Here is a 57,671-nt window from a genome sequence, read left to right as displayed (position 1 = left end):
GCAGCCTTATGGCGTTATCGATACGAGGGTCACTCCCCTGAGTATAGGCACCGATAGAGATAAGGTCGCGGTTCTGTTGGTAAAGAGAATACATCTGCTTCACCCGGCGTGTCGCCTCCAGATGAGCATCACTGATCACCATAGGTGCCACACGACTGATAGAGGCCTCGACATCGATGGCCGGGTAATGACCCGAATCGGCTAATGCCCGCGATAAGACGATATGACCATCGAGGATCGCCCGCGCCGCATCCGCGATCGGATCCTGCAGGTCATCCCCCTCGGTCAGCACGGTATAGAAGGCGGTAATTGAGCCCTGGCCAGCGCCGCCGTTGCCAGCGCGCTCCACCAGTTTAGGCAGCTTGGCAAACACAGAGGGCGGATAGCCCTTGGTGGCCGGCGGCTCACCGACGGCCAGGGCGATCTCACGCTGGGCCTGGGCGTAACGGGTCAGGCTATCCATCAGCAGCAATACGTTATAACCCAGATCGCGAAAATACTCGGCGATACGGGTCGAGGTCTCACAGGCTCGAAGACGCATCAGCGGCGAGGTATCGGCGGGCGCCGCCACCACCACGCTGCGGGCACGTCCCTCGGCGCCCAAGATCTCCTCGATAAACTCTTTCACTTCGCGGCCACGCTCACCGACCAGACCAACCACGATCACATCGGCCGTTGTGCCCCGGGTCATCATGCCCAGCAGCACACTCTTACCCACACCCGAACCGGCAAACAGGCCCATACGTTGTCCCTTACCTACAGTCAACATGGCGTTGATGGCGCGCACCCCCACATCCAAAGGTTCACTGATGGCGCGGCGCGCCAAGGGATTTAACATGGTGGCATGGCGAGTGGCTTTCTGATCGGTATGCAGCTGCCCCAAGCCGTCAATCGGCGCACCATTGCCATCGAGCACGCGGCCAAGCAGGCCCATGCCGACATTCAGCCCTGTCTGCTCACCCAGCGGCGTTACCTTGGCACCTGGCATTACGCCGCTTAGCTCCTCGATGGGCATCAAATAGAGTAGCTTGTCATCGAAGCCTATCACCTCGGCGATCAGATCTCCTGCCATGGTGGCTATGCTACACAGACTGCCCACGGGCGCCTTGCAACCGGTAGCCTCCAGGGTGAGACCCACCACGCGCACCAGCTGGCCCGAGGCCTCCGGCATAAAAGGGGCGACCGCCTGGGTATGCTGCCTTAACTTATCAAGAAGCCGGTTTTGACGTGTCTTCATCTGGGCTCGTCTCTTGCGGTGCTTCTGGTGCAATCTGTTCGCTCGGCGCGACTTGCGATGCGTCAACTGCTTGCGTTTGTTGCGGCTCGCTTGCCAGACTATCTGTTTCGAGGCCCGCTTGTGCAGCGTCGTCTTGGTCTTGGTTTTGGTTTTGGTTTTGGTTTTGGTCTTGATGCTCGGGGACCTTCTCCATGGCAGCTATCTGTTGTAGCCTTTGCTGCTCGAGGCGCTGCTCGCTGGCGATAAGCTTATCGAACACCGCCTTGATGCGATGCTCCAGCCCCATATCCACCCGGCTACGGCTGTTGCTTACGATACACTCGCCGCGGCTCAAGGTCGGGTCTGCCTCTAACTCCCAATGATTTTTTGTGAGCTGCGCGCTTTCATAGAGTCGCTCGACGATAGCGAGATCCTCTGGATGTAGACGCAGATGCGCCCCCTGCTCTTTCAGCGGTAGGGCGTCGACCCCTTGGCGCAGGGCGGCGAGAATATGTTCGGGATGTGTCTTGAGCTCGTGGCCGATCACCGCCTTAGCCAGGGTCATGCTGAGCTGCACCAGGGCTTGTTCTATTTCGGTGTCAAGCAGGGAGAGCGGCATTGATAGCTGCTGCATCAGGGCTTCAAATTGCGCAATCGTCTGTTTTGCCTCGGCGAGGCCAGCCTCCATACCCTGAGCCTGTCCTTGACGATAGCCCTCCTCGTGGCCCTGCTCCAGGCCTTTCAGTCGGCCCTCTTCCAAGCCCTTAGCCATACCGGCTTCCTGGCCCTGAGCGAAGCCTTCGGCCTCGGCCTCGGCGCGGATCGACTCGATCTCTTCCAGGGTGGGGGGCATCACGGGCTCATCGACCGCCTTGGCCGCCTTTTGCGGGGCGATGCGGCCGAACATGTTCTCCTTGGGCTCATTCACCACAGGGGTTACATCGGGCAGCTGCCAATGGCTAAAATCGGCTTGTGTGCTTTGTACGCCTTGCCCCTCTTGGGGCTTCTTGTCACCAGACATGGTCATTAGAGGAACTCTTCTCCGCCGCTACCACCTAGAATGATCTCACCGGCATCGCTTAAGCGACGAGCAATAGAGAGGATCTCCTTCTGAGCCACTTCCACTTCGCTGATCCGTATTGGCCCCATGGCCTCGAGATCGTCTTTAAGCAGCTCGGCAGCACGCTTGGACATGTTGCCGAGGATCTTCTCTTTGAGTTGATCGTCTGCCCCCTTGAGGGCCTTCATCAACACATCCTGCTGCACTTCACGCAGCAAGGTTTGAATACCCATGTCGTCGACATCTGCCAGGTTTTCGAAGACAAACATCAGATCTTGGATCTGCTGCGCCATCTCTTCGTCGGTCTCGCGCAGCGTCTCCATCAGCTGGCTTTCGACGCCAGTATCCAGGTAGTTCATGATGTTGGCCGCTGCCTTCAGGCCGCCCATCTTCGCTGCCTGTGCGCCGCCCTGACCGGCAAACTGTTTCTCCATGATGTCGTTAAGCTCTTGCAGCGCCGCCGGTTGTACCTCTTCGAGGTTGGCGATACGCATCATCAAGTCGAGACGGGTATTTTCCGGTGCCTGAGCAAAAATTTCGGCGGCCTGATCCGGCTCGAGATAGGAGAGCACAATCGTCTGGATCTGCGGGTGTTCGTTCTGAATGATGGTGGCCACCTGACGGGCGTCCATCCACTTGAGTGACTCTAGGCCCTTTGCACCACCACCCATGATGATCTGCTCGATAAGATTACCCGCCTTATCTTCACCCAGGGCGGCGGTTAGGGCATTACGCACGAACTCTTCGCTGTTAAAGCCGATGGAGGAGTATTTCTGTACCTCCTCCAGAAACAGCTTGTGTACGCCTATCACCTTGTTTTGGCCGAAGTCTTTCATGGCCGCCATGGCCATACCCACCTTTTGCACCTGCTTAGGCTCGAGGTGTTTTAAGATTGACGCGGCGTCGGCTTCGCTAAGGCTGAGTAGCAGGATGGCTGTCTTCTCGATACCGGTCAGATCTTTGGTATTGAACTCACCGTTAGCTGTGTCGATCTCTTTGTCTTTACTCATTTTCTTGTAACCATCCCTTGACGACTTGCGTAGACAACTCAGGCTCGTTGGCCACCAATGCACGTATGGCCTTTATCATATCATCGTCTTTATGCAGATCCGGTATCAAAATTGACCCATCATCGGCGTAGCTGTATTCCGCATCGGGACGATTGAGCATGCCAAGGGTATCGGCGGCATACTGATCCTCAATCTCCGCTAACTCATCACCCAAAGATGGCGCATCCGGCATCTTCTGACCATCTGGGTAGATAAGGCGCTTGAGCATAGGGCGCACCACGAACAGAATAAGCACCAGGATGATTAGACCGCCCATCACCAGCTTGATGGCTCGCCAGAACCAAGGCTCCTCGTAGATGGCCAGCGCCGGCGCCTCTTCCACCAGTTGATCCATGAAGGGAACTGTGACCACCTCTATCATGTCGCCGCGTTGGGTATTGAAACCTACGGCCCCTTCTAGCAGGCGGCGAATGTTGCTCAGCTCCTGCTCTGTGCGAGCGACCCGGGTCACCTGACCGTCTTCACCGGCAGGTCCCGTCTTGAAATCGACCGCCACCGACACGCTAACCCGTCTGACCACCCCCACCTGCTGGCGGGTATGGCTGATGGTGGTGTCTAGCTCATAGTTACGGGTCGCCTCCTTGTGGCTGGAACCCGGCAGGGTCTGCTCCTGAGTGCTAGTGCCGGTGGCCTGCTGAGGAATATTGGCTTCCATCGGCGGCTGGTTGCTCAGCGCACCGGCGATGCCACCTGTGCTGGCGCCGGTAGAGTTATTCTCAACCGTCATCTCGCTGCGCACCGCGGGCAGATCCGGGTTATAACGCTTGGCGGTCTGCTCGACCGAGGTGAAGTCCATGTTCACGTCGACCTGGGCGGTAAAGTTTTCCGGCCCCAGAATCGGCATCAGAATCGATTCAATCTTGCTGCGGTATTCGGCTTCTTTCTGCTGCACCAGCTCGAGCTCGCGTCTGGCTCTGGCCGAACCTGCAGTTTGACTGCCTGAGTTTAGCAGGCGACCGTTAGCGTCGGTCACAGTAACCCGAGTCGGCTCGAGACCGTGCACCGCCGAGGCAACGATATCTACGATGGAATCGACCTCCTCCTGACCCAGACCGCCACGGCGGGTATTAACCACCACGGTCGCGCTTGGCTTGGAGCGATTACGGGCAAACACGTTCTCTTTAGGAATGGCCAGGATCACCTTGGCGCGACTGACGCTCTTTAACTCTTCGATGGTGCGCGCCAGGTTTTGCTCCTGACTGTTTTTGAGTCTGGCGGCCTCCATGCGTTGGCTCACGCCAAAGCCGCTGTCTTTAGAGAGGTAATCGTCACGGTTAGGTGAATTATCGATACCGGCGCGGCTCAGCATCATCTTAACGTCTTGGTACTGATCTTCCGGCACCTTAAGCACGTCGACATCGATCTGATAGTTGACCTTGTTCTTGTCCAGCACATCAAGGACCTGCACCATCTCCTGGGTATCCATCTTACCCAGAGGGCGGTATTCGGGCTCCTGGGCCCACAACATGACGAAGACGGCCAACGCCAGACAGATAGCCAACGCCAGGATCATGGTGATCTGTCTGAGCATGTCGACACCGCCAAACATACCGCCGCTTGGCTTATGTTCTTCTTGTACGCCGCCTGCCAACATATCCTGTGTTGTGCCAGCGCCAGTTCCGACTACCATATCTGTGCTCACGATAAATACCTGCCGTTATCTTTCTTAATCTTTAGGGAGTCCATGCCTAGACAGGCATACTCATGATCTCTTTGTAGGCTTCCACCAGCTTGTTGCGCACCTGAACGGTGGCCTCGAATGCCACGCTGGCCTTCTCTCTGGCGATCACAGTATCTGACAGGGTCACCCGGGTATCGCCCATATCCAGACGTGTCTGCAGCGAAGATGAGGTGGCCTGCAGCGCATTGACATTGCCCACAGCTTCAGACAAGAGGCTACCAAAGTCGCTACCACTGGTGTTCGCCACCTGCTGGGTGATATTAGGCGTGATCCCATTAGGCTTAATTTCGCCCGTGAGTGTCTGCATCTCTTGCAGTAATGAATTGGCACCTATCTGCATCTTGGCCTCCGCTATCGTCGTGAAATTGACGAAATCTATTCTTATTCAGACCAATGCAATATGTTTGCCAAAAATAGAAAAAGCCGACAAACCCAGATTATTGGGTGTCGGCTTCAAAGAGTTCAGGTGAGATATGCTGGCTCTAAAGCAACGGTTTGCTTCCTTCACTAACGCAAATAGACCAAAACGGTTACGCCTATCAGGCAGGGATCTGAATGCCCATGTCGCGCATACGCGCCATCTTATATCTCAGGGTGCGGGCGCTGATCCCCAGCTTTTCGGCTACCTGCTTGCGGCTGCCGTTACACTGATTGAGGGTCTCTAGGATGATCACATGTTCCTGTGCCTTGAGCTCATCCCCCAGCCCCTCGGGCTCGGCGATCTTTTCACTCTCAAAGGTGGACTCCAGCATCACATCCTGAGTATCGATGACGATATCCTTGGCGCAGATGGTGTCGCCTGACTGTAAGATCAGGGCGCGCTGAACCACGTTGTCCAGCTCTCGCACGTTGCCCGGCCACCTGTGGCCCAATAGACGCCTGCTTGCCTGATCGTCCAGGCTTGGCGCCACAACTAAACCGGCAGCCTTGGCATGACGCAACACCAGGTGTCTAGCAAGTGGCAAGATATCCGCCGGGCGTTGATGCAGCGCCGGCCAAGTCAGCGGGAACACATTGATGCGATAATAGAGATCTTCCCTAAAAGCGCCTTTGGTCGCCATCGCCTTAAGGTCACGGTTAGAGGTCGCCAGCACTCGCACATCGAGTTTGATCGTCTTACGGCCGCCGAGTCGCTCGACTTCCCGTTCCTGTAATACCCTGAGCAGCTTAGCTTGCAGCCCCAGATCCATCTCGGAGATCTCATCGAGCAGCAAGGTGCCGCCCTGAGCCTGTTCAAACTTACCGGGACAGGCCTGATAGGCCCCGGTAAAGGCCCCCTTCTCGTAGCCAAACAGTGTGGCTTCGAGCATGTTTTCAGGAATTGCCGCACAGTTGATTGCCACAAACGGCTCGCTGGCACGCTGGCTGTGTTGATGAATATAGCGGGCAAGCACCTCTTTACCCGAGCCACTCGGCCCCATGATCATCACGGAAGCATCGGACTGAGCCACCTTCTGTGCCAGCGCCAGGAGCGCCAGGCTGCGCTCATCGGCCACCACAGGTTGATCTTCGATAAGCTTAGGTTTGAGATAACGAGACACCTGGTTGAGCAGGACCTCTGGCGCGAAGGGTTTCGCAAGATAGTCCACCGCGCCGAGTTTAATGGCGCTTACTGCACTGTCTATGGTGGCAAAAGCCGTCATCAATAAGATGGGCACCTGGGCGTTATGCTGCTGAAGATAGTTCACCAGCCCTAGGCCGCCTATCCCCTCCATCTGCACGTCGCTGATCACCATGTCGAATTCCTGGCCCTTGAGCGCGACGATGGCCGCCTCGGCCGATTCCACATCGACACATTCATACTGCGCCAGCAACAAGGTATCGACTAGGGCTTCGCGCAGCGCCGCATCATCTTCAACGAGTAATATCTTGGCTTCAGCCATGGCTTACCTCCAGCCCAGAATCGGCCGAAACAACCGGCAGGTTAAACGAGGCGCGACATCCCTTTCCCGCGATACAATTGAGTTGCAAGCGGCCCTGATGATTTGCCACAACCGTCTGCACTACCGCTAAGCCCAGACCAGTCCCTTGGGCCTTAGTGGTGAAGAAAGGCTCTAACACCTTCTCCTGCATGTTGGCATCGAGCCCCTTACCGTTGTCGACTACCTCGAAGGCGACAGTCCCTGCCTCGTCTTGGGCATTAAGCCAGATCTGACTGGCCCCGGCCTCGATACTGTTCATAACAAGATTGTTGATCGCCGAGCTGAGCGCCGCCGGATTAGCCTTAAAGCGCAAGTGAGTGTCTAGCTTAAGATGCAGTTGGCAACCCTTACGCTCGGCGATAGGTTCGCAGTTGGCCATCACGCTACTCATCACCTGCCGCATGTTGCAAACTTCGGTCAATTCCTGCTGACGCCCCTTGGCCATCAGCAACATGTCATCCACCTGTTGCGACAGTTCGTTGAGTCTGTCGATAAGCTTGCCCTGAAAACGCTCCCTTGAGGCCTGGGTCAGCTTAGGGCTCCCCAGGTTCGCGGCGTAGAGTAGGGCCGCCGACAAAGGTGTTCGCACCTGGTGGGCAAGGCTGGCCACCATCTTACCTAAGGCCGAGAGGCGTTGCAGATGTGAGAGATTCTTCTGCAGCAGACGGGTTTCGGTCAAGTCGGTCAAGACGATTAGCTGACCAGGCTCGGGCGTTAGCGGCGTAATCGCCAGCTTAACCCGACGACCGTTCTTCAACGAGACCTCATGACCGTCGTCATCTTGGGGCGAAAAGGCACGGTTGATCACCTGTAACCAGCGCATGCCCGCCAGGGGCTGCCCTAGCAATTGCACGGCAACGGGATTAGCATCTGTCACCACACCATCACCATTGAGGATCACTACACCCGATGGCATGGCCTGGAGTATATGTTCCATGCGGCTGGAGATGGCATCGTTTGCCACCTCACCACCCATGACTTGGGAAGGAGCCAATGTTACCTGCGCCTGCGCTGTATATGCCACCTTTGGATTCGCGGCCATAACCACTCCGTCAATAATTTGCTGCTAAACAGGCCAATGCAGGTAACATGCCAATTAAAAAAGCTAACAAAAAGTCAGAATTAACAGAGAATTATGAGTCAGATACGACAAAGGCCCAGAAATGGGCCCTTGTTTATGGCGTGCGGCGAGCAGGAGTTAATCTTTGCTCATGCCATACTTGCGCATCTTCTCAACCAGTGTGGTACGGCGGATGCCAAGCATTTCTGCGGCGCGTGCCACCACATTATCTTGTTGATCCAGTGCCTGGCGAATCATATCGATCTCAAGCTCGGCCAACAGGTCCTTAAGGTTCACCCCTTCTGGTGGCAGTTCACTAGGGAAACGGCTCTCGGGAATATCGACCGCTACCTCATCGCTGAAGATAGAGGCCAGCGCATCGCGTTCCAGCTCCTCTTCACTGACCTGAACCTGATATTCAGGCACATCGATATGACGATATTTAAGTGGCAGGTCATTAACGTCGACCAAGCCACCCGGATAGAGGATCGTCAGACGCTCGACCAGGTTAGAGAGTTCACGCACGTTACCCGACCAGCTATGTTCCTTGAGTGACTCAATCGCACGCTGAGTAAAACGCACCTTGCCACGCCCCTCGTTATAGACGCGGCTTACTAACTCTTGCAGCAAGAGTGGGATATCGTCTTTGCGCTCGCAAAGGGCCGGCATCTCTACGGGAAACACATTGAGACGATAGAAGAGATCTTCGCGAAACTCGCCGTTGGCGATCATAGTTTCAAGCTCTCTGTGGGTCGCCGCGATGACACGCACATTGGTGTGAATAGGCTTGCTGCCACCGACACGCTCGAAGACGCGCTCTTGCAATACACGCAGCAGTTTCACCTGCATCTGCAAAGGCATGTCACCTATCTCATCGAGGAACAGGGTTCCCCCTTCGGCAAGCTCGAAACGTCCCTTACGGGCACTGATCGCGCCGGTAAATGAGCCCTTCTCATGACCGAACAGCTCACTCTCGAGTAGTTCTGGCGGGATGGCGCCACAGTTCACCGGGATGAAAGGTCCATCACGACGTTCGGAAATATAGTGGATATTGCGAGCAACCACCTCTTTGCCTGTACCGGACTGGCCTAAGACTAAGACAGTAGCATCTGAACCCGCGACCTGATTGATCAGGTGACGCACCTGGGCGATCCCTTCACTGCGGCCCACTAGGCTGCGAAACAGTTTTGTCTGGTTACCACTGGTAGGAATATCTGGACGCTTAGCCTGCACAAACACTTGGCAAAAATGCAGCAGCTCGGTCAATTGAGGATAATTTAACGGCTCTTCGATACACCCCAACACATTGCCTGCCGACACATCGCCATTAGAGCCCAACAACAAGATTGGCTGCCAAGGCATAGAGGTGGCGATAGATTGCAACAGGGTCTTGTTTTGCGCCTCTTGTGCAATCACAAGTGCTCTATAGCGGGTATTCGACATTCGAGATTCGAGTTTATCGACGGCAAGCAACTCGACCTGCTCACCAAGAAACTCAAAAACACAAGATAAGCGATTAATTCGCTCTGACTGATTACCGACAAGTAGAATTCGTTGATCTGTATGCATCATTTAAGAAGGCCGTAAAGCACTCAGTGTTATTCGCATTAATTATTAGTGTTAGTTGCTTCGAAAGCGAGATAATCGTTTTAATCCAGTTTTCCAAAAAATGACTATCACACGGAATAGTGTATTATCAGCAGCACATTAGCAAGTATCAGATTCATTTTCTGACAAACTCATCTGATTTTAGAGCAAATTCTCAACGTATCAAGCATCGGGCGCCAATCATTTGACGCCTGACAAAAAGTTGTTGTTCAGAAAGATAGTCGAGGCGATTAAATTGCCTCTGTGTGTGATGCTAAATGGTGTTCATTTTGTGGAATCGCGTCCCACCCTTCCTTGATGGTTCGGATGATCTCGCTCACATCATCGATGGCCTTTACATCGTTATTCATGTTGGCCTCGGAGATCTTACGCAACATGAAATCATAGAGGTCGCTAAGGTTACTGGCGATCTCGCCACCTGCTTCCATATTCAAACTGTTGTTAAGCCCAGTGATAATGCCTATGGCCTTGCCGATATAGATACCTTTATTTTCTATATCATTGTTTTCTATTGCATAACGACTCTGGGCCAATCGTTGCAGCGCACCTTCAAACATCATCTGGATAATTCTGTGTGGTGAAGCGACTGAAATCTCGCTCTCTAATGACACCTTGCGATATGACTGCAGTGACTTTCTCATAAAAACCTACCTTTCTGCATCTATAGACTTATAAACATTAAGTTGGCGTTGACTCTTACGTCCGACATGCAGTAACTCTTGACGATGCTTTAACAGGCTTACCGCCTGTGTTGTAAAGCTGCTGGTTAATTCCAGCTGAGTCTGCAATAGGGCTCTGTCTTCCTCTTTAGGTGAGGCGAGCACCTCGTCGAGTAAAAGTTGACGCTTGCCAACCAAGTCTAGCAAGTTCGATACCAACTCATCCGCGTCTTCCTGTTCGGCAGGTAGCTGTTCCAGACGCCGCATGACCTGGGTAATTTGTTCGTTTAGCTTATCTAAAGGCTCCAATACACTTCCTTCTTACAACACTCTCGATTAGCCCTTCTGAGAAACAACACCTGGCAGCGAGTTCAGTCCGTTAACTATACCTGCTGACTGTTGATTCAATTTACCCACAACCAGATCCATCGCATTAAACTGCTTGAACAGACGGGCTTGTAATTGTTCCATCTTCAAAGAAAAAGCTTCTCTCTGATCATCCAAGCGTTTCTTATCGGCGGTATAGGCATTATTACGAGAATCGATCAGGCCACCACTCTTAACATAACCTTCAACTAAGGTGTCCAATCTGTTGGCCAAACCTGTGGTATCTGTCGCAAACAAGCCCTCGATGCTACTCATATCTTCACTGATGGCTTTATCAAGCTTAGTGCTATTAACCGACAGCTTGCCGTAGCGATCTGCCTCTATACCTATGTCATAGAGGGCAACCGACTGTCCACCACCAAGATCAACACGATTTGAGATCATATTACGCATCTGAGACTCAATTGAGCGTATCATCGAATCCCCCTGAAGCGCAGAGGCTTTCTCTTTCTCTGCGTCGTAGGAAGAGACCTTGTCTATGGTGCTCATCAGGTTGTTATAGGCGTCGACAAAACCCTGAACATTCTCTTTTACCGCATCTTCATCGAGTTCTATCTTAAGCACTGAGGTCTTATTAAGATCGGCGTCGGTAAGATTAAGGGTCACACCGGCAATCGCATTTTTAATTTCGTTGGTTTGCGACTGTAGCTTCTGGCCATCAATGTAGACGATTGACTCTTTGGCGGCCTGCACTTCGCTCAGATTTCCTACGCCAAACATGTCGCTAAGACCTGTACCAGAGGTATCGCTTGCAGTTACGCTGATGTTATTATCCGGCCCTTCGGTATCGGAACTGATCACCAGACGACTGCCACCATCGGTAGTGACTATCGTTGCGGTAACCCCGACATTGTCGTCGGCACTGTTAATCTTGTCTGCAATGGCTGACAGCGAGTCGCCTGCGGCCACATCGACAGAGAAACTCTGACCATTTACGGTAAAGCCGAGACTGCCCTCACCTACTGCTGCACTGGCATCGGCCGTGAAGGCCCCTGCCACCTTGTGACGCTGGGCGAGTTGCTCAACGACTATGTTATAGCTACCCGTCTGCGCATTTTTATCGGCAGTGGCCGTAAAGAAGCTGCTGTCACCGGTTGAAACCTGACGTTGATTTAGACTGCTGCCATCTTTGAGTTTTTCAAGGGCATCCTGAAACTTTGACAGAGCACTCTTTAGCGAGCCCATGGCCGAGACTTTCGCATCGATTGTGTCTTCTGTCTTATTAAAGATCGCTTCTTTAGGCACCTTCTCAGCATCAACCAGCACCCCCACAATCGTGTTGATATCAAGCCCTGAACCTATGCCTGTTGCCGTTAATGCCATAACTACCTCTACTCAAACTCCAGCTGAAACTTAAGCTTCAGTTTTCATTAATAATCCAGTGACTTCAGAAAGTTTCTGTGCCAACCTCAATGCTTCTTCGTTTGGAATTTGACGGATTACATCACCCGAATCAATATCCATAACGCTAACAATATTTGTGCCAGAATCTTCATCAATCTTAAAGGCCAAGCCCTTACGCATCACAGACATCATATTTGACATCTCTTCGACCAACTTCTGCATCGCTTCAGGCGACGTCTCTTGTTCTTGCGCCTGCTCCGCTTCGGCTTGATTAGTCTGCTCAACCGCCTTTATCGATCCTTTGGCTAATTCCACGTCCTCTGCCGCATTTGCTTTAACAGGCGTCATGCCTATATCAATTTTAGCAGCTGTAGCATTGGATGAATTAACAGTATTAATATCCATGACCTATACCTCTACTTCGTTAATTTATCCTTAAAATCACGAAAGGGAGATCCGTCGCCGAACCTCCCTTGTCTTCATCAAACTCGGTCTAACCCATTACTTTATTAGAGTAAAGATAGGGCAACCTGTGGCAGCTGGTTAGCTTGAGCTAGCATAGCCGAACCTGTTTGCTGAAGCACTTGGTTCTTAGTCATAGCAGAGGTTTCTTTCGCGAAATCCACGTCTACGATACGGCTCTTAGCATCAGCAACGTTAGCCTGAGTGTTAGCGCTGTTGCTGATGTTGTGTGCCAAACGGTTCTGAATCGCACCCAAATCTGCTCTTTGAGTATCAATAGTCTTAATAGCCTTATCAATTGCACCCAGTGCAGAAGCGCGGTTTGCAGAAGTAGCTAAAGCTAAACCTGATACTGATAGACTTGTTTTATTAGACGCTTTAACTGTAACAGTGATATCTTCGCCATCCTGATGACCAACTTGGAATGCCTTACCTGTAGCGAATCCACCGGACAATAGCTTAGTATTACCAAAAGCTGTAGTCGAACCAATCGCATCAATTTCATTAACCAATTGATCCATTTCAGCTTTAAGTGCAGCAATATCATCAACACTGTTCGCGCCGTTTTCGGCTTGAATAGTCAAATCACGCATGCGTTGCAGCATGTTTGTTTGCTCTTGCATCGCACCTTCAGCAATCTGAGCGATTGAGATCGCGTCGTTGGCGTTACGCATGCCCACTTCTAGACCACGAACTTGAGAATTCAGACGGTTAGAAATTGATAAACCTGCCGCATCGTCTTTTGCACTGTTGATGCGAAGACCACTTGATAAACGCTCCATAGAGGTAGCTAGGTTACCACTTGAATGATTCAAGTTCTTTTGAGCTTTCATCGATGTAACGTTGGTGTTTACTGTAATAGCCATAATCGTTTCCTCTTTATACCTGACTTAATCACTTGCCTGTCTGATTAAGCCAGGCTGAGCTTATTGGTTACAGTGTATTTAACGGCAGAGCTTTTTCGATCTTTAGAAAATTTTTCAGAAAAAACAGCTTATTTTAAATAAGTCATTAAATTTAACAACTTGCATCCACACGGCAGTAAAGTAAAAATCCACCTTCTGAAGAAGGTGGCTTTGTATTAGCCCCCTAAAAGGGGGCGTTACCTAGTTCAACTCCAACTGCGGCAGTTCCTGCTTTTCAACTATTTCCTGATGGCGAACATACCTTCTTATGACTTCTTCATTGATTCCTACTGTGTCAACAAAGTACCCTCGCTGCCAAAAGTGGTTACCCCACAACTTATTCTTTCTTAAATAGGGATATTTACTGCAAATTTTTAGAGCTATTTTTCCTTTTAAAGCTCCCATCAATTTTGAAATAGACAGCTTTGGAGGCACTTTAATTACTAGATGTACATGATCTATTTGAACATTGAGCTCATCAACAGTGCAGCCTAGCTGTTCACTGTAAACTTGAATACAGCGGTATACATCCTTACCCAGTTTGTTTTTTAGAAGCCTAAATCGATATTTAGGCGTCCACACTATGTGATATTGACATCGCCAATACACATGCGATGCTTTCTCATATCTACTCTTGTTTTTTGTCCTCTGTTACTTCGCTAAAAGTCAGAGTCCAATTAACATGAGTAGATATTCAGGCAAAGCCTAAATGATGATAACCACCTACTGAAGTAGGTGGTTTAGGGCTGAAAATAAAAAACGGTGCAATAACAACATTTGCACCGTTCCTATCTATTATAAAATAAGCGAATTATTAACCCAGTAATGACAAAGCAACCTGGGGTAACTGGTTGGCCTGCGCCAGCATGGCAGAACCAGTTTGCTGTAGCACCTGATTCTTAGTCATAGTCGAGGTTTCTTTGGCGAAATCCACATCTACGATACGACTCTTAGCATCAGCGACGTTTGCTTGCGTATTCGCACTATTACTAATGTTATGTGCTAAGCGGTTTTGAATCGCACCTAAATCAGCTCTTTGAGTGTCAATAGTCTTAATCGCTTTATCAATAGCACCTAATGCTGATGCTCGGTTTGCCGCAGTGGAATTTTTTAGTGATCCAACAGACAAACTGGTCTTGTCTGTCGTCTTCACTTTAACAATAATATCTTCACCATCTTGGTGACCGACTTGGAACGCTTTGCCAGTAGAGAATTCACCCTGTAATAATTTTGTATTACCAAATGCGGTACTTTTACCGATATTATCAATCTCCGTCACCAGTTGATCCATTTCTGCTTTAAGAGCCGCTAAATCCTCTACACTATTCGCACCGTTTTCTGATTGAATAGTCAGGTCGCGCATACGTTGTAGCATGTTGGTCTGCTCTTGCATCGCACCTTCAGCAATCTGCGCAATTGAGATTGCATCGTTGGCGTTACGCATACCGACTTCGAGGCCACGTACCTGAGAGTTCAAGCGATTCGAAATCGCCAAACCAGCAGCATCATCTTTCGCACTGTTAATTTTCAAACCACTAGACAAACGCTCCATAGATTGGGCCAAGCCACCACTAGAAACATTTAAGTTCTTCTGAGCTTTCATCGATGTCACGTTAGTATTAACGGTAATAGCCATTGTGTTTTCCTCTTCTTGGTTGCACTGCCAAGACGTTGAGCTTGGCTAATAAATTCAAAGTTAAGTTAGTCAAAGGCCAAAGCCCGTTTAGATATAATCAAACAGTGTCGTCGACCCGACTTTGCTAAACACGCTCGATACGGCATTTAAGGCTAGCTGTTGTTTCTCTAGCTCAGTTATCGCCGAGGCATAATCTAAATCTTCAAGCAGTGAGAGCGCCGAACTGTTCACCAGTTTCTCTTCCACATGGGTCGAACTGTAACGTTCAATTTGCTTTAAGCTATTGCCGGCTTCACCGCGGGCAATACTCAATTGATTGACACCACTGTCGATATTATTCAACACTTGTGCCAACTCTGCTTTTCCCTCAGGGGTATTCACCTTATTGGGATCTTCAACCAAGGTGATCGCCTGATTGATGGTGTCGAAAATACTGATCTCTGTTTGCGGGGACAACGTAAAGGAGTCTCCCGCAACGGGCGCCCCGTCGATTGTGACTTCTATACCGTTAAAGATAACTGGATTGCTGGCATCAAAGTTAGTAAACACCTGAGCCGTCCCCGCTGAATCGGTTACGGTGAGATCGAGAACACCCACGCCGTTATCTGTAAAGGAAAAGGTATATTGCTCGGGCACAACGGGCAGATGCCCTGCTGGATTGGTTATTTTTGCGCTCAGTACCCGAAAATCTCCTACCTGGCCCGCCGAATAATTGGCGCTAAAGTCACCCAATGGATTCACTGCCTTCATAAAAGCACTATCACCCGGCACATTGGTGCCCAGGGTGACACCTGAAGCCACTATGGCTTGGCGCACACCACTGTCACCGCTATAAACCACATTTCCCGCCACATCGAAAGCAAAAGGCTGATTGCCAGTTTCATAGCCGGAAAACATATAGTTGCCCGATTCATCTTTGGTGTTGGCCACAGAAACCAACTCTTCCAATGTGCCTTTCAGCTCGTCGGCAATCATTTGCCGCTCGGAATCAGACAGGCTGCCATTCACTGCACGCAGGATCTGCTCTCTAACCGAGCCAGTCAGGGTTTCAGCTGTGCCTAGCTTGCTTTCGGTCAAGGCCAGACGATTGGTGGCATAGTCGATATTCTTCATAAACTGATCGACCAGGGCATTTTGCTGATTAAGGTTATCGATTCCGATAGCCGCCACAGGATCGTCGCCCGCGGTATTGACCCGCTTGCCACTGGCGATCTGATCGATGAGCTTGCTGGTCGCCGATTGCTTGTTAAGCACGCTATTAATGTTTTGATTAAACATCTGCGCCGTTGAGATCCGCATAATAAAGGCTCCTATCTCACCGAACTAAAGAGGGTGTCGAAAATTTCAGTGGCCGTGGTCATGATCCGCGCCGAGGCCTGATATGACTGTTGGAAGCGCATCAAATTGGCGGCCTCTTCATCCAGGTTCACCCCTGACTCACTCTGTACCCGGGTATAGGCCTGGGAATAAACGGCTTCGGCCGAACCAAAGGCCACCTCGGCCGCCTTTGCCTTGCCGCCCACCTGCAACTTGGTGCCTTCGTAAACATCGGCCAGGGTCGAGCCGCCATTGTTCATCAGTTTGGTTTCCGCGAGTTTTGCCATGGCTACTGCGTTGGTGTTATCTCCTTCGGCGAAGCTGAGATCGAAGGTAAATCTGTCTGTTGTCGAAACGCTAGCGTCCACCTCGAAGGTGAAGCCATAGGCACTGATGGATGGTGGTGTAAAAGCTGACGTACCAAGGGTATTCCCGGCTGCATCGAACACCTCGAAGGTACTAGCCCCATTATCTATCGCAAAGGTCAGCTCGCTACCCGTCAAGGGAAAATTGGCCGCATTGCGATTGTCGATACTCACCAGTTTGACCAGTTCGCTCCCCGTACTGGTATTGCTGGAAATCTTGGGTGCGGCAGCGGCAATCCCCTTAGGATCTGTCATCACCACCTTGATACCGGCCGCAGCGCCGGATGTGGGACGGATCTCAAATCTATCTCCCGAGGCCATGGCACCAGAATCGATATTGATACTAAAGCCGTCGCCACCGGTCAGCTGACTGCCATTAAGGGTCAATGGCGTCACAGTGCCGGTTTCTTGATCCCTTAGCTCATAAGTAGCAGGTGCGGTAAAGGTCAGCTCGTAGCTGCCACCGGACAGGGCATTGACATCATCTATGTTGACTCTAAGTGCCGCGTTACCCGTGTTATTGCCATAGGCGCCGGCGCGGCCCACAGACATGGCTGGATCGTTAATATCCAGGAAGAGATCGCTGCCGACTTCACCATTAAGATCGAAGCCTTGGGACTGCGCCTGATTAAAACTGTCGGCAATACCCAGAGCCAACTGGCCCATCTCTAGCTGCGCCGGGATCAGTGTCTCGTCGCGAAATTGAAACAGAGCACCCAGGCTGCCGCCCATCTTGCTGGGGTCGACCACTAAGGTCTGATTGCCGGCCGTGGTGGTGATACGCAACTCACCAGGATATGGGTCCCCCGTGGTCGCACCCATCTGCATAGAGACTTCGCCGGATACCAACATCACGGCGCCGCCGAGCATGATGCTCTTGGCACCCGATTCGAGTGGGATCACATTAACCTGAGCGTATTCGCTGAGCTCCTGGATCAGGGCATCCTGCTTATCGAGCAGCTGCATGTCGGCGCCCTGAGACTTCATCAGTTCCTGATTGATATGGCCAAGTTCGGTACTGATCTCATTGATCCTATCTGTCATGGCCGAGATCTGGTCGTTAGTTTGCTTTATCTGACCATCGAGCTGCGACTGCATCTGATTGAGCGCCTTGGCGATCTGGTCAGCATTACCCAGCAGACTGCCGCGAATGCCCATATCATCGGGCAGATCAGCCAGGCTGTTGAGCCCGGCAAAGAGATCGTTAAGGCTCTGCGGAACCGCCTTACCAATCTGAGAAAACAGCTGATCCAGCTCGCTCATCTTAGTCTGGGTGGTCTGCGCCTGGCTCAGCGCCGTCTGGCCGATACGCAGCTCACGGGCGGCATATTCGTTATAGATACGTTTGACGTCGGTAATATAGGTACCGGCGCCATAGAAGCTGTTGCCCAGACGCTGGGACTCCAGGCTAGACTGCTCCGCCACCTGACGGTGGTAGCCCTGAGTATTGGCATTGGTAATGTTGTTACTGGTCACCGCCAGCTGTGACTGAGAGGCAAGCACGCCGGTACGGGCGATATTCAGCAGATCCATCGACATTATGCTTTACCTCTTATTGCACCTGTTGCTAACTGAGCACTCATCGCTTATCACTCTCCACTTGTCACTTGCCAATGGCGGCGCCAAGCTGTTTGTTTACCGTCTGGGTTACTGTCTGAGTTACCGTCTGCATCACCTTGATCACCTTGTCGGCGTAATCTGGGTCTGTGGCATAACCGGCATCTTGCAAGCCACGGATGAAATCGGCGGGATTAGCGGCCTTGTCCATCGCATCCTGATAACGCTCGCCTTCGGAGATGAAAGAGACGAAATCGTCAAAACTTTGTTTGATATCCTGATACACCCTGAAATCGGCTCGTTGCTTCACCGCAACCCCATGTTCAAACTCCAGAGTGCTCACGCCGGCGCGCTCACCATCCCAGCGGCGATCGGCCTTGATGTTAAACAGGTTATTGCTAGGCTGACCATCGGCTCGGCGCACCATCTTCTGTCCCCAACCTGTCTCGAGTGCCGACTGGGCAATCAATACCTCTGGGCTGGTGCCCAAGGCCTTAGCCGCCTGCTCTGCATGGGGATAGACCGCCTTGACGAATGCCTCACGGCTCTCGAAACCCTTATTAGCCAAAGCTATTGGCGCCTGAGACGGCAAGACCTTGCCGCTCACTAGCTCATCAAATATCCGCGGCAAGGGCTTATCACCGCTCGATACCTTGCTTTGAACTTCTGCTTGAGCCAGAGATTGTCTATCAACTTGTTGCCCGCTGTTGGCAACCGGACTCACTATGCCGCCCCGCAGCACAGAAGCCGGCCTCATCTGGCTGGTCTGCGGCGAGAGCTGCTGCACCATGAGATCTGCAAGGCCCAGCATCCCCTTATCCGACAGGTTGACCGACATCTGCTGGTCATGCATCTGCTCATAAAATTTGGTGTACTGACTGTTCATGGGGCTGTCTGACTCAAACACCGCATTGGCATCGCGCATGCTTTTCATCAACATCTGCACGAAGATGCCCTCAAACTGCTGCGCCACCTCTTTGAGTGCCGCCTTGTCATCTTTTTGCGCCTTGGCACGTAGGGAGTCCAGACCCCCTATGTCCAAGAAATGCGATGCGTTTGACAGCTTATCCATGTTCTATCCCGATGCGTCTGCGACGATGATTAGTCGTCTGCGACAAAATTTAGATGATGATAAGCTCACCATGCAAAGCACCTGCCACCTTTAACGCTTCTAAGATGGCTAACACGTCAGATGGCGCGGCACCGACCAGATTCACCGCCCGCACCAGCTCATCGAGGGTAGTGCCGGGGTTAAACAGGAACATGCGATTATCCGCTTCAGACACATCTATGGTGCTGTCGCTGGTGACCACGGTATCGCCCCCCGCCAAGGGATTAGGCTGAGACACCTGGGTCGCCTCGGCGATAGTTACCGTCAGGCCGCCATGGGTCACCGCCGCCGGCAGCAGACGCACATCTTTGCCCACCACTATGGTGCCGGTACGAGAATTGACGATCACCTTGGCCGACTCGGACGCTGGCTCCACCTCGATATTTTCCAAGGTCGCCAGGAAAGAGACGCGCTGGGACACATCTCGCGGCGCACTCACCTGCACCGAGGCCGCATCCAGTGGACGGGCCATGCCAGGGCCAAGAAGATCGTTGATGGCATCGGCGAGACGTTTCGCCGTCGAAAAATCGGCGCGGCGCAGGTTAAAGGTTAGATGATCGCCGGTAGAAAATGGCGTCGCCACGGTGCGCTCGACGATGGCGCCGTTAGGGATACGACCCACGGTAGGCGTATTTTGAATCACCTTAGAGCCATCGAGTCCTTCGGCGCTAAAGCCACTAACCACCATGCTGCCCTGGGCAATGGCATACACGTTACCGTCGACCCCCTTGAGGAAGGTCTGCAGCAAAGTGCCACCGCGCAGGCTCTTGGCCTCACCCAGGCTAGAGACGGTGACATCAAGCGTCTGACCCGGCTTGATAAAGGCGGGCATGTCGGCACTCACCGCCACCACGGCGACGTTCTTGATCTTAGGGCGGAAGTTATCGGGCAGATTGATGCCGAAGTTTTTGAGCATTGTCTTAAAAGTCTGCTCGGTATAACGTGTCTTCTCGCCGGTGCCCGGCAAGCCGACCACCAGACCATAGCCGATCAGCTGGTTGCTACGTACCCCTTGTACGTTGGCGATATCTTTGATGCGCTGAGCCGAGCTGACGCTTGAAAACACCATCAGGGCACAGGCCAATATTAATTTCATCTTCATGGCATCGCTCCTTAGAAGGGCCACCAGTCGCTCATAAAGAACTGGCTTAACCAACCCACTTTCTGCGCGTCGGCAAAGGTACCTGTACCGCTGTACTGAATACGGGCATTGGCCACACGCTGAGAGTCTATGGTGTTGTCGGGACGGATATCTTGCGAGCGCACTATGCCGGTCAGCCTGACAAACTCATCGCCGTTATTGATGGTGATCCACTTCTCACCGCGGATCACCAGGTTACCGTTATTCAGCACCTGCATCACATTGGCCGAGATGCTACCCGACAGGCTGTTGCTCTGATCGGCATCCGACTCACGCTTAGTGTTCATGCTGTCTTTGTAGCGCAGGTCGATGGGCGAGCCGCTAATGGTGACGTTGCCACCACCGGCATAGATGGGATCCAGCGTCAAATCTGAACCCTTCTTCAACTCGTTGTTGGCGCTCTTCTTCGCCTTAGTCGACTCTTGCAGGATCACGGTAATGATATCGCCGACCTTAAGCGCCTTGATGTCCGAATAGAGACTAGAGGCCTGGCTATCCTGATACATGGAGCCCGTGGCGGCGATCTTAGTCGGCGGCGCCTCGGGATAAACTGGTGCATAGTAAGGGTCATCGGCGATCGGCTTTTGGTTGGTTGAGGCACAGCCCACCAACGCCAGCGCAACCACTAGGACAGATGACTTAGCCATAACAAACTTAGTCATATCAAACCTCTACAAATTCTGATTGACGTAAGAGAGCATCTGGTCGACGGCCGAGATCACCTTAGAGTTCATCTCGTAGATGCGCTGACTCTCGATCAGGTTCACCAGCTCCTCGGTCACGTTAACGTTAGAAGTTTCCAGCGCACCCTGACGAATGGCGCCCATGCCATCCAGAGAGGCGGTGCCCTGAATAGGCGTGCCACTGGCACCGGTTTCCAGATACAGATTCTGCCCCATAGGGTCCAGGCCGCTCGGGTTGATAAAGTCTGACATGCTCAGCTGACCAACCACCTGGTTTTCCGCCGCGCCTGGGGTCTTCACCGACACCTCCCCTTCGGCAGAGACGGTAATACTGGTGGCATCATCCGGGATGGTGATCGCCGGTTGCAGCACATAGCCAGAACCTGGGGTCACTATCTGCCCAGTATCGTCCAAGGTAAATTGACCATTTCGGGTATAGGCGGTTGTGCCGTCTGGCAGCTGCACCTCGAAGAAACCCGGGCCTTCGATCATCAGATCCAGTGAGTTGTCTGTGGTCAGCATATTGCCTTGGGTGAACATCTTCTGGGTCGCCACCACCTTGGTACCCGCACCTATGTTCAGGCCGTTGGGTAGCTTAGTATTAGAGGCGCTGATCCCCCCCGCCTGGTTGACGGTTTGATAGAGCAAGTCTTCGAAAACGGCCCGGCTCTTCTTGTATCCAACTGTGCTCGCGTTCGCCACATTATTGGAGATCACCGAGATATCTGTTTGCTGGGCATCTAAGCCAGTCTTACTAATCCATAACGCCGGATGCATAATCTATCTCCTAACTAATGCGCATTAATGACGAAGAGGCTTGATCCATCTCTTCGGCGGTTTTCATCATCTTGACCTGCATCTCAAACTGACGCTGCAGATCGATTAAAGAGACCATCTCGTCGACAGCGTTGACATTGCTACCTTCGATGGCGCCACTCTCCACGGCAACATTGGGATCGGCCGGAGCGTTAACGCCAGACATTTGACGGAACAGACCATCCTCGCCACGCATCAGGTTTTGATTACCAGGGTTAACCAATTTGATACGGCCGACCTCCTCGATCACCTCAGCGGTTGAACCGAGCGGTCTGACCGAGATGGTGCCATCTTGGGCAATCTCGACCTTTTCGATAGGAAGGGGTAATACGATGGGACCGGCATCGCCCATAACAGGGTTGCCTCTGTCGTTACGCAGCAGGCCTGAAGTATCGAAACTCAGGCTGCCAGAGCGAGTGTAGGCCTCACCGCCATCGACGGCCTGCACGGCAATCCAACCGTCACCTTTCACCGCGATATCGAGATCCCGTCCCGTGGTCTTTATGGGACCGGCGGCAAAGTTGGCCGACGGGTTCTCTGTCATCGAAAACACCCGTGTCGGCAACCCTTCGCCAAAGGCCTGCATAGATCTGGCCTGTTCCAGATCCGACTTAAAGCCGTCGGTATTGGCATTGGCAAGGTTGTTGGCACGCACTGCCAGCGAATGCATATTCTGCTTGGCGCCACTCATGGCGACATAGAGTAATTTATCCACTTGCTGCTCCGTCAATGTTTCAACTAAAACTGTCTAATAACAGAACGAAGCAAACATCATGCCAAGCAATGGATTTGGTTAAGCAGGCGAAATCAAGCAGATAGAAATGAAGCTAAGAAAGGAAAGGAGAAGCGGCAAGAGAAGCGGAAATGTGTTGCCGCCAGGGCAACACATTTCACGAATTCCACTAAGCGGCTGCTTAACGGATCTGCAGTACTGTCTGCTGCAGGGTATTGTTCACTTCCAAGGTGCGCGAGTTCGCCTGGAAGTTCCGCTGGGCCGAAATAAGGTCCACCAGCTCAGTAGTCAGGTCGACATTCGACTGTTCCAGGGCCGATGAGCGAATGCTACCGAAGGTGCCGCTGTTGGCCTCACCCGCCAGTGCCGGGCCCGAGTCCAGGCTCTCCTTCCAGGAGGTGTTACCCACTTGAGTCAACCCCTGCTCGTTGGAGAAGCGCGCCAGGGCAACGCGCGCCAGCGGCACGGTCGAGCCATTACTGTAGCTGGCGTTAATCAAGCCATCGGCGCCCACTTCCACGTTGGTCAGACGACCAACCGTAGTACCGTCCTGGCTCAGCTCGGTCACCTCGAATGGCGAGGCATATTGCGTCGGGCTGTTAAAGTTCAGCGTAAGTGTCTGGGTGCCGTCTGTACCAGGCCCCAAGACATTTGCGCCGCTCACGCCCAACTGCTCAGTGGTTATAACGGCAGGATCGCTACCTGTGTAGGCACCGGTATCGTTAAACGAGAGCACAGAGCCTTTCCAGCCGCTGGCATTAACCGCACTGCCACTAGAGTCGGCCACGCCATCACCCGTGGTATCACGGCCATAGGTGCCCGCGGCGCCCGCCAGGTCCACTTGCTTGCCGTCTACCGCATAGAAGGCCACCCAGTTACTGGTGCCTGTGTAAGCCGCCTCGGGTGGACGCACGAAATAGGTGGTCAGAATATGTGGCTCACCCAGTGAGTCGTACATGGTGACCGAAGTCGAGTTGTTATAGGTATCGGGGTCATTCGGATTAAAGTTCGCCGGATCCAGCGTGCCCTCACCCGCGTTGAGGTTCATCTGAATGCCGATATTGTCTGTCTTCTGTGGGCTACCGGCAGTGTCAGGGATCTTCACAGGCTGCGTAGTTGTCAGACTCACAGAGGTCGAATTACCATCTTTGTCCACCGGGAAGGTCTGCAGGTAGTTGCCTGCTGAGTTCACCAGGTAACTGTCGGCATCGACCTTAAAGGCACCGGCGCGGGTGTAGGAGAGATCCTGCGAGCCCACTTCCGATGAAGTCACGAAGAAACCGCCGCCATTGATCGCCATATCCAGCGCGTTGCTGGTAAATTGCAGACTGCCCTGCTGGAATTGCTGCGCCACCTGAGCCGTGGTAACACCGCCACCGACAGTGGTCTTGCTGTTGGCAAAGATAGAGCTGGCATACACGTCGGCGAACTCGGCGCGCGACTCTTTAAAGCCTGTGGTGTTAACGTTAGCGATGTTATTCGCCGTGGTATTGAGATCTTTTTGCGCCGCCGCGATACCACTCAATGCAATGTTAAATGACATAAATCACCTCACTAAAAATTTGTTATCTGTTCTGGACCTAACTGCCCTAACGCTCTGCTTTGTCTAGGTTTCAGACACGGCCAGAACATCACCGAGTTTGATACCGCCTATGCCTCTCAAGTTGAGAATTGCGCCGGTACTTGCCGTTCCCAGCGAAACACTCGTCACGTGAGCGTAGGTCGATACGGCTAAATCTTCACTCTTACCATCTACCTTGCCCGATGCCTTAATGGAATAGTTACCACTGGCAACGGGTTCCCCATCCTTATCCAGTCCATCCCAGGAGACATCTATATTGCCGCCATCGCTACCATCGACGGTGAAGGTCTTCACCAGCTGGCCTTTCTCGTCTTCGATTCGCACGGTTATCGACTCGATGGGCTCAGGGGTACTGATCACCCCTTTGAGCACGGGATCTTCCGCCGAAATATGCCCGGTATCCGATGGGATCAACACCTTCTGCCCCACTAGCCCCGAGGCCTGCAACGCCTGGCTGGAGGTCATCACGGTATTGAGGTTAACTATCTCCTCGTTGAGCTTGGTGATGCCATCAACGGTAGAGAAAGACGCCATCTGGGCGATCATCTGATCGTTGTCCACCGGCTTAAAAGGATCCTGCATCGACAGCTGCTGACTGAGCAGAGAGAAGAAATCCTCCTGGGTCAGCTCCTGACTCTTGGCCTCAGGGATCGAGGACTCCTCTTGCAGACGCATGCTGTCGAGAAACGGATTTCCCGTGGTCTGGGTGGTTGCCTGACTGCTCGACGCCTGAGGCGTCACCGACTTGGCGCTCTGGGTCGAACTGGTTTGCGCAACCTGAGTATTTAACGGATTAACTAGGCTCACGACTTACCCCCTAGGAATTGCCAATGCGTAAGGTTTGCTGAAGCATAGATTTTGCCGCGTCGGCAACCTGTACGTTCATCTGGTAGGAACGAGAGGCCGAGATCATGTTGGCCATCTCCTCCATCACATTGACATTTGGCTTATAAATAAACCCATCGGCATCCGCTAACGGATGATCGGGTGAATACTCTTTCTGTAACGGCTTATCGCTCTCGACGATACCGGCCACCTTTACCGCCTGGCTGGTATTCTGCTGATGACTAGCCTTGGCCAGCTCGGCCTCGAAAACTGGGTGACGGGCGCGATAGGTCTTATCCACACTGCTGGAGACTGAATCGGCATTAGCGATGTTACTGGCAGTGGTATTTAGTCTGACCGACTGGGCCGACATGCCAGAGCCTGCCACATTGAAGATATTAAAAAGGCTCATAATTACGTTCCTTTAAGGGCTTTTTTCAGGCCGGAAAACTTACCGTCAAGAAAACCTAACGACATCTGATACTCGAGCGCATTCTGCATAAACTCTGACTGCTCCTGCTGAATATCCACCGTATTGCCATCACCAGTATCGGGCTGATTTGGCACCCGATAGCTAATGTGCTGCTGGGAAAGCGCCGCTAAATCGAAGTGTTTTTCGTTGCTACGGCTCATCGCCAGCCCGCTTTGGGCCGTGCGCGCCGCCTGCAGCGCCTTATCAAAATCCAGGTCTTTCGCCTTGTAATGGGGCGTATCGGCATTGGCGATATTTGACGAGATCACCTCGGCACGCGCCGAACGTATCCCCAAGGTATACTGATGTATCCCCAATGCCTTATCGAAACTAATCGCCATAAAATTGCCTCCACACACGAATGCCATAAACAAAGCAATACTTGTGCCAATAAAATCCGTTATGGGTAACTTGCTAAGGCAAAGCAGATATAGAAATGGCAGGCATAAAAAATGCCAGCGATTGCTGGCATTTAAAACTTGATTGCGAACTCAGAGGGTTAGCCCCTTCAAGAGCTTAGTCTGTGACCTTAGGTCCGCTTCTGGTAATAGATCCCTGGGTTACACCTCACCATATCAAACTCGTCGGTCAGACCGGCAATCGACTCCGAGGCCCCCAGAAACAGTATCCCCTTGGGATTGAGGGCGGCAGCAAATTGCCGCAATATCTTGGCCTTTGCCTCTGGGGCAAAATAGATCAGCACGTTGCGGCAAAATATGATGTCAAACTTACCCAGCAAGGTGTAACTCTCGAGCAGGTTGTGCGCCCTAAAATTCACCAAACGCTTGACGTTTGCCTTCACCACCATGGAGCCACTCCCCGTGGGTTCAAAAAACTGGCGTTTGCGCTCCTCGGACAGACCTCGCCCCAAGGCGAGGTTGTCATATTCGGCCGCCTTACAGCGCTCTAACATGGAGGGGGAGAGATCAGTAGCCAGAATCGTCGCACTGCCGGGCAAGGCGCCAGGCTTGCGCTGCTGATATTCCAAGATGGTCATGGCTAGCGAATAGGGTTCCTGCCCCGACGAGCAAGCGGCCGACCAGATCTTCAGCGGCCGTCCCAGGCGGGCGTACTCGGGTAACAGGTTATTGGCTAACAGCTCGAAGGGATAGCGATCACGAAACCACAAGGTTTCATTGGTGGTCATGGCGTCGATCACCTCGGCACGAAGTTGCCGCTCGGTGGGCTTCATCGAATGTTTAACCACTTCAGATAATGAGGGAAGGTTATATTTCCCCATCAGAGGCGCGAGTCGACTACGAACCAAATATTGCTTATTGTCGCCCAACACAATACCGCTGTGTTGTTCCAGAAATAATTTAAATTGGTTGTACTCGGCTTCGGCAAGTGATTTATTCGGCACCTTGATATCCCAATATCAAAAAAGAAAACAGGCTACAACATACACTATAGCAAGCGTTACAGAGGTCAGCGTTATACATTAGCTAACTCACTGATACAAGCCCAAACTTAGCAAATTTAGGCTCAGGCCCTACTTAGTACAAATTACAAACTAAGATGCTTATTCACCGCCGCCGCTAATTCGTCAGGATTAAATTTCGCGATAAAGTCATTAGCGCCCACCTTCTCCACCATGGCCTGGTTAAATACGCCACTGAGCGAGGTATGCAGCACCACCTTAATGTCTTTCAATTTAGGGTTATCGCGGATCTCTGCCGTCAGGGTATAACCGTCCATTTCCGGCATCTCGATATCGGAAATGATCAGCGGGATCTCATGGGCCACGTTATCCATCTCGGCGGCGACGCTTACCAGCTTATCTAAGGCCTCGCGGCCATCTTTAGCTGTATCTATCTGCAGGCTCAAAGATTCCAGGGCACGAATGATCTGCTTGCGCGCCACAGCCGAATCGTCGATCACCATGATGTGATAGTGACGGTCTCTGTCTATAGTTAGCTGCTCGTCGACTTCTTGGCTGATCTGAGTCTTCACCGGCGAGATCTCATCGAGGATTTTCTCAACATCGAGGATCTCTACCAGCTCCCCCTCAATCTCGGTCACGGCGGTCAGGTAGGAGTAGCGGCCCGCGCCTTGCGGCGGTGGCATGATCGCCTCCCAGTTCATGTTGATGATGCGCTCGACCGACTTAACCAAGAAGCCCTGTACACTGCGGTTGTACTCGGAGATGATGATAAAGCAGCCTTCGGTATCTTCTATCGGTCTGCCGCCAGTAGCCGCGCTGAGATCGATCACCGAAATGGTCTGGCCGCGAATATGGGCCACTCCCCTCACGTAGGGATTGAGCTTAGGCAGGCCAGTCAGTGGCGGGCACTGCAGCACCTCTTTCACCTTAAATACGTTAATGCCAAACCTTTGCCGCCCGTTTAACTTAAACAGCAATAGCTCTAAGCGGTTTTGTCCTACAAGTTGGGTGCGTTTGTTAACTGATTCAAGAATACTCGACATAATGCCTTTGCCCTGTTGTCGGGTGAATGCGAAGCCGTTCCCATGGTAATTATGAGTATAGGCATACTAATTGCTTTATCTAGTTATATGACAACCAGACCTTTACTTTGTCAAATTTATGACACTCATTTCTCACAAAAAATGGCAAAGCCTTGGCTCTTAAAACGAAGTATAGGTGTAATCTGGCTAATCAAGCTAGTCAATTCATTATGAAAGTAAATTTTGCATATTTTCTGTTTTTGCTACTCATCTCTCTGCCATTAAAGGCGGCTGAGACCGCCAGCGTGCCCTCTGTATCGACCATAGCGCGATTAGCTACAGAGGCAGTGCAGGAAAAAATGGTCTTCCCCCAAGATGCCAAGGTCATTATTACCCCCCAAAGTCTGGACACCCGGCTAAATCCCCCCGCCTGTGAGGGAGACCCCAAGGCGGAAATCGCCAGCGATCGCGCCATCAGTAAAAACAACACGGTCAAGATCAGCTGCGCCAGCCCAGATCTCGATTACCCCTGGCAGATCTACATTTCGGTTCGCGTCGAGGTGCTCTTTCCTGTGGTGGTGGCCAACCAGACCTTGGGGCCAGGCGATCTCATCGAATCGGATCAAATACGCTTAGGCTATGTAGAGCAGAGCCAACTTAGGGGTCAGCAATTTGATGACCCTGCCGCAGTGACCGGCACCCGGGTAAAGCGCAGAATTCCCGCCAATCAGCCGCTGTTTGCCAGCAACCTATGCTTCGTCTGCAAGGGCGATATCGTGGCCATCTATGCACGGGCCGATAATTTTGTGATAAAAACCAACGGTGAAGCGTTAAAAGATGGTAACCTTGGCGATAAGATACAGGTGCGCAATAGCCGCTCCAACAAGACAGTTGATGCACATGTGACAGGCATTGGCGAGGTGGACGTCAGGATGTGATTCTGATGACCTTTGACGCGCAAAAATTTATACTGTTTTTTGAAACTTTATTCTAAAGCTTTGACCATGAGTGCCGATAGACAAATATGTTGATCTCATTTATGTAAGTTGGACCCCACAATGCCTATAGATATTAAGCACGTAAATACAAACACTAACAGTCGGGTTGGCAGCGCCAGCTCGAAAGCCTCGCAGGACAAAGGTGGCGCTGCAGCCACCAGCGCACCAGCGCAGACGGTGAAGAGCGATTCTGTCTCTATCACCTCTCAGGCGCAGCAGCTACAAAGTGCCCAGGCCAAGCTTAACGACATTCCTGAAATCGATATCAAGAAAGTCGAACAGATTAAGGCGGCCATCGCCGAGGGACGCTATAAGATAGATGCCGACAAACTCGCCAGTAACATAGCGCAGTTTGAAAAGGAACTTCAGGATCTTTAACTAATACGTTATGACGCAGATAACCGATATCATCGCCAATCAACACAAATTACTGGACAGTCTGAAGCAGACCATCACGGCAGAGAAGGATGCCCTGATCGCGCAAGATGCGGATCAATTGATGCGTCTGGCCAATGAGAAGGCCCAGTTGTTAAATGAGATCAAACTAGGTGATACCGAATTAGCTGCGCATCCTGACCTGGGCAGGCTCACTCAGGAGCCTCAGCTTGTTGCCTTGGTCGACGATGCCAAGCAGGCATTGGCCGAGTGTAAACAGCTTAACGAGCAAAACGCCGCGCTTATCGAACACAGCATGGCCAGCGTCAATCGTTTCTCCCAGGCACTGCAGGCCAGTCGTAATGCCAGTAGCCTCACCTATGACGGCAAGGGCAAGACCTCGACTATCTCCACGCTCGGTAATAATCTGAAAGCCTAACGACTAATATAGAGTTACAGGCTCAAGCTGAAGACATTAAAAAAGCCTCTTAATAGAGGCTTTTTTATTTGCGGGCACCTAGAAATAGGTCACTTCCTTCACCGTCTGCGGCCGATTCTGCTGCTGGTATAAGGCCCACACCTGCTGGAAGTCGAGCTCAAGCTCAGTCACATAATGATCCCCGACCGGGTAGCTCTTCACCACTTTCGCGCCGCGGATCACCCCGCTCACTGAGGCCTGAATATTATCATCGGAAAGCATCCAATCCTTCACGCTGCTCGACGCCGATAACTGCTGGCCGTAAACCTGCTCGGCTAGCTCACGGTAGGCGGCGATCTTCGATGCCTGCATCGCCATCAACACACGCTGAGATGCCTCTTTCGCAGGTTGAGTCGCCAGCGGCGCATAGCCAATTGCGGTTAACTTAGGAAAACTTTCCGGCGCCTGGGTTTCCCATTGAATGTATCTGTCTTGAGACGCACATCCACTCAGGACGAGCAGCAACACACTAATTAGATATCTCATTGCTTGACCCCTTTAATCTGGACATCTCCCTGCCCCTGGCTGCTGTAACGAATAAGCTTGCCATCCTGGGCCACCACCCTCTCAGACAGGCTAAGGTAGTCCGCCAGCTCGGCCTGACTCACACTCGCCGCTGCGACCGAAACCACACGGTTGTTAGTTACATTAACGATACGGCTGTTTACCACCACGCCATCGGGTTTAAGACTCATGGTTGACACCAATACATGCTCAACCGGCAGATCCGCTGGCAGTCGGCGCCAGTCGCGGGTCAGCAGCAGCTCACCTTGATCTGTCACCCTAACGTTCTCGCCTACATTTAGATCCACCAGATTAAACTGATGATCATGCATGGCCGCAATCAGCCCCTGTTGTATCTGTAACCCCAAGGCGTTAGTCGACTTGAGGTTATCCAGTAACACAGGCGTCGCCACCAGCAAGGGCTGCTTAGGCGTCAACTGATCGTTCTGGCGCACCAATTCATTTGCCAGCTGCTGAGTCAGATGCATCACAGATGAACTCGCAGGCAAACTATTGCCGCTCTGCAAGCTGGGCGTGGCGGGCTCATTTGCCGCGCAGGCCCCCAATAGCAACAGGGAAGATATTATCAAAGCATTTCGCATCATGATGTCCCATGGTTTTCGATATTGACCCAGGCCAATATACCTACTTGGCTGCGCCATATTTTCGGCCAACCAAACCTATTGGCAATTATGCAGCAATATATATGCCATAAGCTTAGCATTGGTCGATTTACACTTATTAGGATTAACCTCAAGTATTGGGCTCACACTCGGCGAACCCTTGAAGGACTGATTGGCATTCCTCATCCTAGTGTTCGGCAGATGACCTGACGGTGGCCAAATTTGGCTTACTTTGACTAACGTTGATTAACTTTGACTGACTTTAACCAACTAAGGCATAGATATTGCTTTGAGCATAACTAATCAATGGCAACATGAGAATGGGCGCAAAAACTGTCAGCATTTTGGCACCACCTACGCGCCAGATAAACCGGCTCAGTTGAGACAGATACAATGAAACGAATTCAATTATTATTGCTGTTACTCGCCGCCTTCAACTCTCAGGTGATGGCTCAGTGGCTTGAGGCCCAGGGCGAAGCCAAGATCATCAATGGCAATATCACCCAGGCGCGAGAAGATGCCATAGCGCAGGCGCTGAGCTATGTCACATTACAATCCGGTGGCCAGTTTACTAGCATGCAGCAGACTCAGAACGGTCAGCTGACACAGACCCAGTTCTCTATGTCGCAGCAGGCCGAGGCCGGCCGCGTTGAGCTTATCAGTGAACGTATCCAGGGCGATACTCTCAGCGTCAGCCTAAGAGTCGATGTGCTTCAAAACGCTAAGGGGCAAACCTGCGGCACGAGTCAACTCAAGGCGGCCATCCTGGTGCCCCAGGCGCAAATTGCCGATCGCAGCCAACTCAGATATGGCAACCTTGGCAACTTCGAGAAGGCCCTGTCGGAGAAGCTCGGCAACATCATCGCCCGCGAGGGCAAGGCGAGTTTCGCCCATGTTCATGCCAACGAGCGACTCGATATCGAGCAGTCATTGATCGACATCCGCGGTTATCGCCTCCCCAGCTGGCTTAGCGAGATCACCGACAGCCAATACATTCTGCTGCCGGAGATCATCGACATCTCCACCGAGCCGGTCGAAGCCAGCCTGTTTGGCCTCTGGGATAGCTATCCTCAGCGTCAGTTTCAGCTACGTCTATCTCTGTATCATGGCATCAGCGGCGAACAGATCTGGAGTGAGTACTATGACGCCCCTGCCCCATGGGAATTTGAGCGCCAAGCGACGGTACCGGCCCAGAGCAACCGTTTCTGGGCATCCAGCTATGGTAAGAACATCGAAATGCTGCTGACCCAGGCCAGCGAAGATATCGACAAGGTGCTCGACTGCCGCCCATTACTTGGGCAGGTGGTCTCCCGTGTCGACAACCGGGTGATCATCAATCTTGGGCGCAATCATGGCGTGAAAGTTGGGGATAAATTCCAGCTGGTGCTACAGCAAAACCTGCCGGATAGGCTGGATAATATGCGTGCGGTCGCCAGCGAATCGCGCGCCAAGATCACCATAGACCAGGTGACACAGGAAAGCGCCACCGCCCTGCTACAAGGCGCTAACGGCGCGATCAACATACAAATTAACGACATCGCGATTAAAATCTAACTTAATTAGTGCACTAATTAAGCAACTAAATCTAAAGCCTTTTCATCGCGATGAAAAACAGTATAATCACTTGCGTCTCCCTATAGCTCAACAGGATAGAGCAGTCGCCTCCTAAGCGATCGATCGGGGTTCGAGTCCCTGTGGGGAGACCAGCCAAGTTTAGTTATTCTAAATAATTTGTGACCAACTAAAAGCGGTACACTTTTTTACTAACTTCCTTATCATTCATTTTTCAACTTGGTTAAGTGTCAGATTTTTGTCGTCGTTATGCCGTTATAAAAGAAACATTTAGACTATACTAGTCACAACCGAACCTACCCCAAAAAAAACACAAATTAAATCAACAACTTAATTATTGATTGCTTATAACTTATTTAGTTTCTGCCAACAAACTTCAATCGCTAACAGTCGAATCTTTGGCTCGTATTTTGCTTATTTATGTTGTGCCCCTCCAAATATTGAACTAGGTAGAAGTGGTAAGCTTTCGTTATGACTTATAGTCACTTAAGATAACTTACTATAATTTAGTAAAATATTTAATTGCAACTGGTAGCAAAATGACAGACATATTGAGATTGATTGGGAGAGAGAAAGCCCTTTTCACATCAGACATAGAACGACACAACCCCATGTTGAGTAAAGAGGTCAGTCGTTCTCGTTTTTTAGTCTTGGGGGGAGCCGGTTCTATTGGTCAAGCTGTTGTTAAAGAGATTTTTAAGCGTTCTCCTTTAAAACTCCATATCGTTGATCTCAGTGAAAATAACTTAACCGAACTTGTCAGAGATATACGCAGCTCTTTTGGTTATATTTCAGGTGACTTTCAAACTTTTGCACTAGATATCAACTCAATTGAGTACGATGCCTTCATCGAACAAGACGGAAAATATGACTATGTGCTAAACCTCTCAGCACTTAAGCATGTCAGAAGTGAAAAAGACCCCTTCACCTTGATGCGTATGATCAATGTCAATGTTTTTAATACGGACAAAACAATAAAACAATCTATAGCTAAAAGTGTTAAAAAATACTTTTGTGTTTCTACCGATAAGGCTGCGAATCCGGTGAATATGATGGGCGCATCCAAACGGATCATGGAAATGTTTCTAATGCGGCGCAGTGAACAAATCTCTATCTCCACAGCCCGTTTTGCTAATGTAGCATTTTCAGATGGTTCTTTACTACATAGCTTTAATCAACGCATTCTGAAACAGCAACCAATCGTCGCTCCAACTGACGTAAAACGCTATTTCGTTACTCCGCAAGAATCTGGTCAACTCTGCTTGATGTCTTGTATTTTTGGCTGTAATAGAGATATATACTTTCCCAAGCTGAACGAATCAACTCACCTCATATCCTTTGCCGAAATAGCGACTCGCTACCTCGCAGAACGAGGATTTGAAGTCTATCTTTGTGAGTCAGAAAAGGAAGCAAGAGAGCTATCATCTACCCTACCGGCTAAAGGTCTGTGGCCATGCTATTTCACTATAAGTGATACCACTGGTGAAAAGGATATTGAAGAGTTCTATACGAGTAAAGAGAACTTAGATATGGACACCTTTGCCGAACTAGGCATTATTAAAAATGAGCTAGAATACAACCTTCAACTAATCGAGTTATTCGAGCAAAAAATTCAGTCCATGATACAAGAAAAAATTTGGAGTAAGAAACAATTAGTCGCGCTATTTTCCTTAATGTTACCCGAATTTGGTCATAAAGAAACGGGAAAGTCTCTCGATGAAAAAATGTAAACTAATAGAACTTCAAAGGTAACGCCCAATGCATTCATTGATTGAATTTATTCGGGCTACTTATCAAACAGATGAGTTTATTCCGTTACACGCTCCAACTTTTACAGGTAATGAGCAAGCATATGTAACGGAAACCATCGCGAGCACTTTCGTCTCTAGCGTTGGGCGATTTGTGAACGATTTCGAAAGTAAAATTGAAGACTTTACTAAATCCCCAAAAGCAGTTGCTACATCAAGTGGCACCAGTGCTTTGCATACTGCCCTCTATATGGCGGGTGTGAAATGCGGTGATTTAGTCATCACTCAAGCCCTAACTTTTGTTGCTACTTGCAATACTTTATACCACATGGGTGCAGAGCCTATTTTTGTTGATATTTCAAAAAAAAGCTTAGGTTTGAGCCCTTCAGCCGTGAAAGCTTACTTACAAGAGTATGCTGTGATCGACGAACAAGGGGCATGCATCCATATAGAAACTAATCAGATTATTAGAGCCCTAATGCCGATGCATACATTCGGACATCCGGTTGAACTCGATGAGCTAAAACTAATTTGTCAGCAATGGAATCTAATTTTAATTGAGGATGCTGCTGAAAGTTTAGGCTCCTTCTACAAAGGAAAGCATACTGGTACTGTTGGTGAGTTTGGCGCGCTCAGTTTTAACGGGAATAAAATCATTACTACGGGAGGTGGTGGTATGTTATTAGCTAGCAGTATAATCGATGGCGAGCGCGCTAAACATATCACGACTACGGCTAAAGTGCCTCATCCATACGAGTTTTACCATGATGAAGCAGGTTTCAATTATCGAATGCCTAATCTAAATGCAGCACTTGGTTGTGCGCAAATGGAAAGCTTACCCCTTTTTATAAAACAAAAGCGGGCATTGGCGAGACACTACCAGACATTCTTCGAAAGCAGTGATCTTCGATTTGTTAAGGAACCAGGTTATGCCAAGTCGAATTATTGGCTCAATGCCGTAATCTGCCCAGATATACGTTATCGAAATGAAATACTAAAAATAACTAACGAGGCAGGTGTAATGACCCGCCCTGTATGGCAATTAATGCACCGCTTACCAATGTTTAAAAATGCGATGCGTAGTTCGCTGACCAATTCTGAATTTATCGAGTCTCACCTTATTAACCTGCCAAGTTATCCAACAAATCTGGAATCAATTTATGCCTAAAAAAATTGCAGTATTCACAGGTACTAGGGCAGATTATGGGCTCCTATATTGGCTACTTTCTGATATAAGAGCTGAAAAAAGTTTAACTCTTCAACTAATTGTTTCAGGAAGCCATCTTTCACCTGAATTCGGAAATACATTCGAACAAATAGAAACTGATGGATTTAAAATTGATGAAAAGGTTGAAATGTTACTTTCGTCCAACTCCCAAGTTGGAACGGCAAAAAGTGCTGGATTAGGAATAATTGGCTACGCTGAAGCGCTAGACAGATTAAAACCTGATGTATTAATAATATTGGGTGATCGGTATGAAGCTTTAGCTATTGCGCAGACAGCGACGATTCTCGGAATAACTATATTACATATACATGGTGGCGAAATAACCGAAGGCGCCTATGATGATGCATTTCGACACGCTATCACGAAGCTCAGCCATGTTCATTGCACCTCAACAGAAGCTTACAGGCAACGCGTTATCCAAATGGGGGAGATGCCCGATAATGTACATAATGTTGGTGCTATAGGGTTAGATCACATCCATCGCAGTAATTTGATGACGATAGATGAACTATCGGCTTCACTGAACTTCAATTTTAATAGCCCCTATTTTTTAGTCACATATCATCCAGTAACACTGAGTGATGAGCCCACAGAAGCAACATTTCATGCTTTGCTCTCAAGTTTAAATAGTTTTCCATCACATCAAGTGATTCTAACTTACCCAAATGCAGACAATGGCTCTAGGGGCGTCATTTCTATGATTGAGGACTATAGTCGAGAGTCAAACGGAAGGGTCTTAACAATCCCCTCACTGGGGCAAACAAGATACCTAAGTGCCGTAAAACATGCTGCTGTGGTCATAGGTAACTCTTCTAGCGGTATTATTGAAGTCCCCTCTTTCAACGTCCCAACCGTTAACATAGGTGCACGACAACGTGGCAGACTTGCCGCAACTAGTGTTATCACATGCCAGCCAACTAGCAAATCAATAACAGAAGCGATCAATCATGCTCTCGTTAAATTGCCAGAGCTAAAGCATTCCCCTGTAATGAATCCTTATGGAAAAGGTCATGCGAGTCAATCAATTGTGAAGATTTTAAAGTCAATGGCTCAAAGGCCCATGAAGTGTTTTTACGATATAAAGGCAGACATTAAATGACTTTAATTATTGCAGAAGCTGGCGTAAATCATAATGGTAGCGAAGCGTTAGCAATTAGCTTAATTGATGCAGCATATGACTCAGGAGCTGACATTGTAAAATTTCAGACTTTTAAAGCGAAAAGTTTAGTCACTCATGAAGCTAAACAAGCAAATTATCAAATCACTAATACTCAAAAAACTGAGTCACAACTATCAATGTTGAGCCGCTTAGAGCTAAGTTATGAAGCCCACCTGCGCTTGGTAAGTTATTGCGAAAAACTTGGGATACAGTTTCTATCAACGGCATTTGATTCTGAAAGTTTGGGGTTTCTTGTTGATGATCTTCAAGTGCAAACATTAAAAATTGCATCGGGTGAAATTACAAATGCTCCATTTTTACTTGAACATGCGCGCACGGGCTGCGATCTTATTTTATCAACCGGTATGTCGACCTTAGCGGACATAGAATTGGCATTAGGTGTTATTGCATTTGGCTTAACTGCAGCAACTAATGTTCCTCCGAGTAAAGAAGCGTTCCAAGCTGCCTACGCTTCTAGTGAGGGACAACAAGCGCTAAAAACTAAGGTAACATTATTGCATTGCACTACAGAGTATCCAGCTCCATTTGACCAAATCAATCTAAGAGCAATCGACACCTTGGCTTCAGCGTTCGCCTTACCTGTAGGATATTCAGACCATAGTAAAGGGATCGCCATTCCTATAGCTGCTGCTGCCCGTGGGGCTCTTATCATTGAGAAACACTTTACTTTAGATAAAAAGTTACCCGGCCCAGATCATAAAGCGTCGCTAGAACCAGATGAATTAAAGGATATGGTGACCGCAATTCGCACCGTTGAACTCGCTATGGGCAATGGTATAAAAGCCCCACAGGCATCAGAACTTAAAAACCTTCCAATAGCTAGAAAAAGTATCGTCACCATTACAGATATAAAAAAGGGTCAACTATTTTCAGAGCATAATATTGCAATCAAACGCCCTGGTACGGGTAGCAGTCCAATTCAATATTGGCAAAAGCTCAACACCGCAGCAGAGCGAGATTATAGCGCCGGCGAGGTGATCAATGACTAAACCAATCATCATGCTTGGCTCGGGTGGGCACGCAGCGGTAATAGCCGATATTATACAGCAGCTCGATTACACTTTAATCGCTGTAGTCAGCCCTAGCAGCGAACGTCGCTCTCTATTTTCTGGTATACAACATTTTGCTTCTGATGATGATATTTTACAATTCTCTAATGATGAGGTTAAATTAGTCAATGGTTTGGGCGCCTTACCTGGACAAAGTTTACGTCATCAACTTTTTGACCACTTTACTCAGCTCAATTATCAATTTGAATCAGTCGTATCCCCATACGCCATGCTATCTCAATATACGACTATTGGCGCTGGAGCACAGATTTTAACAGGTGCGATAATACAAACTGGCTCAATCGTGGGCTGCGGAACAATCATTAACTCAGGAGCGATCATAGAGCATGATTGCCACATTGGTACTAACTGCCATATCGCTCCTGGAGCAACAATTTGTGGTGGTGTGTGCATAGGCGAATACTCTCATATCGCACCGGGTGCCAATATAATACAAGGCATCTCTATAGGTAAAAATTGCGTTGTTTCGGCTGGCGCGACTGTAACTAAAGATATGCCTGACAATTCAATTGCCTATGGCTATCGAAGCAAGATAGAGATAAGGTCATAACATGAGTCAAATATTGAAAAATGTGACAATATCACCGGAAAAGACACTCCGAGATGCCTTACAGCTAATAAATTCACAGGCACTTCAAGTTGCTTTAGTTACCGATGACAATCAACGTCTATTAGGCATTATCACTGATGGCGATATTCGTAGGGGGCTGCTCAAAAATCTATCGCTTGATGCTAGAGTGACAGAAGTAATGAACACTAGTCCAAAAACAGCTTCGCCTTCAACGTCAAAGAAAAAGCTGCTTCAATTAATGCAACAACACAGTATTTTATCGATTCCACTGGTTAAAGATAATATTCTTGTAGGCTTAGAGACATTAAAAAGTGCCCAACAGCAATCCTATTATAAGAATCCAGTACTGATAATGGCTGGCGGCTTTGGAACGCGTCTCAAACCGCTAACAGATAAGTGTCCAAAGCCAATGCTAAAAGTGGGTAATAGGCCACTGTTAGAGATTGCACTGTCGAATTTTATCCAAGCTGGATTTACAAATTTCTATATCTCAACCCACTATATGCCAGAACAAATTAGGGCGTATTTCGGTGATGGTAGTCAATGGAATGTGAAGATCAACTATGTTCACGAAGAAAAACCATTAGGAACTGGAGGGGCCATCGGATTACTCCCCAAAGAACTGCCACAGTTACCGGTAATAGTCATGAATGGCGATATTTTAACTAAAGTGGATTTTCAACTTTTACTTAAGTTTCATCATGAAAATAATGCCGATGCGACTATGTGTGTTCGAGAATACGATTATCAGATCCCTTATGGAGTGATCAGCGGCACAGGGAATCGCATAACTGATATGGTAGAGAAACCTGTACAACGATTCTTTGTTAATGCGGGAATTTATGTCATCAATCAAGATATTATAAAAAGTGTTTCAGCTGATACTTATATTGATATGCCCACATTATTAGAGAAAAAAATTGCGGATAAAGGACAAGTACTCATGTTTCCAATACATGAATACTGGCTAGATATAGGTCGTATGGATGACTTTAAACAAGCCCAAGTCGATATTTGCGCTATCGGTTTTGAAGAATGAATATCCTTGCGGTTATCGGATTTGGCAACATTGCCAGACGACATAGACAAAACCTAAAATTACTCTTTCCAAAAGCGAGTATCATTGCAGTTTCTGCCAGTGGAAGAGTTGTAAATGAGCCAGTAGAATTTGCTGACCTTGTACTATCTGATATGACCAAACTTATCGATAGTAAACCTGAACTGGTCATTATTGCCTCCCCCTCTCCTTTTCATGAGGCTCATGCCAGCGCTCTAATTAAAAATAAAATTCCAGTACTAATAGAAAAACCATTAGCCTCAGAACCAGAAAGTGCCGATCGAATTATATCGCTCACTCAACAATATTCTAGTCAAATTGCAATTGGGTATTGCTTAAGATATCTCAGTTCCGCAATTGTCATCAAGCAACTGATATCTGAAAACTTTATCGGTGAAATCTATAACTGCTCAGCAACTGTAGGGCAATATTTGCCTGATTGGCGCCCCAACAAACATTACACGGAATCAGTCTCCGCTCAAAAATCTCTTGGCGGTGGTGCTCTGTTAGAATTGAGTCATGAATTGGATTATTTGCATTGGTTATTAGGTCCGTTAGAACTAAATTACGCTCAACTAAGATCCACAAATGAGCTTGCTCTAGACGTTGAAGAAATCGCAGATCTAATATTAACAACTCAAAGGGGAACGGTCTGTTATATCCACATGGATTTCATCCAAAAGCAAGCCCAAAGAGAGTGTGCATTTATAGGGGCAAAAGGCAGGCTGCATTGGAACTTAATCACCAATACCATTACTCACCACAATCATGAAGGTACACAAATACTGTACTCTCAGCCCAAATGGGATAAGAACCAAATGTATCTGAACATGGTGACTGAATTTATATCACGTATTCAAAACAATGAATGTTCATATTCAGCGCTAGAAGAAGCACATAAAACCATAGCATTAGTCGCTAAAATCAAACAAAAAGCGAAATGGGGAGTCGTACAATGACACGATACGCCTTTATTTTTGCTAGAGGAGGTTCTAAGGGGCTTCCAAGAAAGAACACGAAAGACTTATTGGGCAAACCTCTGATCGTATACTCCATCGAGACCGCTCTTAAAGTCGCGAATATAGATAAGGTATTTATCTCAACCGATGATACTGAAATTGCCGAAATTGGTTTGGCTGCTGGAGCAGAGGTGATAAACAGGCCTACGCATTTGGCCTCAGATGATTCACCAGAATGGCTTTCTTGGCAACATGCCATTAATTGGGTGACTAGCAAATATGGTGAATTTGAACAATTTATTAGCTTACCAGCAACGAGCCCACTAAGAAGTATAGAAGATGTTGAGTCTGCGATGGATAAGCTTAATCACACTGCAGCAGATATTTGTATCTCAACTACCCCGGCCAACCGTAGTCCATACTTTAATATGATTAAAGAGACTACTTCAGGCAATGTGGAGTTAGTTAATACTGGTTCAGCAGAAGTCTATCGACGTCAAGATGCTCCTCAGGTTTATGATATTACAACAGTTGCTTATGTTGCCAGGCCGAACTACATTATGAAGAACAACGGTCTTTTCGCTGGAAAAGTAACTCATGTCATCATTCCAAAAGAGAGAGCTATCGATATCGATGATATCTATGACTTTAAATTAGCCGAAGCCATTTTAAGCAGTAAGGGACAGCTATGCTAACAGGAAAAACGATTCTAATTACTGGAGCAGCAGGTCTTCTAGGCTCTCAACTTACAGCTGCAATACTCGCACAAGGTGCTAAAGTCATAGCCGCAGACTTATCAGTCTCTAGCATGAAATCGAAATTTAAAGAGTTAATAAAAACGAATAATGACTCATTAACTTTAGCAGCCTTAGATGTCACAAATGAAATTGAAGTAAAACAGTTTTTTTTGGAACAAAATGAAATTTCAGGTGCAGTTAATTGTACCTACCCACGAAATACACAATATGGCACTAACTTCTTGGAAGTAAAATTAGATAGTTTTAACGAAAATCTTTCATTGCATTTAGGCTCTTCATTTCTATTTATGCAACAATGTGCAGCGCTATTTATCCGACAACAATCACCTCTATCGGTAGTAAATGTATCATCTATCTATGGTATCGTAGCGCCAAAATTCTCTATCTATGAGGGCACGACAATGACAATGCCCATTGAATACGCGGCCATCAAATCTGCATTACTCCATCTTAATAAATATGTCGCTGCATTTGTTAAAGATAGTCGTTTTAGAGTCAATAGTATTAGCCCTGGCGGAATATTTGATCACCAACCAATTTCTTTTATAGAGGCATATAAAAAGTCAACCCACGGACATGGCATGCTTTCGCCTAATGACCTAACTGGTACAATTATTTTTTTACTATCACAGCAATCTCAATACGTTACTGGACAAAATATCATCGTAGATGACGGATTCACACTATAAATTATGCTTAAGAAACTTAAATATTGGCTTAACGTAAAACGCATAGGACCTGATATCCCTCTGACTCACTTTCTTCTACATTCCAAACGGCTTGGTAGATGGTTGTGTGAAAGAAAATATGCTAAATTTGGCAAAAACAGTGTGATGAGACCTGGCAGCTATGCCATATGTTCCGATCATATTGCTATTGGTGAAGAGGTCGTTCTAAGGCCAGGAACCATGCTTTTTGGCTCTGAACATGGGGAGAAATTGGTCAATATAACCATTGAAGACTTTGTTTTGATAGGTTCTGGAGTCCATATATATACGTCCAACCATGAATTTAACGACCCTAGTCTACCCATTTTTTTTCAAGGGCATAAATCTGTAAAACCAGTCCTTATATGTACCGGTGCATGGATTGGAGCAAATGCTATTGTTTTACCCGGCGTCACCATAGGAAAAAATAGCGTTGTAGGGGCAGGATCAGTCGTAACTAAAGATGTTCCTCCTTATGTTGTTGTTGCAGGACAACCAGCTAAAATTATTAGAAATATAAGATAAATACAATATGGATGTTTGTTACAATCCAAAAAGACTTCTAAACATCGACATAGGTTAATTGAGTTTAATGGAGACCAAATGCATTTAGCTGAATCAAATATACAAAGTACTTTCTGTATCAGTCGATTTAATGAATACTACCTTCCCAGTGTTAATCGAAATATTTTTGAATCGGTTGATTCTAAAACTCAATACGATAAGAAATTCAAAGATGACTTTGCAAAGGAAGATATGTTGCAAGTTATAGTGGGCTTGGATTCTGGCTTACTTGTCAACTATCTGATTGAAAAAGGCATTCCCAAAGGCAGTATTTTTATTTTTGTTGAGCTAGATGAAGTGCTTAGCCTCCTAAATATTGATATCCCATTAGAACTAAAAGATAATTTATTCATTTATAATTATGACGAATTCAACGAAAACTTCCCATCTATAACATATGGAATCTATATACTTAAAAATAACTTTAAACATTACAGAAGTTTAGGTGCAACATCAAGTCATCTGCCTGAATACAGTATTTTAAACACTCAAATAATAAAATTACTTGAAGCGGAACATTTAGAACAAAGTATAAGTTCTTCACAACAGAAATATTTCGAAGAACAGTTTAAGAACATTTCTGAAAACGTAATTCCTGCATCCTTTTTAGCTAATAAATTTATCGGGCACACTTGTCTTGTGGTTGCTGGGGGCCCATCTTTAGATAATACTATAAATTGGATTAAACGTAACAGAGAGAGTCTATTTATTATTGCAGTATCACGTATCGCAGGGAAGTTATACAAAGAAGGAGTTACGCCACATATCATTGTTTCTGTTGATCCATATGATTTTAGCTTTGAAGTGAATAGGGACATGATGTCTTTAGCCGATTCCAGTTTATTTGTTAACTCATTTCATGTGAACTCCAGATTACTAGGTCAATGGCCTGGTAAAAATCTATATTTAGATAATAGGTATCCATGGCAAATAGAGAATACAAAAAATATAAAAACGTTAGGGCCAACGGTAACCAATGCATCTGTCTATCTAGCAACAAATATGGGGTTTTCAAAAATCTTACTCACAGGCGTAGATCTTTGCTTTACAAATACCGGGTTTACCCATACAAAAGATTCTGTTGAATCAACTCTGGGCCCGAACTTAGGTATTATGGGTGAATGGGTCGATACATATTGTGGCGAAAAAGCAGAAACTGTCATTCAACTAAAATTAGCAATGGAGGCATTGGAAGAGGAATCAAAAGACAACCCTAAAATTGAATTTATTAATCTATCACCAAATGCCGCCAAGGTTAAAGGGATAGAATACAAAAATCCAGACCAAATATCCTTATCACCTATCGAATGCTCGCCTTCACAACTTCTCGATTCCATTACCGATATGAGTATAGAAGATAAAGTGCAAGATATAGTTGAAGCTAAGAGGGAAATAGACAGGCTTATAAAAACATTGACCAACATAATAAAACTTTCCTCAGAGGCATTAGATCTAACTCAAAAATTAACAGGTGAAAAAGTCACTAAAAAGAGTATCAGAAAAATTGAGATTATAGATAACAAATTGAATAAAGATTATTCAAGTGTATCTGCATTAATTAAAACCTATGGTTTTCCTGAGTTTGCAAGCTTTTTAACAACAAAAAAAGCTGATGATTGGGATTCTCGCCATATGCTGCAGATGACAATCAATTACTATACCGCATTTAAAAAAATATCTAAAAAACTACTTTTACTGTCAAAAGATGCACAAACAAGGCTTACATATAGATTTAGTGAACTATCTAAGGATGCAGATATAACAGACTTAGTAATGTTTTGGCGAAAAGAGCAACAGCAAGGTCGTGTCAATATATGGCTCAAGAATCATCCTAATTGGAAATCATATGAAAATATAAAAGAAAATCCTCAGCAACTAGAGAGATATAGTAAGTTGTTGGATTCTATTCGTCATGAATATCAAGAACAACTAACCATTAAACCCAAAGAGTATATAGATACAGTCAAGAAATCAGCCTCTATGGAGAATGTGTTTGAAAAGATCATCGTTCTTATTAGAGATAATGATCATACAGGGCTAGTTAAAATATCATCAAACCTTAAAATACTTGCAAAAGACGATGATTCAGCGAAGCGACTTTATCACCTAGCTTATAGCCACCAGTTAATTTTAGAGCATAAAATTAATCAAGCACTGTCAGTATTACTCGATTTAGACGAGAATTTACAGACTGAAGTAGAATTAAAGCAAATATGTCTACTTGCATTAAAACTAGGATATATAGATACTGCCGAACTAGCACTATCGAGACTATCAGAATATATAGATGAATATATTCCTCAGTATGCTCACATTCTAAAACTTCAAGGAAAATCCCAAGAATCAATTAATCTGTATTTAGACTATTTGGATAAGTACCCAGAAGACGTAACTATATGGATTAAACTTGGTTCATTTATGATTGAAATTGAACAATTAGAGAGTGCGAAAGCAGCTTTCTATCATGCACTAAAAGCGGATCCAAACAATCAAGTTGCAAAGGATTATATTAGTAAACTTTAAAAACGTTAGCACACACTTGTGCACAAAGTTGATTTTTTTGTATATTAGACTAACGCTAAATAATTTAAGACGTCTATCTGTAAAAATCCACCTTCTGAAGAAGGTGGATTTGTATTAGCCCCCTCAAAGGGGGCCAAAAGCGTCTATTTATTTACCCAACCTATTTTAGGCTCTATTTAGCCTGCTTATAGCATTGGGAAAGTGATTACACCGCCCCGTTCGATGGGTAACTGCATCTATCCATCAATGCGAATTACAGGCTAAGCCTAAATGATGATAACCACCTACTGAAGTAGGTGGTTTAGGGCTGAAAATAAAAATCAACTCAAGAATATATAGTCTTATGTTTTCAAGTGTACCAAGTTGTCCTTCAACACCGGTCTAGTTTTTCCGATATTGTTGATGAAATCATGCAAAGTTTAGATATTCTAAGTTTCCCAGACACAATAAGTCTTTTAAAAATGAAAAATGGCTAAATTTTAACATCTGACTTTAGTTTATATGATTTTCGGATAGTGTTTTTAATTCATAGATTGCATTTTTACGTAAATATTACACTCTTGTAATGCCAAAATCGGGAGTTTTTCTAGCCGAAGTCAGTCAAATGAACGTAGAACGTAGCCTCCTGTTTCGAAAATGTCCTCATGCTGGATGAGCATAATCAGGCGGCGCTCAACTACCTGGGGCAGCTCAGGCCCTAAGCTTTTTCGGCGCCGAGGGCAAAATTATCCCGCGGCGCCGTTTCCCTTGTCCTGTGGCACGCCGTATAATGTCTGGCGTTAATAACTTACAGCCGATAGCGAGGCCCTGTGGCGCACACCTATATCCCACTCGAACAATACAAACGCAAATGGATCTTTAACCATAAAGATCTTCCTGTCACAGATGAAGACAAGGCCTGCATCAAGCCGCTGGATCAGAAATCATCCATGACGGTGTGGAACCAGTGGGTGAGTAACAAGAGTAGCCGCAGCGATCAGTTTGCCAAGGGCGACTGGGCCGCGAAAGGCGATGCCTGGCAGGAAACCGATCACTGGCAGAGCGCCTGGGACAGCGACTCCCCCGCCCTGCCCGAGCTGTTTCAGGGCCACTTCGATTGGCAAGACGAAACGCAAGTCTACTTCTGCTACGACAAGTACCAGATCATCGAGACCCGCTGGGACGTCTTTGTGCGCAACTGGAAATGTTTTCTCTTCTTCGATGACGGCCCACTGCTGATCGCCCCCAAGAAGAAACAGGCCGCCTTCTTCCATCAAAGCGGTCAATATCAGCTGGGTAAACGCGGCTAACCGTTACTATCACAATATTTATAAGAGGTTATATGAAGTCCCTCCTACGCCACCTGCTCCTTATCAGCGCAGTGACCAGTGCGATGCTCAGTGCCCCTCTGGCCGCCAAAACACTGGCAGACATGCCCCTCGCCGACGAAATAATCCTAAGCGAACAAGCCTTGCAGCTTAACGGCGCCGGCATTCGCAGCAAGTTCTTTATGGATCTCTATGTGGGCAGCCTATATACCCCGAGCCCGAGCCAAACGCTGGAGAGCGTACTCAACGCCCCTAGCGTCGCGATTCGCTTGAATATCGTCTCAGGCATGATCACCTCTGAGAAGATGCAAGATGCGATCATCGAAGGTTTTGACGACGCCACAGACGGAGAGCCTCAGGCGATTCAACCCCAGATAGATGCCTTCATGGCCCTGTTCTCGGCGCCGATTGCCGAGGGGGATCAATTTACCCTGGAGGCAGTAAAAGATCTTGGCGTCACCGCCTATAAGAATGGCGAAAAGCAGGCCACGGTCGAAGGTGAGGCCTTTCGTAAAGCGCTGCTGAAGATCTGGCTTGGCGACAAGCCAGCGCAGAAGAGTCTCAAGCGGGCAATGCTAGGCGAGTAAGCAATAGCTGAAGCCAGCCGGTAGCTAACTGAAAACTAGATGAAAAATCATAAAAAAATGGCCTGACGGTATGTTCAGGCCATTTTTGTGTTCATCACATTTTCTGATTCAACATTAGCACCCTAGAATCGATACTGGGCGGAAAACGCCAGTGCCAGCTGATTCTCCAGCGACTCCTGGGTTTTCGGCGAGGAGAGTTCTATCTCACCGTTGAAGAAATAGCCCAGATAGGCATCAAATTTGAGTGGCTCGCTCGCCTGCCACCCCGCCCTGACAAAGCCAACCCATTCGTCTATCTCCAGGGTCACATCCTCATCCTTTACCAAGAATTTCTGGGTTCGCTTCGAGCTGCCGACGCCAACATCGAGCGACTCATACCACTGATAGCTCAGCTCCAGGCCGGCGGGGCCGCTAAAGCCTGCCGAGAAGGGGTTGGCAAGCTTAAGCTTGTCGGTTATCTGCCAGTTCACCGCCAGATAAGGCAAGGTGCGCACCTCGGAGATGTCATTGAGATAGGCGACCCCGAGGCCCAACATGTTGCCGCCATTGAAGCGATACATGCCTGAGGCGACCACTCCATAACTTTGGGCATTGGACGATGAGGTGCCCTCGCTATAGGCGTACTGCAGCTTAGGCGCCAGCATGAACAGCCAACGATTGTTGGGACGAAAGCTGACCCCCAGGCCAACCCCATACCTGTCCACATTGGACCAGGGCGCCAGATTACCACCCAGCAGTGAGGCGCCGCGGCCGCTCCAGTCATAATCCAGCCTGTCATAACTAATGCTGGCACTCAGCGACCATTGACGATTCAAGGCATAGCTGGTCTTGGCGCCGAACAGCCAGGTGTCGCGCTGCAATGCCAGGCCGCTGTCACCCACATCGGCCTCACCGACGCCGATGCGCGATACCGACAGGGTCAGGGGCGACGCCTGTCGCGCTCCCCCTTGGGCCGCCTGGGCGGAAACGGCCGTCAGACAGGTTAACCCTAGAAACAGGGCGTTGAACTTATTGCGAGATAATAGGCTTGGCTTCATACCCTCTCCCTGGGGCTACTCAGTTGCTCTTAAGATTTGGCCGGCTGCGCGATTTCAATGTGGGCACCCGACCAAATTCCAATCATAAAGTTAGTACACTCAAGCTTAGTACGACCAGACTAGCGAAAAGATCACTTTCCCTTTAAAAACGGCAAGCTCTGCTACTAAAAGCGTGGCTAAAAATCTGATTAAAGCCGCGCTTTGAACTAAAATTGCCAGCGCCTAGACTCGATGGGCGCGCAGGAACATGCTCACCGTCTCTTTGATGTAGGCCGGGCGCTTAGCAGTCAGATCCTCGACCGGTAAGCCTAGCTCTAGCTTGAGACGCATCTCGCCAAACAGCATCATACACAGACGCACCGAGGCATGGCGCAGATCGCCAAAATGATACTCGCCGAGTTTCTCCACCTGCTCGAAGTAATTCTCCAGCAGATTCAGCAGAAACTCTGGGCCGGCATTAAAAAACAGCGCCGAAATTTCCGGGTGGGTATCGGCCTGGGCCACACAGGTCTTAAACACCTCTATCGCCTCGGGTGACACTATCATCTCACCAAAATAGTTACCGAAATGCAGCAGTGCCTGCTCAGGATTCTGGGGGCTGGTAAACAGCTCGGCCGTCACCTGATGCACGACGCACTTAGATTCGATTGATGCAACGAACAGATCATCCTTGCTGCCAAAATGCGAATAGACGGTCTGTTTAGAGACGCCCGCCAACTTCGCGACCTCATCCATGCTGGTATTGGGAAATCCTTGCCCACAGAAGAGCTCAATCGCGGCGTGTAATATCTGCGCCTTCTTCTGTTCACTGCGGCTAAGGGGTGTTTGTACCATTGAAACGTCCTATAAGGTCTTCATTTTAATCACGACATATTTATACACAAACTAGACTAGACAGTCCAGTTTTTGCAAATTAGACTAACAAGTCTAGTTTAACGATTTATTCACCAACTGTTAACCACGGAAGTGTATCAGTATGACGATCTTTACCGCCAAATCCCTCGCCAGGGTGTTGTTATGGAGCAGCCTCAGCCTCGCGGCCAGCGGCTGCCAACAGGATGAGTCCAGCAGCAGCGCCCTCGACAGCGAACATTTCCCCAAGGTCTCCAGTCAGCGCCTGATCCGCTCGACCAACTATGACACGGAGCAGGTATTCACCGGCAGCATACGCGCCGGCAATACCACGGCCATCGGCTTCGAGCTGGCGGGTAAGATCAAACACCTGGCGGTCGACAGTGGTAATCATGTCAAGCAGGGCGACCTACTGGCCCAGCTGGACACCTCCTTGCTTGAAGCCGAGAAGCGCGAGCTGCAAGCAAGCCTTGCGCAAAACCGTGCCGACAGAGAGCTGGCCCAGAGCACCCTCAAGCGCAGCCAAGCCCTGAAACAACAGGGCTACGCCTCGGCCCAGCAACTGGACGAACTCAAGGGACAACTCAGCAGCCTGCAAGCCGCCGAGCAACGTCTGCGCGCCGCCATTGAGGCCAACGCCCTGCGGATCGATAAGTCCACCCTGGTCGCCCCCTTTGATGGTATTATCGCCAAACGTAACAATAACTTAGGCGAGGTGGTCGCCCTGGGCGCCCCGTTATTTACCCTGCTCCAACACAACAATCCCCAGGCCATCGTCGGCGTCCCCGTAGGGCTCGCCCAAAGTTTGCAAGACAGCCAGCTGCTTACCCTGACGGTGAAAGAGACCCCTTATCTCGCCACCGTGGCCGGCATAGGCGCCGAGGTCAATCCTGTGACGCGTACCGTACCCGTACGCCTGACCCTGCCTACCGATGCTAAGGTGATCAACGGCGAGCTGGCTTATCTGCATTACAACAAGACAGTCAATACCGCCGGTTTCTGGGTGCCCATCTCCTCGCTCACCGACGGCCTGCGCGGCCTGTGGAACCTGTATGTGCTGGTTGAACAACAGCCGGATCAATTCCTTATCGAGCGGCGCGACATAGAGATCCTCTATACCCGTGGCAATCAGGCCTTCATCCAGGGGGCGATAAGCGAAGATGAGCGCTTCGTCACCCAGGGCCTGCACAAGGTGGTGGTGGGCGAGCGCGTCATGCTCAACACCCAAGTGGCGACGAGGTAAGTCATGATAAAAGCCTTAGTCGAAAATGGTCGTCTGGCCAGCCTGGTGATCGCCCTGCTGATCGTCGCCGGCCTTGGCGCCATCACCAGCCTGCCCCGCATGGAAGATCCTAGCATCACCAACCGATTCGCCTCTGTGGTCACCCACTACCCGGGCGCCTCGGCGGAGCGGGTCGAAGCCCTGGTCACCGAGGTACTGGAGAATCAACTCAGACGCCTGGAAGAATTAAAACTGGTGCAGTCTACCTCACGCCCGGGGATCTCCGTCATCCAGCTAGAGCTAAAGGATAGGATCACAGAGACAGACCCCGTCTGGTCAAGGGCCAGGGATCTCATCAACGATGCCAAGAACCTGCTGCCCCCCGCGGCGCAAAATGCCCTGCTGGATGATCAGCTGGGCTATGCCAACACCGCCATTTTGGGTCTGGTGTGGCAAGGTGCGGGCGAGCCGCGCCAGGATATCCTCAACCGCTACGCCAAGGAGCTACAGAGTCAACTCAGGCTGATCCCGGGCACAGACTTCGTGAAACTCTATGGCGCCCCCACCGAAGAGATCCTGGTGCAAATAGACGCACAGAACGTCAACCGCATCGGTCTGAGCGCCGCCGCCATCGCCCAGATCCTGGCTAACGCCGATACTAAGGTGTCCGCCGGTGAGATCACCAACGACGCCTTTCGCGCCCTGGTGGAGGTCTCAGGTGAGCTGGACTCTGTCACCCGCATCAGACAGGTGCCACTCAAGGTCGATGAAAACGGTCAAATCATACGCCTGGGCGAGGTCGCCAGCGTGCAGCGCCAGCCCAAGACTCCGGCCGCCAGCATCGCCCTCATAGAGCAGGCCCAGGGGATCATGGTGTCGGCTCGCATGCTCAACAATACCCGGGTCGACCTCTGGCTGCAGCAGGTGCATCGCGTGGTCGAGAAGGTGCAAGGGGATCTCTCCTCCAACGTGGAAATTCAGTGGCTGTTCGATCAAGAGGGCTATACCACCACCCGCCTGAGCGACCTGATCGCCAGCCTGCTGCTGGGCTTCATCATCATTCTTGTGGTGCTCATGCTGACCCTGGGACTGCGCAACGCGGTGATCGTCTCCCTGTCGCTGCCGCTGACCGCCCTCTTCACCCTGGCCTGCATGAAATATGTCGGCCTGCCGATTCATCAGATGTCGGTGACCGGCCTGGTGGTGGCACTGGGGATCATGGTGGATAACGCCATCGTCATCGTCGATGCCATCGCCCAGCGTCGCCGCCAGGGGCTGGGTCGCCTCAGCGCCGTCGGCGAGACCCTCAAACATCTCTGGCTGCCGCTGGCGGGCTCTACCATCACCACCATGCTGGCCTTCACCCCCATCATCCTCATGCCGGGGGCCGCGGGAGAATTTGTCGGCGGTATCGCTATCTCGGTGATCTTCGCCCTGCTGGGTTCCTACCTCATCTCCCACACGCTGATCGCCGGCTTCGCCGGCCGCTTCGGCGCCGAGGGCGACGCCACGCACTGGTATCAGCGCGGGGTCAACTTCCCCATCATCGCCCGCGCCTTTAGCACTACACTGCATATCGCCCTCAAACGCCCGCTACTGGCGGGTGTGGTGATAGGCATATTGCCCATAACTGGCTTTATCGCCTCGGGGCAGATGACGGAGCAATTCTTCCCGCCGTCAGACAGGGACATGTTCCAGATAGAGGTGCACCTGGCGCCCCAGTCCAGTATCGAAAACACCCGCGCCCTGGTAGAGCGTATCGATGCCAAGCTCAGGGCCACCGGCGAGATGCAGAGGCTCGACTGGGTGATTGGCGGCAATGCGCCTTCCTTCTACTACAACCTTCTGCAGCGTCAGCAAGGGGCGGCCAACTATGCCCAGGCGATGATCAAGGTTGCCGACTTCGAGCGCGCCAACCAGCTGATCCCAAGATTGCAGACACAGCTCGACACCGAGTTCCCCGAGGCGCAGATCCTGGTGCGTAAGCTAGAGCAGGGCCCGCCGTTCAATGCCCCCGTGGAGCTACGCATCTACGGCCACAACTTAGATACTTTAAGGGAGATTGGCGATGAGGTGCGGCGTATTCTGATCACCACAGATCACGTGCTGCACACCCGCGCCACCCTGAGCGCCGGCGCGCCTAAGGTATGGTTTCAGGTAAACGAAGACGCCAGCAAGATGAGCGGCCTGAGCCTGACGGATATCGCCAACCAGATCCAGATGGCCACTACCGGCATCAACGGCGGCAGCATACTGGAACAGACGGAGTCGCTGCCGATCCGGGTACGCACCCAAGATCTGATGCGCGAACAGCAGACCGAGTTGTCACAGATCAACCTGCTGTCAAGCAACGGCGTCGGCATCCCGCTCTCGGCGCTGGCCAGCAGCCGTACCGACGTCAGCCTGGGCGCCATCCCCAGACGTGACGGCCAAAGGGTCAACACCATAGAGGCCTACCTGGAGAGCGATGTGCTGCCCCAGCAGGTGCTCAACCAGGCCAAGACGCGTATCGACGCCCTCACCCTGCCCGCCGGTTATCGCATCGAGGTGGGCGGCGAGAGCGCCAAGCGTAACGAGGCCGTGGGTAACCTGCTGTCCAACATAGTCTTGGTGATCACTTTGCTGCTGGCGACCGTGGTGCTGTCGTTCAACTCCTTCCGCCTGACCGGCATCATACTGCTGAGCGCGGTGCAGTCGGCAGGCCTTGGCCTACTCGCCGTCTACCTGTTTAACTATCCCTTCGGTTTTACTGTGATCATCGGCCTGCTGGGCCTGATGGGTCTAGCGATCAACGCCGCTATCGTGATACTGGCGGAGCTTGAGGATATGCCAGATAAGCGTGAGGCAGGCATCCCAGCCATAGTGGCTGTGGTCAGCAGCTGCGGCCGCCATATCGGCTCAACCACCATCACCACCATAGGCGGCTTCCTGCCGCTGATCATCTCAGGTGGCGGCTTCTGGCCACCGTTTGCCATCGCCATCGCTGGCGGCACGGCGCTCACCACACTGTTGTCGCTGGTCTGGGTGCCGACCATGTACCAGCTGCTGATGACCAAGCGCCAGGCGGCGCCCGTGCCCGCACTGCAGCCCAGCTAGAGAGCTGCCTTGTCAGCTCGCTAATCACAAGATGCACTGGCTCGCCCGCCCAGGGTGATCCAGTGCATATTTAGACTAATCGCCGAGGCCTGGGGCAATTTTTCCTTTACCGAAATAGACCTGCGTCAAAACAATCTCGCACCACCTTAGTTACATTAGCGACAGTCTAACCACAAGGTGGATTACCATAATGAACTATAAAAACTGGCCTATCGCCAAACAGATAGGCGCACTTGCCCTGATCCTTACCGTCGTCGTATTTGCCATTATCAGCAGCGTCTCCTACATCACAGCCGCCAACGTGCTGGAAGATAAAGGTAAGACGGCTGTAAAAGCGCAGATGCACAGCACCGCCGACCTGATTGAACTCGAGTACAACAGCCTGCTGTCTCTCGCCAGACGCAACGCCGATGTGCTCAGAGCCATGTACCCTGGTCAGTTCTTCAAGCCAGATAAGACCGTCATGGTCATGGGGAAGCCCACTCCGGCCCTGGTACACGAGCGCGAACAGATCAACGCCTCCAAGAGTAAGGTTGATCGCTACTCCAACCTCACCGGCGGTAACGCCACCGTCTTCGTACGCGACGGCGACGACTTTATCCGCATCTCAACCTCGCTGAAAAAAGCCGACGGCAAACGCGCCCTGGGCACCTACCTGGGAAAGAAGCACCCAGGCTACGGCGCGCTGATGGCGGGCAAAGAGTATGAAGGCTATGCCAGACTGTTTGGCAAAGACTATATGACTGTCTATCGCCCCATCACGGGCCCACAGGGCGACATCATAGGCATACTCTATATCGGCTTCGATATCTCAGAGGCCCTGACCGAGCTGCAACGATCCATGAACCAGCTCAAGCTGGAGGAGTCGGGTTACTTCACTCTGATCCGCAACGTGGACAGCGCCATCATCGCCCAGCCCAACCAGGAGTCGGGCACCATATTGACCGAGGCGATACTCGACGGCCTCTCTCTTGACGCGGCCAAACGCGGCGGCCAGGAGAGCGAATACCTCAATAGCAACAAGGAGCCCATGTACGCCTACGCCGTTACCATTCCCGGCTGGCAATGGACCCTGCTCGGCCAAGCCAAGAAGCGTGAGCTGAACGAAGAGAGCCTGAAACTGCTGAGCATCAATGCCGGCGTCGCCGCCGTGGGCGTGCTGCTGATCACCCTGCTGCTCTCCATGGTGCTGATTAAGACACTGCGCCCGCTGCGTCACCTGCAGCACCAGCTCACCGAGCTCGGCAAGGGTGACCTGACTCAAGAGTTCGAACAGGTCAGCCCAGACACAGACAACGAGGTCGACAGAATCACCCACGCCGCCCGCCAGATGGCCCTGAGCCTGCGAGAGCTGGTCGGCGCCCTACGCGCCTCGGTCAATACGCTTGAGGAGCAGGCCAGCAGCGCCCAGGAAGTGGCCAGACTCAACGGCGAAGAGGCCCAGCAGCTGATGGCGCAGACCGATCAGATCGCCACCGCCATCGAAGAGATGTCTACCTCGGTGCGCGACGTGGCCAACCATGCTAGCGAAGGCGCCAGCCAGAGCCAGCAGGTCGACAACGCCTCCCGCGATGGCCACCAGCAGCTCGACCAACTGGTGCAGGGCCTTGGCAAACTCAGCGAACAGCTCGATGCCAGCCATATGAGCGTCGAGAATGTCAGCAAGGAGAGCGAGGCGATAAGCCAGGTCACAGAGGTGATCAACAGCATCGCCGAGCAGACCAACCTGCTGGCGCTCAACGCCGCCATCGAGGCCGCCCGCGCCGGTGAACAGGGCCGCGGCTTCGCCGTGGTGGCCGATGAGGTGAGAACCCTGGCCCAGCGCACCCAGACCTCGATCTCAGAGATCAGCCAGACCATCACTCAGCTACAACAGCAGATCAAGCTCACCGCCGAGCAGATGGGCCAGAGCCACCAGCTGGGCACCGCCTCCGCCGCCCAGGGACAGGAGGCCGCAACTAACCTCAACCAGATCACCATAAGCATAGGGGAGCTGGCCATAGCGTCGAGCAGCATCGCCAGTGCCACAGAGCAGCAGAGCGCCGTGGCCGACGAGATCACCCGCAATCTGCATGAGATCACCGAGCTCGCCCGCGACGGCGAACAGCGCGCCGGCGACACAGTCGACGCCGCCCAAAACCTCTCCCACATCGCTGCCGAGATCAAACAGAAGATCAGCGTGTTTAAGTCATAGCTTCTGGCTAACGCTCATCTCAACGAAAAAAGCCGCTTCAATAGCGGCTTTTTTTATGTCTGGCTGACATAGCAGTAGCACAGTGCTGTGGGGCATTTTACGAAGTGCCATCTCGCTACAGTTTAATCACTGGTAAGTTAATTAAATGAAGGTGTTATGGCTTGAAATGGATGACATACGAGCGAATAAACATTCTTAACGTTGTTACTTCGGCGCTATGGGGATCTGCAAATGTGTTTAGAGTCGAACCTTAGTAGTAGTTAATAGCCTGCGGCTCGCTTATGTGCAGATACGGCTTCGAGACGCTGTACGTCATCCCTGACCGCTTAACGAAAACATCCCTGTTTTCGATACTCTCAGCCATATCTACACTGGGTAATCCCATCTCTTCGATTTGGCGGCGTTTGAGCCCCCTAGACTGTTAAAAGCAAAATTGGACAGAAACGCGTTAGAGTATTTGATCAGTAACGCCTTGCTCAGCGCTGAGTTGAACTGGCGCTTTTTTTGCCGGGTTTTGGGCAAAAAAAGTGACAGTTTGACGAGTCCGTTGCAGCAACTTGTTATGCATTTTTTGGTAACTCTTGATGAACTATATAATATGCTCGCTCATACAATTCATCATAAGTGAGTATTTCAACATTTCTTGAATCCCTTCGGTACAACTCAAAGGTTTTCATTTTTATTTCATAATCTCTAGGATTGCCAGCAATCTCATCCTTGCGCCCAATAATTAGAATCGCTTTTGGATCGCTTGTTTTTTGAGCAATTGAAAAGCCTTCTTCATCATAGTTAGTTTCTGAAGACTTTATTTCCCAAGCTGCTTTTTGCGCCAGTATTTGTGACACGGCATGAACAAGATATTGAGATAACCTCCAGCTATGCGATCTGTTCTTTCCATGTTCAAATAGTAAGGTGTCAGGCCTTTTTAGCTCAACTAATACCGTAAAGTCAGTACTCCCCATGAGAAAGTCACTATTTACAGTGTTCTTCCCGTCTAGATCGACACCTGATACAGCAGCCTCTTTTTGTAAAATAGAAAGAAACCGGTAATCGAGTCCATAGCCAAATATCCAAGTATTCTCTGCAAAGAATGCTTGCCATTGAGCTTCATTCCAATCTTTATCGATATAGAGCTTTTGATGGAAAAGTGTTAGCCCATCCTTCCTTCCGGTTAAAATGTCCAGATCCTGTTTAGTAAGTGAACTTTCTCGCATCTTCTCTAGAAAGTTCACACGATGCTCACCATCAAGGTGAGTGAAAGAGTCTAGGAGCTCTTTATCTTCTTTGTTAACTAGAACTTTATCTCTGAGGTTGGACAAGCTCAATTTGAAGTTATTCGTATCAGAAAGATCGATAAATCTTACAAGATTAAGAAACTCTAAAAGCTCATGGAATTCGTTATCGTAGAAACTGAAGCTTGTTTCTTTCATCGGATTTCCGGTATCACCTCGAAACTTCTGAAGGACGAAACCAATACGATTATTATCATTTTCATGGACAATGACCTTAATTTGGTCTCTGCCGGTTGGTGAACTTCTAAGAATGAATTCACCTTTTACACGAACAATCTCGCTTGATTCAGGCTCACCAAAAACTTTGCGAATTTCGCGTCTACTTTTCTTTTCGCCAGTAACACTGTTTTCAAACTCGACCAGCTTTGAAACATAAATAGTGTCAGGCCCACTTTTCTCGCGAAGCTTGTAATAATGAATCTCGCCATCTTCCTTAGTGTAAAAAGATTCCAATCTTAAACCTCTCTCGAATATTGATCATGCATAACGCCCTGCTAAGGGGTGAGCAACGCAATACCGAAGCCGCCGCATACCACATTAATCACTAAAATCAACGCATAGTAAAAATGCCACGCGTTGCGAAGCCCTCTTGAGCAGTTTGTATGGTTAATCCTGTTCCATTTTAGGGTAAATTGGAGGCCCACCCTCAATGGCCGTTGAGGGTCTTTATGCAGTAGCTCGATTGAATGGCGGCTCCTCTTACGAGAGACCGGTAACAAGTGGGTAGCGCTGCATAACTCCTAGCAATAACTCGAACAGTCATTGGGGCCTCGAGCCCGTATAGCAAGGCAGAGTAAGCTTATAATGAACAACCATAAAAACCAAACTGAAATCAATGTCGGCGTTGATGTCGGTAAGTCACAGCTCGATATCGTTCTACATCCACTCGACCTACATTTATCTATCCCATATGACCCTGAACATATCCAGAAAGTCATTCAGGTACTTAAGAAGCATCCGGTAAAACGTATCGTCACTGAGGCGACGGGTCGTTATGAGCATGCCTTTGTCTTTGCCTGCGATAAAGCTAATTTACCCGTTGTTATCGTCAATCCAATCAAAGTTCGTCGCTTTGCCCAAGCTATCGGTGTCATGGCGAAAACAGACAGAATTGATGCTTCAGTCATCGCTCAATTTTCGGCAATCATTAA

At 49.6% G+C, this 57,671-nt stretch carries 53 protein-coding genes, 1 tRNA gene and 1 pseudogene (1 of these 55 running past the window's edge); 22 read left to right on the top strand and 33 right to left on the bottom strand.

Translation table 11 applies throughout. The features are described from left to right. The 28 genes and pseudogenes from fliI to AYI87_RS18740 form a co-directional block, all read right to left on the bottom strand. Nucleotides 1-1,237, bottom strand: the 5' portion of a protein-coding gene (fliI, locus tag AYI87_RS18875; RefSeq protein ID WP_144204208.1) for a flagellar protein export ATPase FliI. The gene continues 104 nt to the left of window position 1, outside the view; only the first 1,237 of its 1,341 coding nucleotides appear in the window; it begins with the start codon at nt 1,235-1,237; its stop codon lies off the left edge, out of view. Beyond that, nucleotides 1,209-2,243, bottom strand: a complete 1,035-nt coding sequence (fliH, locus tag AYI87_RS18870) for a flagellar assembly protein FliH (RefSeq protein WP_144204207.1) — start codon at nt 2,241-2,243, stop codon at nt 1,209-1,211. Before fliH ends, fliI begins: the two co-directional genes overlap by 29 nt. After that, nucleotides 2,243-3,286 carry a flagellar motor switch protein FliG gene (gene fliG / locus AYI87_RS18865; protein WP_011865168.1) on the bottom strand — a complete coding sequence of 348 codons (1,044 nt, stop codon included), beginning with the start codon at nt 3,284-3,286 and terminating at the stop codon, nt 2,243-2,245. Before fliG ends, fliH begins: the two co-directional genes overlap by 1 nt. Then, nucleotides 3,279-4,976 (bottom strand): flagellar basal-body MS-ring/collar protein FliF, encoded by a 1,698-nt coding sequence (gene fliF, locus AYI87_RS18860; RefSeq protein WP_186300674.1) that lies wholly within the window; start codon nt 4,974-4,976, stop codon nt 3,279-3,281. The genes fliG and fliF overlap by 8 nt, the downstream gene beginning before the upstream one ends. Before the next feature lie 58 nt (nt 4,977-5,034). Then, nucleotides 5,035-5,367, bottom strand: a complete 333-nt coding sequence (fliE, locus tag AYI87_RS18855; RefSeq protein ID WP_011865166.1) for a flagellar hook-basal body complex protein FliE — start codon at nt 5,365-5,367, stop codon at nt 5,035-5,037. Nucleotides 5,368-5,566: 199 nt separating this feature from the next. Then, on the bottom strand, nt 5,567-6,910 hold the full coding sequence (locus AYI87_RS18850; protein WP_144204205.1) for a sigma-54-dependent transcriptional regulator: 1,344 nt from the start codon (nt 6,908-6,910) through the stop codon (nt 5,567-5,569). Continuing rightward, nucleotides 6,903-7,925, bottom strand: coding sequence for a sensor histidine kinase (locus tag AYI87_RS18845; RefSeq protein ID WP_409928982.1), 1,023 nt, complete (start codon nt 7,923-7,925; stop codon nt 6,903-6,905). Before AYI87_RS18845 ends, AYI87_RS18850 begins: the two co-directional genes overlap by 8 nt. A 222-nt stretch (nt 7,926-8,147) precedes the next feature. Beyond that, a complete protein-coding gene (locus tag AYI87_RS18840; protein WP_144204203.1) occupies nt 8,148-9,581 on the bottom strand; it encodes a sigma-54 dependent transcriptional regulator in 1,434 nt (477 codons plus the stop codon). 266 nt (nt 9,582-9,847) lie between these two features. Next, nucleotides 9,848-10,258 (bottom strand): flagellar export chaperone FliS, encoded by a 411-nt coding sequence (gene fliS / locus AYI87_RS18835; protein WP_144204202.1) that lies wholly within the window; start codon nt 10,256-10,258, stop codon nt 9,848-9,850. Nucleotides 10,259-10,264: 6 nt separating this feature from the next. Further along, nucleotides 10,265-10,585 carry a hypothetical protein gene (locus AYI87_RS18830; RefSeq protein WP_144204201.1) on the bottom strand — a complete coding sequence of 107 codons (321 nt, stop codon included), beginning with the start codon at nt 10,583-10,585 and terminating at the stop codon, nt 10,265-10,267. Nucleotides 10,586-10,612: 27 nt separating this feature from the next. Continuing rightward, nucleotides 10,613-11,986 (bottom strand): flagellar filament capping protein FliD, encoded by a 1,374-nt coding sequence (gene fliD / locus AYI87_RS18825; RefSeq protein WP_144204200.1) that lies wholly within the window; start codon nt 11,984-11,986, stop codon nt 10,613-10,615. Between the two features lie 30 nt (nt 11,987-12,016). Beyond that, nucleotides 12,017-12,412 (bottom strand): flagellar protein FlaG, encoded by a 396-nt coding sequence (locus tag AYI87_RS18820; RefSeq protein WP_144204199.1) that lies wholly within the window; start codon nt 12,410-12,412, stop codon nt 12,017-12,019. A 104-nt stretch (nt 12,413-12,516) separates the two neighbouring features. Next, entirely contained in the window at nt 12,517-13,335 is an 819-nt protein-coding gene (locus AYI87_RS18815; RefSeq protein ID WP_144204198.1) for a flagellin, read from the bottom strand. Nucleotides 13,336-13,575: 240 nt separating this feature from the next. Further along, nucleotides 13,576-14,007 (bottom strand): annotated as a pseudogene (gene tnpA / locus AYI87_RS18810) (IS200/IS605 family transposase); the annotation flags it as partial. Nucleotides 14,008-14,188: 181 nt separating this feature from the next. Continuing rightward, a complete protein-coding gene (locus tag AYI87_RS18805; RefSeq protein WP_144204196.1) occupies nt 14,189-15,010 on the bottom strand; it encodes a flagellin in 822 nt (273 codons plus the stop codon). Between the two features lie 87 nt (nt 15,011-15,097). After that, the gene (flgL, locus tag AYI87_RS18800; protein WP_144204195.1) at nt 15,098-16,309 is read right to left on the bottom strand and encodes a flagellar hook-associated protein FlgL; all 1,212 of its coding nucleotides are present in this window, start codon (nt 16,307-16,309) and stop codon (nt 15,098-15,100) included. 11 nt (nt 16,310-16,320) lie between these two features. Then, complete coding sequence (gene flgK, locus AYI87_RS18795; protein WP_144204194.1) at nt 16,321-18,231, bottom strand: flagellar hook-associated protein FlgK; 1,911 nt, start codon at nt 18,229-18,231, stop codon at nt 16,321-16,323. Nucleotides 18,232-18,295: 64 nt separating this feature from the next. Then, complete coding sequence (gene flgJ, locus AYI87_RS18790; RefSeq protein WP_144204193.1) at nt 18,296-19,321, bottom strand: flagellar assembly peptidoglycan hydrolase FlgJ; 1,026 nt, start codon at nt 19,319-19,321, stop codon at nt 18,296-18,298. Between the two features lie 49 nt (nt 19,322-19,370). After that, nucleotides 19,371-20,462, bottom strand: coding sequence for a flagellar basal body P-ring protein FlgI (locus AYI87_RS18785; protein WP_144204192.1), 1,092 nt, complete (start codon nt 20,460-20,462; stop codon nt 19,371-19,373). A gap of 11 nt (nt 20,463-20,473) precedes the next feature. Further along, nucleotides 20,474-21,148, bottom strand: a complete 675-nt coding sequence (flgH, locus tag AYI87_RS18780; protein ID WP_041407052.1) for a flagellar basal body L-ring protein FlgH — start codon at nt 21,146-21,148, stop codon at nt 20,474-20,476. Between the two features lie 24 nt (nt 21,149-21,172). Beyond that, entirely contained in the window at nt 21,173-21,961 is a 789-nt protein-coding gene (gene flgG, locus AYI87_RS18775; RefSeq protein WP_011865151.1) for a flagellar basal-body rod protein FlgG, read from the bottom strand. A gap of 10 nt (nt 21,962-21,971) precedes the next feature. Then, on the bottom strand, nt 21,972-22,715 hold the full coding sequence (gene flgF / locus AYI87_RS18770; protein ID WP_144204191.1) for a flagellar basal-body rod protein FlgF: 744 nt from the start codon (nt 22,713-22,715) through the stop codon (nt 21,972-21,974). A gap of 199 nt (nt 22,716-22,914) precedes the next feature. Continuing rightward, complete coding sequence (gene flgE, locus AYI87_RS18765) at nt 22,915-24,276, bottom strand: flagellar hook protein FlgE (protein ID WP_144204190.1); 1,362 nt, start codon at nt 24,274-24,276, stop codon at nt 22,915-22,917. 63 nt (nt 24,277-24,339) lie between these two features. After that, nucleotides 24,340-25,122, bottom strand: coding sequence for a flagellar hook assembly protein FlgD (gene flgD / locus AYI87_RS18760; protein ID WP_011865148.1), 783 nt, complete (start codon nt 25,120-25,122; stop codon nt 24,340-24,342). Between the two features lie 10 nt (nt 25,123-25,132). Continuing rightward, entirely contained in the window at nt 25,133-25,552 is a 420-nt protein-coding gene (gene flgC / locus AYI87_RS18755; RefSeq protein ID WP_011865147.1) for a flagellar basal body rod protein FlgC, read from the bottom strand. A 2-nt stretch (nt 25,553-25,554) separates the two neighbouring features. After that, complete coding sequence (gene flgB, locus AYI87_RS18750; RefSeq protein WP_011865146.1) at nt 25,555-25,953, bottom strand: flagellar basal body rod protein FlgB; 399 nt, start codon at nt 25,951-25,953, stop codon at nt 25,555-25,557. Nucleotides 25,954-26,141: 188 nt separating this feature from the next. Beyond that, nucleotides 26,142-26,981 carry a CheR family methyltransferase gene (locus tag AYI87_RS18745; RefSeq protein WP_186300677.1) on the bottom strand — a complete coding sequence of 280 codons (840 nt, stop codon included), beginning with the start codon at nt 26,979-26,981 and terminating at the stop codon, nt 26,142-26,144. A 137-nt stretch (nt 26,982-27,118) separates the two neighbouring features. Next, entirely contained in the window at nt 27,119-28,039 is a 921-nt protein-coding gene (locus AYI87_RS18740) for a chemotaxis protein CheV (RefSeq protein WP_144204188.1), read from the bottom strand. A 209-nt stretch (nt 28,040-28,248) separates the two neighbouring features. On the opposite strand from AYI87_RS18740, the gene flgA reads away from it, so the two are divergent. From flgA to AYI87_RS18725, 3 genes are all read left to right on the top strand, one after another. Further along, a complete protein-coding gene (gene flgA / locus AYI87_RS18735; RefSeq protein WP_144204187.1) occupies nt 28,249-28,956 on the top strand; it encodes a flagellar basal body P-ring formation chaperone FlgA in 708 nt (235 codons plus the stop codon). Between the two features lie 120 nt (nt 28,957-29,076). Continuing rightward, nucleotides 29,077-29,394 carry a flagellar biosynthesis anti-sigma factor FlgM gene (flgM, locus tag AYI87_RS18730; protein WP_144204186.1) on the top strand — a complete coding sequence of 106 codons (318 nt, stop codon included), beginning with the start codon at nt 29,077-29,079 and terminating at the stop codon, nt 29,392-29,394. A gap of 10 nt (nt 29,395-29,404) precedes the next feature. After that, entirely contained in the window at nt 29,405-29,830 is a 426-nt protein-coding gene (locus tag AYI87_RS18725) for a flagella synthesis protein FlgN (protein WP_144204185.1), read from the top strand. A 78-nt stretch (nt 29,831-29,908) separates the two neighbouring features. Here AYI87_RS18725 and AYI87_RS18720 read toward each other — a convergent pair whose 3' ends face one another. Further along, nucleotides 29,909-30,355: an LPP20 family lipoprotein gene (locus tag AYI87_RS18720; protein WP_144204184.1), complete on the bottom strand. Its 447-nt coding sequence runs from the start codon at nt 30,353-30,355 to the stop codon at nt 29,909-29,911. After that, nucleotides 30,352-30,963 carry a FlgO family outer membrane protein gene (locus tag AYI87_RS18715; protein ID WP_313955037.1) on the bottom strand — a complete coding sequence of 204 codons (612 nt, stop codon included), beginning with the start codon at nt 30,961-30,963 and terminating at the stop codon, nt 30,352-30,354. The genes AYI87_RS18720 and AYI87_RS18715 overlap by 4 nt, the downstream gene beginning before the upstream one ends. A 426-nt stretch (nt 30,964-31,389) precedes the next feature. Between AYI87_RS18715 and AYI87_RS18710 the strand changes: the two genes are divergently transcribed. The 15 genes from AYI87_RS18710 to AYI87_RS18645 all read left to right on the top strand — a co-directional run bounded on the left by AYI87_RS18710 (nt 31,390) and on the right by AYI87_RS18645 (nt 46,827). Further along, nucleotides 31,390-32,550 (top strand): flagellar assembly protein FlgT, encoded by a 1,161-nt coding sequence (locus AYI87_RS18710; protein ID WP_144204182.1) that lies wholly within the window; start codon nt 31,390-31,392, stop codon nt 32,548-32,550. A gap of 76 nt (nt 32,551-32,626) precedes the next feature. Continuing rightward, nucleotides 32,627-32,702 (top strand) — tRNA-Arg (locus AYI87_RS18705). Between the two features lie 405 nt (nt 32,703-33,107). Further along, on the top strand, nt 33,108-34,298 hold the full coding sequence (locus AYI87_RS18700; RefSeq protein WP_144204181.1) for a UDP-N-acetylglucosamine 4,6-dehydratase: 1,191 nt from the start codon (nt 33,108-33,110) through the stop codon (nt 34,296-34,298). Between the two features lie 28 nt (nt 34,299-34,326). Then, on the top strand, nt 34,327-35,484 hold the full coding sequence (locus AYI87_RS18695; protein ID WP_144204180.1) for a LegC family aminotransferase: 1,158 nt from the start codon (nt 34,327-34,329) through the stop codon (nt 35,482-35,484). Continuing rightward, on the top strand, nt 35,477-36,643 hold the full coding sequence (neuC, locus tag AYI87_RS18690; RefSeq protein ID WP_144204179.1) for a UDP-N-acetylglucosamine 2-epimerase: 1,167 nt from the start codon (nt 35,477-35,479) through the stop codon (nt 36,641-36,643). The genes AYI87_RS18695 and neuC overlap by 8 nt, the downstream gene beginning before the upstream one ends. Beyond that, nucleotides 36,640-37,713, top strand: coding sequence for an N-acetylneuraminate synthase (neuB, locus tag AYI87_RS18685; protein ID WP_144204178.1), 1,074 nt, complete (start codon nt 36,640-36,642; stop codon nt 37,711-37,713). Before neuC ends, neuB begins: the two co-directional genes overlap by 4 nt. Then, nucleotides 37,706-38,344 (top strand): acetyltransferase, encoded by a 639-nt coding sequence (locus AYI87_RS18680; RefSeq protein WP_144204177.1) that lies wholly within the window; start codon nt 37,706-37,708, stop codon nt 38,342-38,344. The genes neuB and AYI87_RS18680 overlap by 8 nt, the downstream gene beginning before the upstream one ends. A gap of 1 nt (nt 38,345) precedes the next feature. Continuing rightward, on the top strand, nt 38,346-39,404 hold the full coding sequence (locus tag AYI87_RS18675; RefSeq protein WP_144204176.1) for a nucleotidyltransferase family protein: 1,059 nt from the start codon (nt 38,346-38,348) through the stop codon (nt 39,402-39,404). Beyond that, nucleotides 39,401-40,381: a Gfo/Idh/MocA family protein gene (locus AYI87_RS18670; RefSeq protein WP_144204175.1), complete on the top strand. Its 981-nt coding sequence runs from the start codon at nt 39,401-39,403 to the stop codon at nt 40,379-40,381. The genes AYI87_RS18675 and AYI87_RS18670 overlap by 4 nt, the downstream gene beginning before the upstream one ends. Continuing rightward, nucleotides 40,378-41,076, top strand: a complete 699-nt coding sequence (locus tag AYI87_RS18665) for a cytidylyltransferase domain-containing protein (protein WP_144204174.1) — start codon at nt 40,378-40,380, stop codon at nt 41,074-41,076. The genes AYI87_RS18670 and AYI87_RS18665 overlap by 4 nt, the downstream gene beginning before the upstream one ends. Beyond that, on the top strand, nt 41,070-41,828 hold the full coding sequence (locus AYI87_RS21280; protein WP_186300673.1) for an oxidoreductase: 759 nt from the start codon (nt 41,070-41,072) through the stop codon (nt 41,826-41,828). Before AYI87_RS18665 ends, AYI87_RS21280 begins: the two co-directional genes overlap by 7 nt. 3 nt (nt 41,829-41,831) lie before the next feature. Further along, entirely contained in the window at nt 41,832-42,371 is a 540-nt protein-coding gene (locus tag AYI87_RS21275) for an acyltransferase (RefSeq protein ID WP_186300672.1), read from the top strand. Between the two features lie 78 nt (nt 42,372-42,449). Further along, nucleotides 42,450-44,933, top strand: coding sequence for a 6-hydroxymethylpterin diphosphokinase MptE-like protein (locus tag AYI87_RS18655; protein WP_144204173.1), 2,484 nt, complete (start codon nt 42,450-42,452; stop codon nt 44,931-44,933). Between the two features lie 809 nt (nt 44,934-45,742). Continuing rightward, a complete protein-coding gene (locus AYI87_RS18650) occupies nt 45,743-46,222 on the top strand; it encodes a DUF2947 domain-containing protein (RefSeq protein WP_144204172.1) in 480 nt (159 codons plus the stop codon). A gap of 32 nt (nt 46,223-46,254) precedes the next feature. Continuing rightward, nucleotides 46,255-46,827 (top strand): chalcone isomerase family protein, encoded by a 573-nt coding sequence (locus AYI87_RS18645; RefSeq protein ID WP_144204171.1) that lies wholly within the window; start codon nt 46,255-46,257, stop codon nt 46,825-46,827. A gap of 122 nt (nt 46,828-46,949) precedes the next feature. Here the strand turns inward: AYI87_RS18645 and AYI87_RS18640 are convergent, their stop codons facing one another. Both AYI87_RS18640 and AYI87_RS18635 read right to left on the bottom strand, forming a co-directional pair. Continuing rightward, nucleotides 46,950-47,864, bottom strand: a complete 915-nt coding sequence (locus AYI87_RS18640; protein ID WP_144204170.1) for an outer membrane beta-barrel protein — start codon at nt 47,862-47,864, stop codon at nt 46,950-46,952. A 222-nt stretch (nt 47,865-48,086) separates the two neighbouring features. Next, the gene (locus tag AYI87_RS18635) at nt 48,087-48,698 is read right to left on the bottom strand and encodes a TetR/AcrR family transcriptional regulator (protein WP_144204169.1); all 612 of its coding nucleotides are present in this window, start codon (nt 48,696-48,698) and stop codon (nt 48,087-48,089) included. A gap of 142 nt (nt 48,699-48,840) precedes the next feature. Here AYI87_RS18635 and AYI87_RS18630 point away from each other — a divergent pair, with 142 nt between their 5' ends. The 3 genes from AYI87_RS18630 (at nt 48,841) to AYI87_RS18620 (ending at nt 55,228) form a co-directional block, all read left to right on the top strand. After that, nucleotides 48,841-49,959, top strand: a complete 1,119-nt coding sequence (locus AYI87_RS18630) for an efflux RND transporter periplasmic adaptor subunit (RefSeq protein ID WP_144204168.1) — start codon at nt 48,841-48,843, stop codon at nt 49,957-49,959. 3 nt (nt 49,960-49,962) lie between these two features. Next, nucleotides 49,963-53,034, top strand: coding sequence for an efflux RND transporter permease subunit (locus AYI87_RS18625; protein WP_144204167.1), 3,072 nt, complete (start codon nt 49,963-49,965; stop codon nt 53,032-53,034). A 190-nt stretch (nt 53,035-53,224) separates the two neighbouring features. Then, on the top strand, nt 53,225-55,228 hold the full coding sequence (locus AYI87_RS18620; RefSeq protein ID WP_144204166.1) for a methyl-accepting chemotaxis protein: 2,004 nt from the start codon (nt 53,225-53,227) through the stop codon (nt 55,226-55,228). A gap of 560 nt (nt 55,229-55,788) precedes the next feature. Here AYI87_RS18620 and AYI87_RS18615 read toward each other — a convergent pair. Further along, entirely contained in the window at nt 55,789-56,973 is a 1,185-nt protein-coding gene (locus AYI87_RS18615; protein ID WP_144204165.1) for a Shedu immune nuclease family protein, read from the bottom strand. Nucleotides 56,974-57,324: 351 nt separating this feature from the next. Here AYI87_RS18615 and AYI87_RS18605 point away from each other — a divergent pair. Beyond that, nucleotides 57,325-57,671: transposase (locus AYI87_RS18605; RefSeq protein ID WP_144204163.1), on the top strand; the 347-nt coding region annotated here is incomplete at its 3' end.

Origin of the sequence: Shewanella sp. KCT (genome assembly GCF_007636505.1) — a bacterium.
Classification (GTDB): Bacteria; Pseudomonadota; Gammaproteobacteria; order Enterobacterales; family Shewanellaceae; genus Shewanella; species Shewanella halotolerans.
This window is presented reverse-complemented; position numbering and strand designations above follow the sequence as displayed.

Coding starts and splice junctions, on each gene's coding strand:
- AYI87_RS21280 (WP_186300673.1), top strand. CDS start 41,070: ATGCTAACAGGAAAAACGATTCTAATTACTGGAGCAGCAGGTCTTCTA.
- AYI87_RS18635 (WP_144204169.1), bottom strand. CDS start 48,698: ATGGTACAAACACCCCTTAGCCGCAGTGAACAGAAGAAGGCGCAGATA.
- fliD (WP_144204200.1), bottom strand. CDS start 11,986: ATGGCATTAACGGCAACAGGCATAGGTTCAGGGCTTGATATCAACACG.
- fliS (WP_144204202.1), bottom strand. CDS start 10,258: ATGAGAAAGTCACTGCAGTCATATCGCAAGGTGTCATTAGAGAGCGAG.
- AYI87_RS18820 (WP_144204199.1), bottom strand. CDS start 12,412: ATGGATATTAATACTGTTAATTCATCCAATGCTACAGCTGCTAAAATT.
- flgM (WP_144204186.1), top strand. CDS start 29,077: ATGCCTATAGATATTAAGCACGTAAATACAAACACTAACAGTCGGGTT.
- flgA (WP_144204187.1), top strand. CDS start 28,249: ATGAAAGTAAATTTTGCATATTTTCTGTTTTTGCTACTCATCTCTCTG.
- AYI87_RS18630 (WP_144204168.1), top strand. CDS start 48,841: ATGACGATCTTTACCGCCAAATCCCTCGCCAGGGTGTTGTTATGGAGC.
- AYI87_RS18695 (WP_144204180.1), top strand. CDS start 34,327: ATGCATTCATTGATTGAATTTATTCGGGCTACTTATCAAACAGATGAG.
- AYI87_RS18645 (WP_144204171.1), top strand. CDS start 46,255: ATGAAGTCCCTCCTACGCCACCTGCTCCTTATCAGCGCAGTGACCAGT.
- AYI87_RS18625 (WP_144204167.1), top strand. CDS start 49,963: ATGATAAAAGCCTTAGTCGAAAATGGTCGTCTGGCCAGCCTGGTGATC.
- flgE (WP_144204190.1), bottom strand. CDS start 24,276: ATGTCATTTAACATTGCATTGAGTGGTATCGCGGCGGCGCAAAAAGAT.
- AYI87_RS18670 (WP_144204175.1), top strand. CDS start 39,401: ATGAATATCCTTGCGGTTATCGGATTTGGCAACATTGCCAGACGACAT.
- fliG (WP_011865168.1), bottom strand. CDS start 3,286: ATGAGTAAAGACAAAGAGATCGACACAGCTAACGGTGAGTTCAATACC.
- fliF (WP_186300674.1), bottom strand. CDS start 4,976: ATGGTAGTCGGAACTGGCGCTGGCACAACACAGGATATGTTGGCAGGC.
- neuB (WP_144204178.1), top strand. CDS start 36,640: ATGACTTTAATTATTGCAGAAGCTGGCGTAAATCATAATGGTAGCGAA.
- AYI87_RS18740 (WP_144204188.1), bottom strand. CDS start 28,039: ATGTCGAGTATTCTTGAATCAGTTAACAAACGCACCCAACTTGTAGGA.
- AYI87_RS18675 (WP_144204176.1), top strand. CDS start 38,346: ATGAGTCAAATATTGAAAAATGTGACAATATCACCGGAAAAGACACTC.
- AYI87_RS18785 (WP_144204192.1), bottom strand. CDS start 20,462: ATGAAGATGAAATTAATATTGGCCTGTGCCCTGATGGTGTTTTCAAGC.
- AYI87_RS21275 (WP_186300672.1), top strand. CDS start 41,832: ATGCTTAAGAAACTTAAATATTGGCTTAACGTAAAACGCATAGGACCT.
- AYI87_RS18665 (WP_144204174.1), top strand. CDS start 40,378: ATGACACGATACGCCTTTATTTTTGCTAGAGGAGGTTCTAAGGGGCTT.
- AYI87_RS18850 (WP_144204205.1), bottom strand. CDS start 6,910: ATGGCTGAAGCCAAGATATTACTCGTTGAAGATGATGCGGCGCTGCGC.
- AYI87_RS18710 (WP_144204182.1), top strand. CDS start 31,390: ATGAAACGAATTCAATTATTATTGCTGTTACTCGCCGCCTTCAACTCT.
- flgH (WP_041407052.1), bottom strand. CDS start 21,148: ATGGCTAAGTCATCTGTCCTAGTGGTTGCGCTGGCGTTGGTGGGCTGT.
- AYI87_RS18620 (WP_144204166.1), top strand. CDS start 53,225: ATGAACTATAAAAACTGGCCTATCGCCAAACAGATAGGCGCACTTGCC.
- fliE (WP_011865166.1), bottom strand. CDS start 5,367: ATGCAGATAGGTGCCAATTCATTACTGCAAGAGATGCAGACACTCACG.
- flgC (WP_011865147.1), bottom strand. CDS start 25,552: ATGAGCCTTTTTAATATCTTCAATGTGGCAGGCTCTGGCATGTCGGCC.
- AYI87_RS18640 (WP_144204170.1), bottom strand. CDS start 47,864: ATGAAGCCAAGCCTATTATCTCGCAATAAGTTCAACGCCCTGTTTCTA.
- flgB (WP_011865146.1), bottom strand. CDS start 25,953: ATGGCGATTAGTTTCGATAAGGCATTGGGGATACATCAGTATACCTTG.
- AYI87_RS18815 (WP_144204198.1), bottom strand. CDS start 13,335: ATGGCTATTACAGTAAACACCAACGTTACATCGATGAAAGCTCAAAAG.
- flgK (WP_144204194.1), bottom strand. CDS start 18,231: ATGTCGATGGATCTGCTGAATATCGCCCGTACCGGCGTGCTTGCCTCT.
- AYI87_RS18840 (WP_144204203.1), bottom strand. CDS start 9,581: ATGATGCATACAGATCAACGAATTCTACTTGTCGGTAATCAGTCAGAG.
- AYI87_RS18720 (WP_144204184.1), bottom strand. CDS start 30,355: ATGAGATATCTAATTAGTGTGTTGCTGCTCGTCCTGAGTGGATGTGCG.
- flgG (WP_011865151.1), bottom strand. CDS start 21,961: ATGCATCCGGCGTTATGGATTAGTAAGACTGGCTTAGATGCCCAGCAA.
- AYI87_RS18700 (WP_144204181.1), top strand. CDS start 33,108: ATGACAGACATATTGAGATTGATTGGGAGAGAGAAAGCCCTTTTCACA.
- AYI87_RS18845 (WP_409928982.1), bottom strand. CDS start 7,925: ATGGGTGGTGAGGTGGCAAACGATGCCATCTCCAGCCGCATGGAACAT.
- fliH (WP_144204207.1), bottom strand. CDS start 2,243: ATGACCATGTCTGGTGACAAGAAGCCCCAAGAGGGGCAAGGCGTACAA.
- AYI87_RS18805 (WP_144204196.1), bottom strand. CDS start 15,010: ATGGCTATTACCGTTAATACTAACGTGACATCGATGAAAGCTCAGAAG.
- flgJ (WP_144204193.1), bottom strand. CDS start 19,321: ATGGATAAGCTGTCAAACGCATCGCATTTCTTGGACATAGGGGGTCTG.
- AYI87_RS18655 (WP_144204173.1), top strand. CDS start 42,450: ATGCATTTAGCTGAATCAAATATACAAAGTACTTTCTGTATCAGTCGA.
- AYI87_RS18725 (WP_144204185.1), top strand. CDS start 29,405: ATGACGCAGATAACCGATATCATCGCCAATCAACACAAATTACTGGAC.
- AYI87_RS18680 (WP_144204177.1), top strand. CDS start 37,706: ATGACTAAACCAATCATCATGCTTGGCTCGGGTGGGCACGCAGCGGTA.
- flgL (WP_144204195.1), bottom strand. CDS start 16,309: ATGCGGATCTCAACGGCGCAGATGTTTAATCAAAACATTAATAGCGTG.
- neuC (WP_144204179.1), top strand. CDS start 35,477: ATGCCTAAAAAAATTGCAGTATTCACAGGTACTAGGGCAGATTATGGG.